This window comes from Ramlibacter sp. Leaf400 (assembly GCF_001424545.1).
GTDB lineage: Bacteria > Pseudomonadota > Gammaproteobacteria > Burkholderiales > Burkholderiaceae_C > Ramlibacter.
In genome coordinates, this window is record NZ_LMQL01000008.1 from 162,167 (window position 1) to 215,573 (window position 53,407).

Here is a 53,407-nt window from a genome sequence, read left to right on the forward strand (position 1 = left end):
TGGAGATTGCGGTACATCTAAGCCTCCAGTTGCAACTGACATGGATTGTTGCAACTTAAGGCAGAGGTGTCTATCCCCCGTGTGGGTGATGCCACAAGGCCGGAAGTAATACCGGCTTCCGGGCCGGAATCAGCCGCGCAGGCGCTCGATCAGGCCGTTCAGCGCATCCAGCGAGCCGAACTGGATGGCGAGTTCGCCCATCTCCTCGACCTGGCCCGCGCGTTTCACGCGCTTCTTCACGCGCACCTCGACCGCGGCCATCAGCAGGTCGGAAAGCTCCTCCTCCACCCGGCGAAGGTCGCTGGACTTGTCCTTCTTCGGCTTGGGGGAGGTGAGCGTGAACTCGGCGCCGATCTTCTTGACCAGGGTCTCGGCCTCGCGCACCGACAGCTTGCGGGCGGTGATCTGGTTGGCCGCCGTGATCTGCGTCGCCCGCTCCAGCGCCAGCAGCGCGCGGGCATGGCCCATGTCCAGGTCGCCGGCCATCAGCATGGTCTGCACCGGTTCGGCCAGGTTCAGCAGGCGCAGCAGGTTGGAGGCCGCGCTGCGCGAACGGCCGACGGCCTGGGCCGCCTGCTCGTGGGTCAGGCCGAAGTCGCGCACCAGGCGCTGCAGGCCCTGGGCTTCTTCCAGCGGGTTCAAGTCCTCGCGCTGGATGTTCTCGATCAGCGCCATCGCGGCCGCGGACTCGTCGGGCACGTCGCGCACCAGCACGGGCACGCTGTCCAGGCCGGCCAGGCGGGCGGCGCGGAAACGGCGCTCGCCCGCGATGATCTCGTACTTGCCGGCGTGCGCGCCCTCCCCCAGCTTGCGCACCAGGATCGGCTGCATGATCCCTTGCGCCTTGATCGATTCGGCCAGCTCGTACAGCGCGCCCTCGTCCATGCGCGTGCGCGGCTGGTACACGCCCGGCACCATGTCGGCCAGCAGCAGCGTGGCGGGCAGGCCCGGGTTGGCGGCGGGCGCGTCGGCGCCTTCGGCGGCGGTCGGCCCGAGCAACGCCTCGAGGCCGCGGCCCAGTCCCTTGGGTTTCTTGGTCACCATGGAAGCTTCTCTCTCTCTCAGAGGTTCATGAGGTCCTGCAGCAGCACATGGCCTTCCGGCCAGCTGCCCAGCCCCGAATCGGCATTGATGTGGCCACAGGGGCCCACGTCGATGAAGCGGCTGCCCCAGTCTTCGGCGAAGCCGCGTGCGCGATCGATGTCGCAGTAAGGGTCGTCCTGGCTGCCCACCAGCACGCTGGGAAAAGGCAGCGGCTGCAGCGGCAAGGGCGACCAGGTGCGAAGCTGCACCCGGATCTCGGGTCGCTCGACGTCGCCCGGCGCCACCAGCAGCGCGGCCTTCACCCGCTGCGGGTTGCGGGTGACCGAGGCCCAGGCCGCGGCCAGCACGCAGCCCAGGCTGTGCGCCACCAGCACGGCGGGCTCATCGCGCGTGAGCAGCACTTCCTCCAGCCGCGTGATCCAGTCGCCGCGCAGCGGCTGCTGCCAGTCGTGCTGCTCCACCCGCACGTAGCCGTGCCGCTGCTCCCACAGCGACTGCCAGTGCTGCGGGCCGCTGTTCTGCCAGCCGGGGAGGATCAGGACGTTGGAAGGCTTCATCGCTTCGGGCGGAGCGCGCGGATCGGGCTGCCGGGCGTCACATCTTGCGGATGCGCTCCACCATCTCCTGCGCGAATTCCATGAAGGCCTGGCTGCCGCGCGCAGCCGGGTCGAACACCACGCCGGGCAGGCCGTAGCTGGGCGCCTCGGCCAGGCGCACGTTGCGCGGGATCACGGTGTCGAACACCTTGTCCTTGAAGTGTGCCTTGAGCTGCTCGCTCACCTGCTGCTGCAGCGTGATGCGCGGATCGAACATCACGCGCAGCAGGCCGATGATCTGCAGGTCCTTGTTCAGGTTGGCGTGCACCTGCTTGATGGTGTTGACCAGGTCGGTCAGGCCCTCCAGCGCGAAGTACTCGCACTGCATCGGCACGATCACGCCGTGGGCCGAGCACAGGCCATTGAGCGTCAGCATGGACAGCGACGGCGGGCAGTCGATCAGGACGAAGTCGTACTCGGCTTCCACCGGGGCCAGGGCCTGGCGCAGGCGCCGCTCGCGCCGCTCGACGTCGACCAGCTCCACCTCGGCGCCGGCCAGTTCGCGGTTGGCGCCCAGGACGTCGTAGCCGCACTTCTCGCTGCGCACCCGGGCTTCGACCACGGACGAGGATTCGAGCAGCACGTCATAGACCGTCAGTTCCAGCTTGCGCTTGTCCACGCCCGAACCCATGGTGGCATTGCCCTGCGGGTCGAGGTCGACCATCAGCACGCGCTGGCCGACGCGGGCCAGGCCGGCGGCCAGGTTGACCGTGGTGGTCGTCTTGCCGACGCCGCCCTTCTGGTTGGCGACGCAAAAGATCTTGGCCATTTGCTTACCTGGAGACGGCGAGCTTCACGCCGAAGCCGATCAGGAACAGGCCCGCCACCTTCTCCAGCACCCGCCCGACCAGCGGATTGGCCCGCAGCCGGCTGGCCAGGAAATGGGTGAGCAGCACCGCCACCAGCCCGTAGGCGAAGGTCAGCACCGCGATGGTCAGGGCCATCCCGCCGAAGGTCAGCAGGCTTGCAGGTTGCTGCGGGTCGATAAACAGCGGGAAGAAGGCCATGTAGAACACGATGGCCTTGGGGTTCAGCAGGGTGATCACGGCCGCCTGACGGAAGTAATGGCGCGGCTGGATGTCGAGCACCGGGGCACTGCCCGGCTTGGCCAGCAACATCCGCAAGCCCAGCCAGGCCAGGTAGGCGGCGCCCAGCCACTGGACGGCATGGAAAGCGGCTGGGTAGGCCACGAGCAACGCGGCTACGCCGGCCACCGCCGCCCACATCAGCACCTGGTCGCCCGCGATGATGCCCAGCGTGGCGGCCAGCCCAGCGGGAACGCCGCCCTTCCCGGTGGAGGTGATCAGCGCCAGGTTGCCGGGCCCGGGGATGGCGAGAAAGATGATGATGGCGACGACGAAGGCGCCGTAGTCCGCTACACCGAACATGAACCCCCCGGGAATTTGGTCTTGTGGAGGGCCGAGTTTAAGTCAGCGGTTCGGACGAACCGGACGCATCCACACGATGCAGCGCTCCGCGGCCAATTCCGGCACGTCGAGTTGTTCCACGTGAAACACAGCCACGTCGGCCGGCAGGGCCGAAATCTCCTCATCCGGCCGCTTGCCCTTCATCGCCAGCCAGACGCCCTCCTCCGCCAGCGCCTGGCGGGAACCGGCCACGAAGTCGGCCAGGGAGGCGAAAGCCCGGGAGCTGACCGCGTCGTAGCGGTCGGTCACCCGCTCCACCCGCCCATGGACACCGCGGAGATTGGGAAGCTGCAGCCCGGCTGCCGCCTGCTGGACGAAGGCCGCCTTCTTGCCGACCGCATCCAGGCAGTCCACTCGCAATTCCGGGCAGCAGATGGCGATGACCGCTCCTGGCAGGCCGCCGCCGGAACCGACGTCCAGCAGTCGCCCGGCGGCGCCACCGGTCTGCCGGCGCAGAGGCACGATCACGGCCAGGCTGTCCAGAAGGTGTTGGACCAGCATCTCGCCGGGGTCGCGCACGGCCGTGAGGTTGTAGACCTGGTTCCACTTGCCCAGCAGGCCGAGGTAGCGCAGCAGCGCATCCCGCTGGGGCTCGGCCAAGTCGAGGCCCAGCGCCTGAAGACCGGCGCCCAGTCGAGTCTCCAGGCTCATGCCGCCTGCTGCGCCTGGTTGGCGGCCTCGGCGAAACCCTTGACCCGGTTCTTCTTGAGGTGGACCAGCAGGAGCGAGATGGCCGCCGGCGTCACACCCGAGATCCGCGACGCCATGCCCAGCGTCTCCGGCCGGTGCTTGCTCAGCTTCTGCCGCACCTCGATCGACAGCGCCGCCACCTGCATGTAGTCCAGCTCGGCCGGCAGGCGCATGTTCTCGTAGTGGGCCGCGCGCTCCACCTCGTCCTTCTGGCGCTCGATGTAGCCGGCGTACTTGGCGCCGATCTCGAGCTGCTCGACCACGGGCTCGTAGAGCTCGCCCAGTGTTTCACGTAAAACCTCAGCCGCCGCATAGCGGCCCTCCTCCAGCGACACCAGCTGGCGGTAGGCCACGCCCGGTCGGCGCAGCAGGTCGAAAAGGTTGTGCTCGTGCTCGATGTTCTTGCCCAGCACCCGCTCGGCCTCCGCGGCCGGCAGACTGCGCGGATTCACCCACACCGACTTCAACCGCTGTGTTTCACGTGAAACAGCGTCGCGCTTGCGGTTGAAGCTGTCCCACTGCTCGTCCGTCACCAGGCCGAGCTGCCGCCCCTGCTCCGTCAGGCGCATGTCGGCGTTGTCCTCCCTCAGCTGCAGGCGGAACTCCGCGCGGCTGGTGAACATGCGGTACGGCTCGGTCACGCCCTTGGTGATGAGGTCGTCCACCAGCACGCCGAGGTAGGCCTCGTCGCGGCGGGGCAGCCAGGCTTCGCGGCCCTGGCACTGCAGCGCGGCATTGATGCCGGCAAACAGGCCCTGGGCCGCCGCCTCCTCATAGCCGGTGGTGCCGTTGATCTGCCCGGCGAAGAACAGCCCGGCGATCTGCCGGGTCTCGAAGCTGCCCTTGAGCGAGCGCGGATCGAAGTAGTCGTACTCGATGGCGTAGCCCGGCCGGAGGATGTGCGCGTGCTCTAGCCCCGGCAACGTGCGCACCAGGCCCAGCTGCACGTCGAAGGGCAGGCTGGTCGAGATTCCGTTGGGATAGAACTCGTTGGTGGTCAGCCCTTCCGGCTCCAGGAAGACCTGGTGGCTGTCCTTGCCCGCGAAGCGGTTGATCTTGTCCTCGACGCTCGGGCAGTAGCGCGGCCCCACCCCTTCGATCTTCCCGGTGAACATCGGGCTGCGGTCGAAGCCCGAACGGATGATCTCGTGCGTGCGCTCGTTGGTGTGGGTGATCCAGCACGGCACCTGCCGCGGGTGCATCTCGGCCCGGCCCATGAAGCTGAACACCGGCACGGGGTCCAGGTCGCCGGGCTGTTCCTCGCACCTGGAGAAGTCGATGGTGCGGCCGTCGATGCGCGGGGGCGTGCCGGTCTTGAGCCGACCCTGCGGCAGCTTCAGCTCCTTGAGCCGCGCCGACAGCGACACCGCCGGCGGATCCCCCGCCCGCCCGGCCGCGTAGTTGTTCATCCCGACGTGGATCTTGCCGTCCAGGAAGGTCCCGGCCGTCAGCACCACGGTGCGCGAGCGGAACCGGATGCCGACCTGCGTCACCGCGCCCACCACCCGGTCGCCCTCCACCATCAGGTCGTCCACCGCCTGCTGGAACAGCGTGAGGTTGGGCTGGTTCTCCAGCCGGCGGCGGATCGCCGCCTTGTAGAGGATGCGGTCGGCCTGGGCCCGGGTGGCCCGCACCGCAGGACCCTTGGAGCTGTTGAGGATGCGGAACTGGATGCCCGCCTCGTCGGTGGCGATGGCCATGGCGCCGCCCAGCGCGTCGACCTCCTTGACCAGGTGCCCCTTGCCGATGCCGCCGATCGACGGGTTGCAGCTCATCTGGCCCAGCGTCTCGATGTTGTGGGTCAGGAGCAGCGTCTTGCAGCCCATGCGCGCGGACGCGAGGGCTGCTTCGGTGCCGGCGTGGCCGCCACCGACGACGATCACGTCGAATTCTTCGGGATAGAGCATGGAGTGGCGCCTTTGGCCGGCGCGGGCGGTCGTCAAGACCAGGAGGGCGAGATTTTACTTTTGAGTGGCAAATCCTTGCCAGCAAGCGCTTACTGGCTCACGCCCCAGAGCGTGTGGTGCAATCGGCGCATGAAGCCCCTCGCGCCCAAGGACTGAGCGTGGAATGCCGACCCGGCTGCGCGGCCTGCTGCATCGCGCCCTCGATCTCCTCCGCCATCCCCGGCATGCCCCGCGGCAAGCCCGCCGGTGTCCGCTGCATCCAGCTCGATGACGCCAACCGCTGCCGCCTGTTCGGCCGGCCCGAGCGCCCCGCCGTGTGCGGCGGCCTGCAGCCGCAGCCGGAGATGTGCGGCGACTCGCGCGAGCAGGCGCTGGTCTACCTGCGGCGGCTCGAGGCGCTGACGGCGTAGTCCCCTCGCATTCACATCCAAGGAGCATCCGATGAACATCGCTTCGATGAAGCACGTGGTCAGTGCCGAAGAATGGGAGCTGCGCCTGCAGCTGGCTGCCTGCTACCGGCTGGTGGCGCTGTACGGCTGGAGCGACCTCGTCTTCACCCACATCAGCGCGCGCGTGCCCGGGCCAGAACACCATTTCCTGATCAACCCCTACGGGCTGATGTTCGACGAGATCACCGCTTCGTCGCTGGTGAAGGTGGACCAGGACTGCAACAAGGTGATCGACTCGCCGTTCCCGGTCAACCCGGCGGGCTTCACCATCCACAGCAGCATCCACGATGCCCGCCCCGACGTCGGCTGCGTGCTGCACACGCACAGCCGCGCCGGCGTGGCGGTGAGCGCACAGAAGTGCGGCGTGCTGCCCATCAGCCAGCAGAGCACCTTCGTGCTGGCCTCCCTGGCGTACCACGACTACGAAGGCGTGGCCCTGCGCGACGACGAGAAGCCGCGGCTGGTGGCCGACCTGGGGCGCAAGACCTTCTTCATGCTGCGCAACCACGGCCTGCTCACCGTGGGCAAGAGCATCCCGGAAGCCTTCCTCTCGATGTACACCTTCGAGAACGCGTGCCGCATCCAGATCGACGCGCAGGCCGGCGGCGAGCTGGTGCACATCGATCCCGCGGTGCTGCAAGGCCTGTCCGAGGTGATGAAGACAGTCACGGCCGGCCAGGGCGCGGGCATCGCGTGGCCGGCGCTGCTGCGCAAGCTGGATCGCACCGATCCGTCGTTCCGCAACTGAAGTCGCGGCCCGAGGCGCGCCGCTTGGGACGTCAGGCGGGCATGGTCGACGCCGCCGGCCAGGGCGGCGCCGTCACACACTGTGCGGCTGGAGCACGCGGGTCGTGCTCCAGCACCGTCACGAGCTTCTGCGTCATCTGCACGTCGCCAAAGATGGTGCTGAAGGCCACGTCCTTCGCATCGTGCCCGGTGCCGATGCGCACCAGCCGATCCACCGGCGCCATGCCGGTCGGGTCGAACATCACCCAGCGCCGGCCCAGCCAGGCCTCGAACACCGCGTGGAAGTCCTGCGGCGGATCGTCGAACCAGACGTAGCCCGCCACCAGACGCGCCGGGATGTTCAGCGCCCGGCACAGCGTGATGCCGATGTGAGCGAAGTCCCGGCAGACGCCCGCGCGCTGGGACAGGGCCTCCTGCGCGGTGGTGGTGGAGCCTGTGCTGCCCACGCGGTACTCGATCGACTGGTGGATCCAGTCGACCATCTGCCGCACGCGCGAGAGGCCCGGCGGGAGGTGCCCGAACGTCTCGCGGGCGAAGGCGCACACCACGTCCGATTCGCAGTAGCGGGTGGGCATCAGGTACTGCAGGAACGCATCGGGCACCTCGCTGACCGGCACCTCGGGCAGGTGCGCCTCGACCGGCTCGGAGTGCACTTCGACGTCGGCCTTGTAGCGGACCTCCAGCGGTCCGACCGGCGCGTCGAAACGGAAGAAGCGGTTGCCGCTTTCCCGGTCCTCGAAAGTGCGCAGGTCCACCGGCGGCCACACCGACAGGCGCTCGCCCACGATCTCCTGCGTGGGCCAATGCGCGGCCTCCAGGCTGAAGCACAGGTGCGACGGCTGGCGGACCTGGTAGGCCAGGAAGGTCTCGACGGTGGAGAGGTGCATGGAGGGCGAAGCGATGTCTCGCGGGGCGCGTGCCCGCGGCTCATCCATGCTAGGGAATGATGCTTCCCCCGTGCATCAGCCTGGAACCCGGCCGGCTGTAGGCCGGCGCGAATTCAGCGGCCGAGCAGCCCGCGCAGGCCCTTGCCGATGTCGGAAGCGACGCCCGCGCCGGGCAGCGCCACGCCGGTGGGCGTGACGGACGGCTGGTCGAGCGTGCCGCCCACCTGCAGGGGCACGCCGGCGATCTGGCCGATCGACGCGGTGACCTTGCCGCTCAGGCTGCGGTCGGCCGCCAGCGTCACGTTGCCGTTGGCCGAGAGCAGGCCGGAACTGGCCACCAGGTTGGTGAGGTGCACCACCTTGCCTTGCGTGGCCACCTGGCCGGTCAGGGTGTCCAGCGCCGTCTGGCCATCGCGGCTCGCACCCAGGGTGCGCACCGCGGCGGCCAGGTCCACGCCCTGCAGCAGCGCCTTGCGCACCGTGAAGCGGGTCTGGCTGCGCAGCACGTCGGCCAGCGCGGCCGGGTCCTTGAACTCCGCTTGCATCGAGGTGCGCGCCTCCAGCTTGCCGGTGAGCGTGCGGCTGGGCGCCGTCAGCGCCGAGACTTCCACGCCGTTGGTGGCCAGCTCGCCGGAGAAGCGCCAGCCGCCGCCGCGCGCCGGCTCCAGCCGCAGCGGGCCGGTGATGGTGCCGCCGCCGATCTCGCTGCGCAGCTGCCAGGCCTCGGGCTGGCGCTCCAGCTGCGCCTTGGCGCCGGCGTAACGGCCCTCGACCACCTGGATGCGCGCGGTCTGCGGCAGCAGCTCGCCCTCGAACTCGACCTCGGCATCGACCGTGAGCTTCTGCGCCTTGGCATCGACCCAGGTGACGCGCTCCAGCACGATGCGGCGCGGCAGCTGCGGGCGCGACGCTGCCGCTCCCGGGGCCGGCTTGGCCGCCGCACCCTCCTGCTTCTGCAGCGCTGCGGCCAGGGCGGTCAGCCCCTGCTGCGGCAGCACGGCATGGCGCACGACCAGGGAGCCGAGCTCGGGGCGACCCAGCAGCAGCGACGTCCACACCGGCCGGGCCTCGACCCGCTGCAGGGTCAGCGGCGGCTTGGTCTGCACGCGCACGTCGTGGACTTCCACCGAGGGCGTCGGCCAGATCGCGACGTCGATCTTCCCCAATTGCACCGGCACGCCCAGCGCCTGCGCCGCCTGCTGTTGCGCCCGCAGGCGGAAGTCGTCGCTCCCCGCCCAACGCGACAAGCCGAACACCGCCGCCGCCAGCAGGACAACCCCGCCCGCCACGAGACCCACCACCCATTTCATTGCTCTGCCCATGCAAGGATTCTCGCTATCCCCGCCGCTGCAGGGAATCCGGGCCGCCGCTAGCATCGCGTTCCTCACCACGAAGTCGAGAACCATTGCCATGAAGCTTTACTACTCTCCCGGCGCCTGCTCCCTGTCCCCGCACATCGTGCTGCGTGAAGCCGGCCTCGCCTTCGAGCCGGTGCTGGCCAGCACCAAGACCCACAAGCTGCCCGACGGCAGCGACTACTACGCGATCAACCCGCTGGGCTACGTGCCGATGCTGGAGCTGGACGACGGCACGCGGCTGCGCGAAGGTCCGGCGATCGTGCAGTACATCGCCGACCAGGTGCCCACCAAGAACCTGATTCCCGCCAATGGCACGCTGCCGCGCTACCGCCTGCAGGAGTGGCTCACCTTCATCGGCACCGAGGTCCACAAGCAGTTCTCGCCGCTGTTCAACCCGGCGATGCCCGGGGAAGGCAAGAAGGTCTTCCTCGACAAGCTGGCCCAGCGTTTCGAATGGATCGACCAGCAGCTCGAAGGCCGCGACTACCTGATGGGCGACAACTTCAGCGTGGCCGATGCGTACCTGTTCACGGTCAGCAACTGGGCCAAGCCGATGAACATCGACCTGTCGCAACGCAAGAACCTGCTGGCCTGGCGCGAGCGCGTGGGCGCTCGCCCGGCGGTGCAGGAGGCGATGAAGTTCGAGGGCCTGTCGAAGTAGAACGGACGCGGCCCCGCGCTGCGCTCAGCACCATGGACACCACCGTACGGCACCCCCGGCGCGTCGAACGCGTCATCACCGGCACGCCCACACAGGACGGCGCAGGCGTCAAGCTCACGCGCCTGCTCACGCACGACCTGCAGCAGCGGCTCGACCCGTTCCTGATGCTGGACAACTTCGCCAGCGACGACCCCGACGATTACGGCGCGGGGTTCCCCAACCATCCGCACCGGGGCTTCGAGACCGTCACCTACATGATCAGCGGCCGCATGCGCCACCGCGACAACGCCGGCCACGAAGGCCTGCTGCAGAACGGCGGCGTGCAGTGGATGACGGCGGGCCGGGGCCTGGTGCACAGCGAGATGCCCGAGCAGGAAGAGGGCTTGATGGAGGGCTTCCAGCTGTGGCTGAACCTGCCCGGCCGCGACAAGATGCGCGACCCCTGGTACCGCGACATCCAGAGCGAGGAGATCCCCGAGCTGCGCACGGCCGAAGGCGTGACGGCGCGGGTGATCGCGGGCGAGAGCCATGGCGTCGCGGGCAGCATGCAGCGCGACGTGACGCAGCCGCTCTACCTGGACCTGCACTTCGGCGCCGCCGGCCAGCGCTTCGAGCAGCCGCTAGATCCGCAGCGCAACGCCTTCGTCTGCGTCTACCGCGGCAGCGTCGACGTGGTGGGTGCGGACGGCGCGTCCACCAGCGTGGCGCGCGGCCGCATGGCCATCCTGGGCAACGAGGGCGACGGGGTGGTGCTTCGTGCGGCGGGCGACGAGCCGGCACGCGCGCTGCTGATCGCGGGCCAGCCGCTGCGCGAACCGATCGCGCAGTACGGCCCGTTCGTGATGAACACGCGCCAGCAGTTGCTGGAGGCGGTCGAGGACTTCAACAACGGCCGCTTCGTCTAGCGGCCGGCGCGGCAGGTCACTCCTGCGGCACCAGCGAGGCGTCGGCCTCGCGCACGTCGTTCCAGGTGCGCGCACGCTCCATCACGCGCGACACGTTGCGGCCGATGGCCGAAGGCAGGCCGGTGCGCTCGGCCGCGGCATCGAAGGCGTTGCGCTGCTGCGCCCGAACGCGAGAGTTGTCCAGCACCACGGCGCCCGCACTCTCGCGCTCTTCGGCCGGAAGCGGTTGCGCGTCGCTCAGCACCCGGCCCGGCACGGGCTGGGGCGTTTCGTTGTCGGAGACGGACTGGGCGGACACGCCGGCCGCGATCGCACCGATCGCTCCGGCCAGCAAGAACACCGCCCAGGACCGCGCAGGATGCACTTTCATGGGCTATCTCCCGGGGTGGTCCGAAACTCCAGGATGACTGGACCGCCACCCCTTGTCTGTGGCCAGGGCGCGGATGGTTCCGTAGGACGCTCCTCGCGATGGGTGATCGCTGCAGAGCGAGCGTTCGTGACAAGCTTGGCGCAAGCCTTTACACCGCCTCTACCTTCCCGGAACCGCCGGCTTACATCGGCGCCGCAGACTTCGCTCCAACCTGTGCCGCATCAGCGACCAGGCTGAACCGAAAGGAAGGAAAGACGATGAAACCCCAAGTCCGCAAGCACCTCCTGACCTGCGCGCTGCTGGCCAGCCTGGGCATCGCTGCCCAGGCGCAGACGCCCGCGACGCCTGCCGCGCCGGCCGCTTCGTCGGCCGAGCGCCAGCACGGTCACCATGGCAAGAAGTTCGATCCCGCCAAGCGCACCGAAATGGTCAACAAGCGACTGGCCGACCTGAAGCAGAAGCTGAAGGTCGGGCCGAACCAGGAAACCGCGTGGACCAGCTTCTCCACCGCGATGCAGCCTTCGGCCCAGCGCGCCCGTCCCGACCGCGACGCGATCGCGCGCATGAGCACGCCGGACCGCATCGACCACCTGCGTGCGCTGCGCGACCAGCGCAATGCCGAGATGGACCGCCGCGCCGAAGCGACCAAGAGCTTCTATGGCCAGCTGAGCGCGGAGCAGAAGAAGACGTTCGACGACGAGACGGTGCGCATGTTCGGGCACCGCCATGGCCGCGGCGGCATGGGCCGGCACCACGGCTGATCGCGCGCCCGCGCGTTGCAACAAAAAGCCTGCCCGGCTCGCGCCGGGCAGGCTTTTCTCTTGATGCCGGTGAACCTTAGCGGCGAATGGCCGGATCGTCCGGGTTGGCATTCGGGCGGCCACCCACCATGGTGCTGGCCTCACCCGCCTGCTGCGGCGTGCGCTGCACCTGCAGCACCGGCGGCGTGATCACGCGCGAGCCGTCGGGGTTCGCGTTGTTGGTCGACATGTTCGGCTGGCCGCGCGTCATCGTGCTGGCTTCGCCGGCCATGGTTGGCACGTTGCTGGTCACGGTGGCGCTGTGGCGCGGGATCTCGCGGCCGGCCGAAGGCGCTCCCATCACGGCCGTGGACGAGGCGCTGTCCACCGGCACGCCGGTGGCGCTGGACAGCGGGGCCGCGCCCGCGCTGCCGACGGTGGATTGATGCGTGGCCGAGTGGCCCTTGGCCGCATCGTTCGAGGTGGCCATGTTCGGCTGGCCCTTGGTCATCGTGCTGGCCTCGCCTGCCTTGACGGGGACGTCGCTCGTCGCGGAGGCGGTCTGGGCCCAGGCGCCGCCGGCCATCAGCCCGGCCAGCAGAAGCGATACGGTGGTCTTGGTCTTGTTCATGTTGAAGTCCTTGGCCAGAAAGGTTTGAAAACAGGGTCGCCTTGTGGGCGTCGTGTGATCTCACCTTAGGAGCCGGGCCGTCCCCGCCGTGCCGGACGTGCGAGCCGCTTCCTGTAGGACTTGCAGCGCTGACGACGAGCGCCCGAACCTCGGCGCTACGTCGTCCAGGGGGCAGGCGCTCAGAAAGCGCTGGCGTACCGCAGCATCACCAGGTTGAGACCCGGATTGGGCTTCTTCAGCCCCGCATTGGAGGTGTGCTGCAGACGCAGGCTGAGCTCCTGCCGCCCTTGCTCGCCGAAGCTGCGGCCCACGGCCAGGTTGTCGCTGAAGTTGGCGCGCGTGCTGAACTCCTTGTCACGGGTGACGAAGCGCTTGCCGGTCAGCGACAGGCCGATGCCCGCTTCCGCGAACCACGGCGAGCGGCCCTGCGCGAAGCGGTAGCGCAGCATCGGCACCAGCCCGACCTGCACGAAGTTCTCGCGGCCACCGTCGAGCGCGCGCGCCCGCCAGAGGCTGCCGAACAGCTCGGCATTGGCGCTGAGCTCGCCACCCAGCGCGCTGGACCGCCAGGGCAGCGGCCACTGCACCCCCACGGCGGCGGCCCCCACGTGGTCCTCGCCGGCACCCCCCTGCACGAAGAAGGATGAGGGCCGCAAACCCTGCGCAGCCGCCGGCGCCACCACGGCGGCCATCGCGACCGTGGCCAGGCAGACGCATCGGAGCAGTTCTTTTCTTCTTTCCTTCATCGCCTGTGCTCGTCTTGTGGTGTCGCTTGAATTCTGGAGCATCCCGCGCTTTTCGTGGTGCGCGCGCAGTCGCACGCTGGCTCGCAACCGCAGCGACGGGGTTCCCTGCGTGCCGTCCTACACCTCATCGCTGGGTGCCTCGGTAGAACCATCGGATCGGGAGAGAACACGTCCGTATGACAGAGACCTCGGCCACCGCCGCACCGTTGACGGTGATGACGGTCAACATCCACAAGGGCTTCACGTCCTTCAACCGCAAGTTCATCCTGCCGGAACTGCGGGATGCGGTGCGCAAGATCGGCGCGGACGTCGTGTTCCTCCAGGAGGTGCTGGGCACGCACGAGGGCCATGCCAAGAAGGTGAACGGCTGGCCCGAGTCGCCCCACTACGAGTTCCTGGCCGACAGCATCTGGCCGCAGTACGCCTACGGCAAGAACGTGGTGGCGCCCAAGAGCGACCACGGCAACGCGGTGATGTCCAAGTTCCCCATCGTGCGCTACCAGAACCACGACGTGTCCCTGCCCGGACCGGAAAAGCGCGGCCTGCTGCATTGCGTGCTGCGCGTGCCGGGACAGGCCGTGGACGTGCACGTGATCTGCGTGCACCTGGGCCTGGCGGAATCGCACCGCGTGCAGCAGATCGACCTGCTGTGCGAGATGGTGCGCAGCGAGGTTCCGGACAACGCACCGCTGATCGTGGCGGGCGACTTCAACGACTGGCGCCGCCGCTGCAACGCCGTGCTGGAGCGCGAGATCGGCCTGCGCGAGGTTTTCGTCAACGCGTATGGCGAGCCGGCCAAGACCTTCCCTTCGCGCTTCCCGCTGTTCTGCCTGGACCGGATCTATGTGCGCAACGCCTCGGTGCACCTGCCCGTGGTTCTGCCCCGCAAGCCCTGGTCCCACCTCTCCGACCACGCTCCGCTGGTCGCCGAGATCCACCTGTGAGCCGGAGCCGCCGCCATGACAGCCCGCTGGTACGACGGTAACCACTTCACCCTGCTCGAGAACGGCGAAGAGTTCTTCCCACGCGTGTTCGACACCATCGCCGCCGCGCGCAAGGAGGTGGTGGTGGAGACGTTCATCCTCTTCGAGGACAAGGTCGGACTGCAGCTGCACGAGGCGCTGGCCAACGCTGCGCGACGCGGCGTGCAGGTGGACGTGACGATCGACGGCTGGGGCTCGCCCGACCTGTCGCCGCAGTTCATCTCCTCGTTGTGCGAGGCGGGCGTGCGGCTGCACGTGTTCGACCCCGGCCCCCGCCCTTTCGGCCTGCGACCCAACCTGCTGCGGCGCATGCACCGCAAGATCGTGGTGGTGGACGGCGAGACCGCCTTCATCGGCGGCATCAACTATTCGGCCGACCACCTGGCCGACTTCGGCCCCGAGGCCAAGCAGGACTGGTCGGTGCAGGTGCGCGGGCCGATCGTGGCCGAGATCCACCGCTTCGCGCATGCGGCGCTGGCCGCCGGCTCGCGCCACAGCCCCATGCGGCGCTGGTGGCGCCGCCGCCGTGAGGCCCGCTCCTCGCCCGACCAGTTGCCGCGCGCCGGGACCGCGCGCGCCATGCTGGTCACGCGCGACAACGGCTTCCACACCACCGACATCGAGAAGCAGTACCGCCTGGCGATCCGTGCGGCGCGCAAGCGCATCGTCATCGCCAACGCCTACTTCTTCCCCGGCTACCGGTTCATCCGCGACCTGCGCCGCGCCTCGCGCCGCGGCGTCGACGTGGTTCTGATCCTGCAGGGCACGCCCGACATGGCCATCGTGAAGGTGGGCGCCACCGCGCTCTACAGCCACCTGGCCAAGGCCGGCGTGCGCATCTTCGAGTACTGCGACCGGCCGCTGCATGGCAAGGTGGCGCTGGTGGACGACGAGTGGTCCACCGTGGGCTCGAGCAACCTCGACCCGCTGAGCCTGCAGCTCAACCTGGAGGCCAACGTCGTCATCCGTGACCGCGCCTTCAACCAGCACCTGTACGAGCAGCTCGACCAGCTGATGCACAAGAGCTGCAAGCAGGTGAATTACGAGGAACTCGAACAGGCGGGCTGGCTGCACGTGCTGCGCAGCTTCATCGCCTTCCACCTGGTGCGGCTCTACCCGGCGCTCAGCTCCTGGCTGCCGCGCCACCGGCCCCGGCTCGCGCCCGCCATGCCCGAGGACCTGCGGCCCGCCTGCGCGGTGCCGCAGAAGGAGACGGGATGAGCACGCGCCCGGCCCATCCGCGCGACTTCGCGCCCCCGCCCGGGGCGCCGCAGGCCGCGCCCAAGACCGGCCTGGCCGCCAAGCCTTGGTGGCCCTGGGTCAAGCGCGCGCTGACGTTCGCCTTCTTCGCCCTGGTCGCGTGGTACAGCATCCGCTACGCGCGTAACGTCGACTGGGGCGAGGTCTGGCAGACCATCCTGGCCACGCCCCGCAACGTGCTGCTGATGGCCGTGGGCGGCGTGCTGCTGAGCTATGCCATCTACTGCAACTTCGACCAGCTCGGGCGCCACTACACCGGCCACGACCTGCCCAGGTTCAAGGTCTGGCAGGTCAACTTCATCAGCTACGCGTTCAACCTGAACATGGGGTCGCTGGTGGGCAGCGTCGCGTTCCGGTACCGCCTGTACGGCCGCCTCGGCCTGGACGTGCCGACCATCACGCGGATCATGACGCTGAGCATCCTGACGAACTGGCTCGGCTACCTGCTGCTCGGCGGGGCGGTGTTCGCGATCTCGCCGCTGGCGCTGCCGCCCGACTGGAAGATCGACAGCACTGGTTTGCGCTGGCTGGGCTTCGCGCTGCTGGCCGCGGGCGGGGCGTACCTGGTGGCGTGCTTCTTCGCCAAGCAGCGCAGCATGACGATCCGCGGCCATGAGCTCATCCTGCCGCCGCCGAAGATGGCCGTGCTGCAGGTCGCGATGGCCGTCACGAACTGGGTGGTGATGGGCGCCATCCTGTTCATCCTGCTTCAGGGCAAGGTCGACTACCCCGCGGTGCTCAGCGTGCTGTTGGTGGGTGCGGTGGCCGGTGTCATCACGCACGTGCCGGCGGGCCTGGGCGTGCTGGAGGCGGTGTTCATCGCCCTGCTCTCGCACCGCGTGCCCGAAGGCCAGCTGCTCGCCGCCCTGCTGACCTACCGCGCTCTTTACTACATCGCGCCGCTGCTCATCGCCGCCCTGGTCTACCTGGTGGTCGAGGCGCGTGCGCGCAAGACCGCCGTGGGCTGAACGAGGTCCACCAACATGACAAGGTCCAACCCCGCCTCCGCCAATGCCCGCCGGCTCACTCGGGTAAGGTGCAGCACCCACGCGGCCTGGCGCTGACTACTGTACAGTCATCCAGTGGAACTCAAAACCAAGCTCGCCCTCCTCGCGGACGCCGCGAAGTACGACGCGTCGTGCGCGTCCAGCGGCGGGCGGGCGCGCGACTCGGTCGGTGGCAAGGGCCTGGGCTCCAATGACGGCACCGGCATCTGCCACAGCTTCACGCCGGACGGCCGCTGCATCTCGTTGCTCAAGGTGCTGCTGACCAACTACTGCCAGTTCGACTGCCTGTACTGCGTCAACCGCGCCAGCAGCAACGTGCAGCGCGCGCGCTTCACCGTCGAGGAGGTGGTGCACCTCACGCTGGACTTCTACCGGCGTAACTGCATCGAAGGCCTCTTCCTCTCCAGCGGCATCATCCGCAGCCCCGACTACACGATGGAGCAGGTGGTGGAAGTCGCGCGCCGCCTGCGCGAGGACCACGACTTTCGCGGCTACATCCACCTCAAGACCATTCCGGAAGCGACGCCGGAGCTGCTCGCGCGTGCCGGCGTCTACGCCGACCGGCTGTCGATCAACATCGAGCTGCCCACGGTCAACAGCCTGCAGTCGCTGGCGCCCGAGAAGGATGCTTCCGCCATCAAGCGCTCGATGGCGCGCCTGCGCGTGCACATCGACGAAGCCCGGCAGGCGCGGCAAGAAGAAGCCGAGCGGCCCATCACCGTGTACCGAGGCGCCCGGCCCAGGCGCACCGAGACGCCGAGCTTCGCCGCCGCCGGCCAGAGCACGCAGATGATCGTCGGGGCCGATGCGACCGACGACGCCACCATCCTGGCCACCAGTGCCAACCTGTACGCCGCCTACGACCTCAAGCGCGTCTACTACTCGGCGTTCAGCCCCATCCCGCACGCGGCCTCGGCGCTGCCCCTGAAGGCCCCGCCGCTGGTGCGCGAGCATCGCCTCTACCAGGCAGACTGGCTGATGCGCTACTACGGCTTCGAGGCGAGCGAGATCACGCCGCCGCAAGCGGGCGGCATGCTGTCCCTGGACGTGGACCCGAAGCTGGCGTGGGCGCACGCCAATCCTTCGCGCTTTCCCGTCGACTTGAACCGCGCCCCGCGCGAGCTGCTGCTGCGCGTGCCCGGCCTGGGCGTGAAGGCGGTCGACCGCCTCCTGGCCGCCCGGCGCGTGCGCCGCCTGCGCGCCGACGACTTGAAGCGCCTGCACGTGCCCGTGCGCAAGGTGCTGCCTTTCGTCGAGGTGGCCGACCACACGCCCCGCGGGCCGGCGCCCGCGGCCCCCACCAAACACTCGCCCCAGCAGGGCGTGCTGTTCTGACGCGAGCCGGAGCCCCACCATGCCGCGCCTCGCAAGCGAGATCGACCTGGCGGGCTTTCGCAACGAGGCGCGCGAACTGCTCGCGCACCAAGTGCCGCCGCACGAGGTGAAGTGGGAGACGGTCCACACGCTGAACGACGAGCTGTTCGACCCGCCGGCCACGGCCGCCGACCAGCGCTCGCGCAGCATCCCCAAGGCGGCCACCGCCATCGTCCCCGCCTCGTTCCTGCGCCTGTGCGAGGTGGTGGTGCTGCACCACGACCCGCAGCGCTTCGCCCTGCTCTACCGCCTGCTGTGGCGATTGGTGCATGAGCCTACGCTGCGCAACGACCCGTTGGACGCGGACATGCTGCATGCGCAGCAGATGGCCCAGGCGGTGCGGCGCGACATGCACAAGATGAAGGCCTTCGTGCGGTTTCGCCAGGTGGCCGACGAGAGCCACCCCGGCGAGGTGCTGCACGTGGCCTGGTTCGAGCCGGCCCACCACGTCGTCGAGGCGGTGGCGCCCTGGTTCGCGCGGCGCTTCACCAACATCCGCTGGGCCATCCTCACGCCCGAGCGCTCCGTACGCTGGGACCTCGAGCGGCTGCTGTTCGGCCCCGGCGCCAGCCGGCAGGACGCGCCTGCGGCGGACGCCGGCGAAGCGCTGTGGCTCACCTACTACGAGAGCATCTTCAATCCCGCGCGGCTGAAGATGCGCCAGCTGCACAAGGAGATGCCGCGCAAGTACTGGGACAACCTGCCCGAGGCCCGGTTGATCGGCGAGCTCTCGGCGCAGGCGCAGGAAAGGAGCGGCGCCATGATCGACCAGCCGGCCCAGCCTCCGCAGCGGCGCATCCCGCGCCCGGTGGCGGTGGAACCCGAGGACACCCTTGCGCGCGACGGCATCGACTCGCTGGAGCAGCTCAAGGCCGCCACGCTGCGCTGCCGCGAATGCCCGATCGGCGAATTCGCCACCCAATCGGTCAACGGCGAGGGCCGGCTGCACGCCCCGTTGATGTTCGTGGGCGAGCAGCCGGGCGACCAGGAGGACCTGCAGGGCCATCCCTTCGTCGGGCCCGCCGGCAAGTTGCTGGACCGCGCGCTGGAGGCCCTGGGCATCCCGCGCGACATCGTGTTCGTGTCCAACGCGGTCAAGCACTTCAAGTTCGAGCTGCGGGGCAAGCGCCGCATCCACAAGAGCCCCACCCAGCGCGAGGCCGCGGCCTGCCTTCACTGGCTGGAAGACGAGATCGCGCTGGTGCAGCCCAAGGCGCTGGTGGCCCTGGGCGCCACCGCCGCGCGCTCACTGATGGGCCATGCGGTCTCGGTCACCGCCGAGCGCGGCAAGTGGCTGCAGCGCGCCGACGGCCGCAAGGTGCTGATCACCCTGCACCCTTCGGCGCTGCTGAGGATGGACCCGGAAGAGAAGGACGCCGCGTTCGATGCGTTCGTGGCGGACTTGAAGAAGGCGAAGTCGGTGCTGTAGGTCAGCTGTCCACGCCACTCACGCCGCGCCGGGCGCGTTCCACCGACCGCTTGCCGCCGCGCTTGGCCTTGCCGGTGCTCTGGCCCTGCTGCTGCAGGCCATGGTCGTCGCGGTCGCGCTTGATCACGTCGTCCCGGTCGCGCTGGGGTTTCAGCTCACCGCCGGGGACGGCCCGGTCCACGCCGGGATCGCGCGGCACCACCCCGGGCTCGCGCGGGATCACCGGACCCGGCAGGTCGAGGTCTCGCGGGCGGCGCAGGCCGATGCCGCCCCCGGGGTCTTCCGTGCTCTGCGCCGAGAGGCCGCCCTGCGGCGGTCCCGACATCGCGCCGAGGCCGGACTGCGCGCCCCCGACCGCAGGACGACCCTCGAAGCTCGCGGCCGAGCCGGCGCTCTGTCCATGCACGTTGCTGACCGTGAACAGCGCCACCGCCACGATGGCGGCCGCGATCACCCAGAACCAGGGGGTGGGGTTCAACCTTCTCATGATCGGCTCCTGCGCGCGAGTGGACCCGCCTTCAGTGTCGGTTCGCGCGTTGGGCGACGTCAGCCGCCAAGCGCCCAAGCCGCTGTAGGACGCCTACGCCCCAGCAGCGGGGTGCGTCGTTCCGGGCGCTGCCCTACATCCCCGTCGGAGCCGGCCTTCTTGACCCTCCCGCGCACCGGCGCGATAACGGGCCATGGTCACTTCCACCATCGTGCGCGTGCAACGCGCCTACGACTGCACGGCCGAGACCGTGTACGACGCCTGGCTCGACCCGAAGACCGCTCGCCGCTTCTGGTTCGCCACGCCGCCGACCGGCGAGATGCTTCGGTGCGACATCGAGCCCGGCGTGAACGGCAGCTTCACCATCGTCGAGCGCCGGCCGCTGGAGGCGGATGCGGACTCCTTCATCGAGATGGAACATACGGGCCGCTTCCTGCAGCTGGACCGCCCGCGGCGCATCGCCTTCACCTTCAGCCTGCCGCAGTTCCAGTCGCACGAGACGGCGGTGATCATCGACATCGAACCGCAGGGCGACGGCTGCGAGCTCACCCTGCGGCACGACCTCGGCCCCGTCGACGACGAGGCGCTCCAGATGCTGGAGCGCACCGAGCAGGGCTGGATGACGATCCTGGCGAACCTGGATCGGGCGCTGAAGACCTAACCCGCGCCGCGCGGCTCGCGGCCACCGCCGCCGCCACCCTTGCGCGTGGTCACCTCGTTGTTCGCCCCCGCGACGTTCTGGCGGTCGTGGCGGCTCTCGGGCGTGCGCTGGCTCTGGTGGACCTGCGTCGGCGCCTTGTCGCCCTGCTTGTTGTGGTCGTTCGCCACCTTGCCGGTGCCGGGGACCTGATGGTCCACCGGGTTGCCCTTGGCCTGGCCCCTGGAGGGCTTCATCGTCTGCTCGGCGGCGCTGCCCTTCATCATCTTCTCGGGCTGCTTGTCGCGGTTCTGTTCCTGCTGGAGGAACTGCTGCTTCTTGCTCGTCATTTCCGGGTCTCCTTCGACTTGCCCGCGCCGAGGGGATGGACCTCCTCGCGCTCGGGATGGTTGTGCCTGGCGGATCCGGGCTCGGCCAGCCGGCGGTGCATCTGGGCCACCGCCTGCGCCGGCATCACCTTGGAGGCGGCCACCTGCAACTTGCTTTTCCAGCCGGCCACCACGTCGGCTTCGCCCTTGAGCATGGCGTGAAAGCCCAGGCGGGCCACCATGGCGGGATCGTCCTTCTTCGTGTCGGCGCCCACTCGGGTGTCCAGCAGGTCGGCCCGCTCGAAGAATTCGGTGTCGGTCGGCCCTGGCATCAGCAGGCTGACCGTGACGCCCGTGTCCTTCATCTCGTTGCGCAGCGCCTGCGAGAACGAATCGACGAAGGCCTTGCTGCCGTTGTAGACCGCGTGGAAGGACCCGGGCTGGAAGCCCGCGATCGATCCGGTCACCAGGATGCGCCCGCGCCCGCGCGCCACCATCCCACGCGCCAGGTGCTGGATCAGGTAGATCGTGCCGGTGACGTTGGTGTCGATCACGTGCTGGATCGCGGCGAAGTCCTGGTCGAGGAAATGCCCGCCCAGCCCGTGGCCCGCGTTGGCCATCAGCGCATCGACCTCGCGGCCCTGCAGCTCGTTGACCAGGTCGTCCACGCCCTGGCGGCTGGCCAGCTCCGTCTCGACCGCATGCACCTCCTGCGCGCCCGCGGCCTTGAAGTCGGCCACGGCCTGGGCCAGCGGCCGGTCCGCCGCCACCACCAGGTCGTAACCGTGCTGGGCCGCGAGCATCGCCAGGTGGTAGCCGATGCCCGAAGAGGCACCCGTCACCACCGCCAGCGGCCGCGGTGCCCTGGGATCATCCATGGCGTTCTCCGTTCTTGTGGACTGCGCAAATGATTCTGCGAGCGGCCCATCGCGTCCGATGTCGGACGGTGTCGGGGTCGGGTGTTGGGGTGTGACGCGCTGCAAGCGCTCGCAACAGCCCCAGCGTTTGCCGTTGGCGAAGCAGGCCTACAGCATTCCCCTGCGCGTCGCCGGAGACTTTTCCAACCTGAGCAAGGCGGATGCGACACGCCGCATCGAGGAACTGCAAGCGAACACCGGCGGCGGGCAACCTGCGGGCGATGCGAAGACGGTCAACGTGCAGGAGGAAGGCCGCAGCACGGCGGCGGTGGAGACGATCGTTTCTCGTTGAGGCACAACGCCATCATTCGCCGCGCACTCCACTCCCGTCATTCCCGCGAAGGCGGGAATCCAGAGCTTCCCTCTCCGGCACTGCGGGGCCTCACCCCCCGAACGGCCTCACCCCGATCAACACGCCATGCAACCACATGGCGAACACCGCGTAGAGCACCAGGCCCACGACCACCGTGATGCCCGTCCCCTTGGCCGTGCCCGGCGCGTACTGCACGTTGCCCGCGCGGTCCCTCTGCCGCGCCGCGCGGAAACTGAGAACCGCCCAGACCAGGAAGGCCCCGAACAGCACCACGTCCGCCAGCGTGCCGTTGGCGATCAGGTGAGCCAGGGCCCAGACCTTCACGCTCAACACCATCGGATGGTGCAGCTTCGCCTTGATCGCGTTGCGCGGCACGTAGGTAGCGACCAGCAACACGAACGAGAACAGCATCAGGAGCGCGGCCAGGTGGTTCATGCCGCGGGGCGGGTTCCACAGCACCACGGGGCTATGGCGGGCCAGGCCGTAGCCCCAGATGACGAGGGCGAAGCCGAGGATGGAGATGAGGGCGTAGAGGCCTTTGTAGACCTTCTCGCCTTTCGAGCCGATGGTTCGTGCGCGCCAGCCTTCGGCGACGATTCGCGTCGAATGGGCGCCGAGAAACAGGACCAGGCCTAGAAGCAGGAATGCCATCGCTTTACCTCATGAGGTTGCGGACGGATTGTGCCCCCTAGCGTGTCCAAGCTATGCAGCTTCGCCCGATCGACGCATGGTTTGCGGTGATTCCGCTCTGCTGCTGTGCTGCAGAATGGCGCGGTCTATGAGAACGAAACGACCATGGCCAAATTTCTGAACACGAGTGCGACCAACTACTTTCTCGAAGACTTGATCAAGACCGCCACTGACCGGTTGATCCTGATCAGCCCGTTCTTGAAGTTGAACGACCGCATGAAGGAACTGCTGGCAGACAAGAATCGGCTGAAGATCGATGTTCGCATCGTCTATGGAAAAAGCGAACTGCAGCCCCAAGAAATCGAGTGGCTCCGCGGCCTCACCTACGTGCGAACCAGCTTCTGCAAGAACCTGCACGCCAAGTGCTACTTGAGCGAGTCGCTCTGTATCGTGACCAGCTTGAATCTCTATGAATTCAGCCAAGTGAACAACAACGAAATGGGTGTTCTGATCGAGCGCAGCGAAGACGCGCAACTATACAAAGACGCCTACGAAGAAGCGCAGCGCATCATTCGAATCAGCGATGAAGTGCGGATCACCATGGAGCGCGTCACTTCTGGTACTCCAGAGGCACGCGCGGAAGTGCCGGCAGAGGCGGGCTCAGAGGGCGACGTCGCGTCTACCGACAAACTCCCGTCCTCAAAACTTGCACAGAAGCACGGCTGGAAAACACCTCAGCTCCTCGAACGCGCGATGGCTGCTGGCTACTTGGCGCTGGAAGGTGACCGCCACGTGGTCACCACCAAGGGCCAGCTGGCCGGTGTCGAGTTTGTCGCCAAGTCTCGCTTCGGCCCTTACTTCCTCTGGCCAGAAGACACAGCGCTCGACTAGTTGTCCCAGAGTGGGCTTCGCTTCATCACAGCCAACTTGAGTTCGTCCGGCACCATCAGGTCGGACCGGACCGACCCTTCAAACGTCGATATTCGCCGCCCTCAAAGCATTCGACTCGATGAAGTCCCTGCGCGGCTCCACCTCGTCCCCCATCAGCATCGTGAACACCTTGTCCGCTTCGATCGCGTCCTCGATCTGCACCCTCAGCAGGCGGCGCACGTTGGGGTCCATGGTGGTTTCCCACAGCTGCTCGGGGTTCATCTCGCCCAGGCCCTTGTAGCGCTGGCGTGAGGTGGCGCGCTCGGCTTCGGAGATGAGCCAGCGCATGGCCTGGCGGAAGTCGCCGACCTTTTCTTCTTTGGCACGCTCGCCTTCGCCGCGCATCGCCTTGGCGCCTTCGTGCAGCAGGCCGCGGAAGGTGTCGGCGGCGTCGGCCAGGGCCTTGTAGTCGGCGCCGTGCACGAAGTCCTGCGTGATGACGCTGGACTTCACGTTGCCGTGGTGCCGGCGGCTGATGCGCAGGATGGGCTTGTCGGTGCGGGCGTCGAACTCGCCGGCCACTTCGGCGGGCGCCGCATTGGTGACGCGGTCGATCTCCTGCAGCTTGGCCTGCAGGGCGACGGCGCTGGCTTCGGCGTCGGGCACGGTGTCCAGGTTCAGGCGCACGCCGTCGGCAAGGGCGCGCAGGGCCTCGGCGTCCATGTAGTTGGCCAGGCGGTGGATCACCTGCTCGGCCACCTGGTGCTTGCGCGCCAGCTCGGCCAGCGTCTCGCCGTTGATGGTGGTCGGGTTGCCGCCGCCGGTGAAGACGCTTGCGCCGTTGAGGGCGATGCGCAGCAGGAAGCTGTCGAGCTCGGAGCCGTCCTTGAGGTACAGCTCCTCCTTGCCGGCCTTGACCTTGTAGAGCGGCGGCTGCGCGATGTAGATGTGGCCACGCTCCACCAGCTCGGGCATCTGGCGGTAGAAGAACGTGAGCAGCAGCGTGCGGATGTGCGCACCGTCCACGTCCGCGTCGGTCATGATGATGATGCGGTGGTAGCGCAGCTTGGCGACGTTGAAGTCGTCGGTGTCGCCCTTGCCGTTGGAGTTGACCGTGCCCGCCTTGCCGATGCCGGTGCCCAGCGCGGTGATCAGCGTCAGGATCTCATTGCTGGTCAGCAGCTTCTCGTAGCGCGCCTTCTCCACGTTCAGGATCTTGCCGCGCAGCGGCAGGATGGCCTGGAACTTCCGGTCGCGGCCCTGCTTGGCGCTGCCGCCGGCGGAGTCGCCCTCCACGATGTAGATCTCGCACATCGCGGGATCCTTCTCCTGGCAGTCGGCCAGCTTGCCGGGCAGGCCCATGCCGTCCAGCACGCCCTTGCGCCGCGTCATCTCGCGCGCCTTGCGGGCGGCTTCGCGCGCGCGCGCAGCTTCGATGATCTTGCCGACGATGATCTTGGCGTCGTTGGGCCGCTCCTGCAGGTAGTCGGACAGCTTGTTGGCCACCACGTCCTCGACCGGGCCGCGCACCTCGCTGGAGACCAGCTTGTCCTTGGTCTGGCTGGAGAACTTGGGCTCGGGCACCTTGACGCTCAGCACGCAGGTGAGGCCTTCGCGCATGTCGTCGCCGGTGATCTCCACCTTGGCCTTCTTGGCCAGCTCGTTCTCTTCGATGTACTTGTTGATGATGCGCGTCATCGCCGCGCGCAGGCCGGTGAGGTGCGTGCCGCCGTCGCGCTGCGGGATGTTGTTGGTGAAGCAGAGGACCTGCTCGTTGTAGCCGCTGTTCCACTGCATCGCGACTTCGACGCCGATGGTCGTGCCCTGGTCGCTGTTCTTCTCGCCCACCGAGTGGAAGGCGTTGGGGTGCAGGACGGTCTTGCCCTTGTTGATGAAGTCGACGAAGCCCTTGACGCCACCGGCGCCGGAGAAGTCGTCGCTCTTCCCCGAACGCTCGTCGACCAGCTTGACGTTGACGCCGTTGTTCAGGAACGAGAGCTCGCGCAGCCGCTTGGACAGGATCTCGTAGTGGAAGTCGAAGTTCTCGCGGAAGATCTCGGTGTCCGGCAGGAAGTGCACCTCGGTTCCGCGCTTGTCGGTGTCGCCCAGGATCTGCATGGGACGCACTTCGACGCCATCGCGCTTTTCCACGATGGGGTTCTGCACCACGCCCTTGCTGAACTCCATGGTGTGCACCTTGCCGTCGCGGCGCACCGTCAGGCGCAGCATCTGCGACAGGGCGTTGACGCAGCTCACGCCCACGCCGTGCAGGCCGCCCGAGACCTTGTAGCTGTTCTGGTTGAACTTGCCGCCGGCGTGCAGCTCGGTCAGGGCGATCTCGGCGGCCGAGCGCTTGGGCTCGTGCTTGTCGTCCATCTTGATCCCGGTGGGGATGCCGCGCCCGTTGTCCACCACGCTGATGGAGTTGTCGGTGTGGATGGTCACGACGATGTCGTCGCAGTGGCCAGCCAGGGCCTCGTCGATGGAGTTGTCCACCACCTCGAACACCAGGTGGTGCAGGCCGGTGCCGTCGGACGTGTCGCCGATGTACATGCCCGGGCGCTTGCGCACCGCCTCCAGGCCTTCCAGGATCTGGATGGCGCCCTCGCCGTAGCCGTCGGAGGCACCCGGTTGGTTGGTGTCGATGCGGTGCGGGGTCGGTTCGTCGCCGGGGGTCGGGAGGTTCGTATCGGACATACAGCGCTTTTTCGGAATCTCTTGAAGGACCAAACCCGCCTTCTCGGCGGGTTGGTCGGGTGTCGGGGCCGGCCCGGCGTCAGATGCGCATCGGCATCACGACGTACTTGAAGTTGGCGTCTTCGGGGTTGGTGATGAGGGCCGAGCTGTTGGAGTCGGCCAGTTCCATCTTCACCATCTCCTGGTCCATGTTGGCCAGCGCGTCGATCAGGTAGGTGACGTTGAAGCCGATCTCGATGGCGTCGCCGCCGTAGTCGATGTCCAGCTCGTCCATCGCCTCTTCCTGCTCGGCGTTGTTGCTGGCCACGCGCAGGGTGCCCGGCTCCAGGTTCAGGCGCACGCCCTTGAACTTCTCGCTGGTGAGGATGGCGGTGCGCTGCAGGCTGGCCAAGAGCGGCGCGCGGCCCAGCGTCACCTGGTTCTTGTGGTTCTTGGGGATGACGCGGTTGTAGTCGGGGAACTTGCCTTCGACCAGCTTGGTGACGAACTCCATGCCGCCGAACGAGAACTTGGCCTGGTTGCTGGCGAACTGCATCTCGATGGCGCCCTCGGCGTCGGACAAGAGGCGCTGCATCTCCAGCACGGTCTTGCGCGGCAGGATCACCTCCTGGCGGGGCACTTCCACGTCCAGCGTGGCGCTGGCGAAGGCCAGGCGGTGGCCGTCGGTGGCCACCAGCGACAGCTGCTTGCCCTCGGCGACGAACAGGATGCCGTTGAGGTAGTAGCGGATGTCATGCACCGCCATCGCGAAGCTCACCTGGGCCAGGAGGTCCTTGAGCGTCTTCTGCGGCACGCTGAACTTCGGGCCGAAGCTGGCGGCTTCCTGCACCAGCGGGAAGTCCTCGGCCGGCAGGGTCTGCAGGGTGAAGCGGCTCTTGCCGCCCTTGAGCACCAGCTTGTTCTGGCTGGATTCGAGGCTGACGGTCTGGTCGGCCGGCATGGTGCGCAGGATGTCGATCAGCTTGCGCGCGCCCACCGTGGTGGTGAAGTTGCCGGCGTCGCCGTCCATCTCCGCCGTGGTGCGGATCTGGATCTCGAGGTCGCTGGTCGTCAGCTGCACCTGGCCGCCCGTCTTGCGGATCAACACGTTGGCCAGGATCGGCAGCGTGTGGCGCCGCTCCACGATGCCCGCAACCGACTGGAGCACCGAGAGCACTTTGTCTTGGGTGGCCTTCAGGACGATCATGTTCAGCCTCTCCTCTTCTCTCTTAGTTTCTTGTTTAAAAGGTAGTAGTAGTTAGGTAAGGGACGTGCCGCTTTGTGGACAAGCGCATTTTCCCCTTTTTCATCAAGCACTTGCCAGCGTTCGAAGGGTGTGGGCGGGGGTGCTTCCGAGCTGTCGCGCCAACAGGGACAACTCAGGCGTTCCGGCCGCCCCTGTGGACAACTGCCGGGTTGTGCCGGAACGCTCCACAGGGTTGTTCGGGACCAGGTTCATCCCTTCAGCGTCTGTTCCAGCACGTGCAGCTGCTGGTTCAACTCGGTGACCGTCTGGCGCTCCGAGGCGATCTTGCGCACCGCATGCAGCACGGTGGTGTGGTCGCGGCCGCCGAACAGCTCGCCGATCTCCGGCAGGCTTTTCTGGGTCAGCTCCTTGGCCAGGTACATGGCGATCTGCCGCGGCCGGGCGATCGAGGCCGGCCGCTTCTTGGAGTACATGTCGGCGACCTTGATCTTGTAGTAGTCGGCCACCGTCTTCTGGATGTTCTCCACGCTGATCTGCCGGTTCTGGATGGACAGCAGGTCGCGCAGCGCCTCGCGGGCCAGCGCGATGGAGATTTCCTTCTGGTTGAACCGGCTGTAGGCCAGGATCTTGCGCAGCGCGCCTTCGAGCTCCCGGACGTTGGAGCGCACGTTCTTGGCGACGAAGAAGGCCACCTCCTCCGGCATCTCGGAGTTCTCGGAGCGGGCCTTGTTGATCAGGATGGCCACGCGCATCTCCAGCTCCGGCGGCTCGATGGCCACCGTCAGGCCGGAATCGAAGCGGGAGACCAGGCGCTCGTGGATGTCGGCCAGCCCCTTGGGGTAGGTGTCCGACGTCATCACGATGTGGCTCTTCTTGGCCAGCAGGGCCTCGAAGGCGTTGAAGAACTCCTCCTGGGTGCGGTCCTTGTTGGCGAAGAACTGCACGTCATCGATGAGCAGCAGGTCCAGCGAGTGGTACTTGTCCTTGAACTCGTCGAACGTCTTGCGCTGGTAGGCCTTAACCACATCGGAGACGAATTGCTCCGCGTGGATGTAGAGAACTTTCGACCCCGGCCGGTCGGCCAGCAGTTTGTTGCCGACGGCGTGGACCAGGTGGGTTTTGCCCAGGCCGACGCCCCCATAGATGAAGAGCGGGTTGTAGAGCTGGCCGGGCGTGCCGGACACGTGCATGGCGGCGGCGCGGGCCATCCGGTTGGCCGTTCCCTCGACCAGCGTGTCGAAGGTCAGGGCCGTGTTGAGGCGGTTCTTGAACAGGCCGGCGCCGTTGTCTTCGACCAGGTCGGCCGGTTCGGGCGTCGGGGGAATCTCCGGAGCCGTCGCCGCGATGTAAGGCTTGGCAGGGCTTTCACGCTGAGCGAGCGCTAACTCAAGCTGCACCGGTTGGCCGTAGAGCTTCTCCAGCGTGGCGGCGATGCGGCCGGCGTACTGGGCGCGGACCCAGTCGAGCTTGAAGCGGTTGGCCACGAACAACGTGACCTTGGAGAAATCGTCCGTGACCCGGGCCACGAGGGGCTTGATCCAGGTGTTGAACTGCTGCTCGGGCAGCTCCTGCGCCAACTGGTCGACGCACGCCTGCCACAGCCCGCCTCCCCCGTTCATGGACGCGCCTGCGGCCAGGCTGTTGCCATACCCCTCGCTCATCTCGGTTTGCCGCCTCTGTGGATAGTTGTCGTTTGCGGAAACGGCCCATTGTAGTTTATGAAGACGTTATCCACATCGGGTTTCCGCTATTGCAGAGCCGGGGCCCGGGGCCGTGCGGCTACCCCTTTTCTTGCCGGGGTCCTCGGATTGGCAGATAATCGCGGGTTTTCCCCGCACCGAGCAGAACCATGAAACGCACCTACCAACCTTCCAAAGTGCGCCGCGCACGCACCCACGGCTTCCTGGTCCGCATGAAGACCCGCGGCGGCCGTGCCGTGATCAACGCGCGCCGTGCCAAGGGCCGCAAGCGCCTGGCCGTCTGAAGCCCCGACCGGCGAGACGGGCGCGGCCGGCCTCGGCACGGTCAGGCAAGTGCAGCGGCTGAAGACCCGGGCGCAGTTCGAGGCCGTCATGGCCGGCGGCGCGACGGTGTCCCGCACCGAGCATTTCGCGCTGCACCGCGCCGGATTTCCGCCCCCCGTCGAACAAGGCTCCTCCACAGGGCCGGGATCCGAAAGATCCGCGGCCCTGTTTGCTGTTCAGGCGGAACCCTGGCTGGGCGCGATCGTTCCCAAGCGCTGGGCCCGACGCGCCGTCACCCGCAACGCCATCAAGCGCCAGATCTACACCGTGAGCCTGGATTTCGAAGCACGCCTGCCCGCCGCCGTCCACGTGGTGCGGCTGCGCGCTGGCTTCGACCGCACCCGGTTCCTCAGCGCCACCTCGCCCGAGCTCAAGCAGGCCGTGCGGGCGGAGCTCGAGCGCCTGTTCGCCGGGGCGCGGGCATGATCCGCGCCGCCCTCATCGGCCTGGTGCGCGGCTACCGGCTGCTGCTGTCGCCCTGGCTGGGCTCGTCCTGCCGCTTCTTCCCCACCTGTTCGGCCTACGCGCTGGACGCGCTGCAGCGGCATGGCGCCGCGGCCGGCAGCTACCTCACGGTGGCGCGCATCGCGCGCTGCCATCCCTGGTGCCACGGCGGCATCGACGAAGTGCCGGCCGAGCCGCCGGCGCTGTTCCGCCGCCTGGTCCCCACGCCTTCGCAGAAGAAGACTTCATGAACGACATTCGCCGCACCATCCTCTGGGTGGTCTTCGGTTTCTCCCTGGTCCTGCTGTGGGACCAGTGGCAGGTGCACAACGGCCGCCAGGCCACGTTCTTCCCGCAGGCCAAGCCTGCGGCCACCGCGAAGGCGCCGCAGGGCCCGGCCAGCACGCCCGCGGCGGTGCCCACGCCGGCCGCGACCGCCCCCGCGGGGACGGCGGCCGTCCCGCCGGGCGGCGCACCCACGCCCGCCGCGCCCACGGCCACGCCGCGCGAGCGCTTCACGGTCACCACCGACCTGCTGCGTGTCACCTTCGACAGCGAAGGCGGCTCGATCGTGCGCACCGAATTCCTCAAGGTGCACGCCGACTCCACCACCGAGAAGGGCACCAGCACCTTCGTGCTGCTGGAGGAATCGCCCCAGCGCGTGTACGTGGCGCAGTCCGGCCTGATCGGCGGCGACTTCCCCAACCACAAGACCGTGATGACCGTCAGCGGCGAGCGTGAGCTCAAGTCCGGCGCCAACGAGGTCACGGTGCGCTTCGAATCGCCCGAGAAGAACGGCGTCAAGCTGGTCAAGGCCTACACCTTGAAGCGCGGCCAGTACGACGTGGCGGTGCGGCACGAGACCATCAACACCGGCAGCGCGCCGGTGGCGCCGCAGCTGTACCTGCAGCTGGTGCGCGACGGCAACCCGCTGCCCAACGAGTCGTCCTTCTATTCCACCTTCACCGGCCCGGCGGCCTTCACGGCCGAGCAGAAGTTCCAGAAGGTGGATTTCAGCGACATCGAGAAGAACAAGGTCGACATCCAGAAGGAGTCCACCACCGGCTACGTGGCCATGGTGCAGCACTACTTCGCCAGCGCGTGGATCCTGCCCGATGGCATCAAGCGCGAGCTGTTCATGCGCAAGGTGGACAACAACCTGTACGCCACCGGCCTGATCGCGCCGCTGGAATCGGTCGCCCCGGGCGCCACCAAGGCGGTGGAAGCCAAGTTCTTCGCGGGCCCGCAGGCCGAGAAGATGCTCGAGCAGGTCGCCCCGGGCCTGGACCTGGTGAAGGACTACGGCTGGCTCACCATCCTGGCCAAGCCGCTCTACTGGCTGCTGGACAAGCTGCACTCGTTCATCGGCAACTGGGGCTGGTCGATCATGGCGCTGGTGCTGGTGATCAAGATCGCCTTCTACTGGCTGCAGGCCAAGGGCTACGAGAGCATGGCCAAGATGAAGGCCATCAACCCGCGCGTGATGCAGATGCGCGAGCGCTACAAGGACAACCCGCAGCAGATGCAGCAGGAGATGATGCGCATCTACCGCGAGGAGAAGGTCAACCCGCTGGGCGGCTGCTTCCCCATCATGGTCCAGATCCCGGTGTTCATCGCGCTCTACTGGGTGCTGCTGGCCAGCGTGGAGATGCGCAACGCGCCCTGGATCGGCTGGATCCGCGACCTGTCCTCGCCCGATCCGTTCTTCATCCTGCCGGTGGTGATGGCGCTCACCACGCTGCTGCAGACCGCGCTCAACCCGGTGCCGCCGGACCCGATGCAGGCCAAGCTGATGTGGTACATGCCGCTGGCGTTCTCGGTCATGTTCTTCTTCTTCCCGGCCGGCCTGGTGCTTTACTGGATCACCAACAACGTGCTGTCGATCGCGCAGCAGTGGCTGATCAACACCCGCATGGGCGTGCCGCCGGAGTTCAACCTGCCGAAGTTCGGCAAGAAGGCGACCTGATGGTCGTCCCCGCGGAGGCGGGGGACCCAAGGAAAGGGCCGCGTGAGCGGCCCTTTCTGTTTTGTGGAAGCCCTGGATTCCCGCCGCCGCGGGAATGACGGAAGAGAATCGCCACGATGTTCGCCCGCGAAGACCAGCCCATCGCCGCCATCGCCACCGCCCCCGGGCGCGGCGCCGTGGGCATCGTGCGCGTCTCGGCGCGCTCGGTGCAGCCGGTGATCGACGCCCTCTGCGGCCGGCCGCTGCGGCCGCGCGAGGCGACCTACCTGCCCTTTCGCGCCGCCGATGGGTCGCCGATCGACCAGGGCCTGGCGATCCATTTCCCTGCCCCGCATTCCTACACGGGCGAAGACGTGCTGGAGCTGCAGGCACACGGCGGGCCGGTGGTGCTGCAGCTGCTGCTGGCGCGCTGCCTGGAGGCCGGCGCCGCGATGGGCCTGCGCCTTGCAGAACCGGGCGAGTTCACTCGGCGCGCCTTCCTGAACGACAAGATCGACCTGGCCCAGGCCGAGGCCATCGCCGACCTGATCGACGCCAGCACCGAGGCTGCCGCGCGAAGCGCCAGCCGCTCGCTGGCCGGCGAGTTCTCGCGTGAAGTCCACCAGCTGCGCGACGCGCTGGTGCACCTGCGCATGCTGGTGGAGGCCACGCTCGACTTCCCCGAGGAGGAGATCGACTTCCTGCGGCAGGCCGACGCGCAGGGCCAGCTCACCCGCCTGCAGGAAACGCTGGCCGCCGTGCTGCGGCGCGCGCGCCAGGGGGCGCTGCTGCGCGAGGGCATCAAGGTGGTGATCGCCGGCCAGCCCAATGCCGGCAAGAGCTCGCTGCTCAATGCGCTGGCCGGCGCGGAGCTGGCCATCGTCACGCCCATCCCCGGCACCACGCGCGACGTGGTCAGCCAGACCATCCAGATCGAGGGCGTGCCCGTGCACGTGGTCGACACGGCCGGCCTGCGCGAGAGCCAGGACGTGGTGGAGCGCATCGGCATCGAACGCGCCTGGGGCCAGATCGCGCAGGCCGACGCGGTGCTGTTCCTGCACGACCTGACCCGCGCGGGCGAGGCGGCCTACCAGGCCGCGGACGAAGTCCTTCAGCAGCAGCTGCGCGAGCGCGTGCCGGCGTCGCTGACGGTGCTGCAGCTGTGGAACAAGGCCGATGCGGTGGATACGGCGCAGGTGCCCGCCGAAGGCCTGCGCCTTTCGGCCCGCACCGGCGATGGCCTGCAGGACCTGCGCCGCCGCCTGCTCGAGCTGGCCGGCTGGCAGGCCACGTCCGAGGGCGTGTACATCGCGCGCGAACGCCACCTGCAGGCGCTGCGGCGGGTCGATGCGCACCTGGCCGAGGCCGACGCGCATCTGGCGGGCGAAGCGCCGGCGCTGGACCTGCTGGCCGAGGAGCTGCGCCTGGCGCAGAACGCGCTCAACGAGATCACCGGCGAGTTCAGCGCGGACGACCTGCTCGGGGTGATCTTCTCGAGCTTCTGCATCGGGAAGTAACAGGCGGCCCGGCGCGACCGTTCCGGCGCCGGCGCCCACCGCGCGTCGTCCCGGCGCGGTCGCCCAACTCAACCGCTGGCTACACTGCCCCGGGAGTCGCCCATGGCCGGCGGTGCACGGAAAGGTGTTCATGTCCCTGTTGAGTTGGTTGTCGCGCAAGCCGCAAGCGGCCGAGACGTCGCCGCCGAGTTCCCTGCTGAACTCCACCCGCCCGCCGCCGCTCGCGGCCGATCGCAAGTCGGAGCGCACCGCCCGCCGCGAACAGCTCTACGCCGTGGTGCGCGACGCGATGGTGAACGCCGGTGTGCTGTCCTCCGGCTACCGCTTCAAGGTGCTTTCGCTCGACGGCCGCGGCCGCCAATTCCTGGTGATGGTGGACCTGACCGGCGCGCCGGGTGGCGACACGGCGGCCCTGGCCCGCATCGAAACCGCGATGGCCCAGGCCGCCAAGTCCCGGCACGACATCGTGGTGAAGGCGGTGTATTGGCGGGAGGCGCCCGCGGCTGGCGGCGCCCGGGTGGCCCCTGCGCCGTCTGCAACGGCCACCGCCGCCCCCCAACCGACCCGGTCGGGCCCGACCGGTGCCACGGCGCCGCGCGCCGGGACCAAGCCCACCCAGGCCGAGGCCGACCCGCTGCTCGCGCAGGAACTGGCCGCGTTCAAGCAGGCCTTGGCCACGGGCGGCGCCGACCGTCCGCGCGCCCGCGCGTTCGACGGCGCCGCCGTCCAGGGTCCGCAGAGCTACACGCTGCTCACCGGCTTCGAGGACACGGAACTGCGTCCGCCGGGCCTGAGCACGTCGCAGCACGGCGACCTGCGCTAGCCCGACAGCAGCCGCTCTTCCGCGGTGGCCAGGTTCTCCGGCCGCCCCGACAGCACCAGCGTGTCGCCGCCGGCCAGCAGCGGATCGTCCTGGTCCACCGTTGCCGTCTTGCCGTCCGCGCGGCGCAGGCTGACCACGCGCACGCCCATCGCATGCAGCGCGAAGTGGCCCAGGTGCCGGCCGACCGAGCGCGCGCCCACCGGCAGGGTGAGCGTGGCCAGGCGCTCCTGCTGCAGCTCGTCCACCGTGTCGTCGTCGGCGCCGTGGAAGTAGCCGCGCAGCAGGTTGTAGCGGGCGTCGCGCTGGTCCTGCACGATGCGGATCACCCGGCGCATCGGCACGCCCACCAGGGCCAGCGCATGGCTGGCCAGCATCAGTGAACCTTCCAGCGCCTCGGGCACGACTTCGGTGGCCCCCGCGGCCTGCAGCTTCTCCAGGTCGTGGTCGTCCTGCGTGCGCACGATCACCGGCACCTGCGGCGCGTGGGCGCGCACGTTGGCCAGCACCTTGAGCGCGGCGGCCACGTCGAGGTAGGTGACGACCACGGCGCTGGCCCGTGCGAGGCCGGCGGCGATGAGCGACTGCAGCCGCGCCGCGTCGCCGAACACCACCGAGTCGCCGGCGGCCGCGGCCTGCCGCACACGGTCCGGGTCCAGGTCCAGCGCCATGTAGGGGATGCCCTGCTGCTCCAGCACCCGCGCCATGTTCTGGCCGCAGCGGCCGTAGCCGCAGATGATCACGTGGCGGTTGGCGTTGATCGAGCGGCGCGCGATGGTGGTCATCTGCAGCGACTGCTGCAGCCATTCGCTGGCCACCAGCTTCATCACCACCCGGTTGCTGTACATGATGATGAAGGGCGTCGCCAGCATCGACAGCACCATGCTGGCCAGGATGGGGTTGAGCATGGCCGGCGGCACCAGCGAGTTCTGGCCGGCCAGCGTCAGCAGCACGAAACCGAACTCGCCGGCCTGCGCCAGGTAGAGGCCGGTGCGCAGCGACACGCCGGCCGTGGCGCCCAGTTGCCAGGCCAGCAGCGTCACCAGCGCGAGCTTGAACAGCACCGGCACCACCAGCAGCACCAGCACCAGGACCCAGCGCTCGGCCACCAGCCGCCAGTCGAGCATCATCCCGATGCTGATGAAGAACAGACCCAGCAGCACGTCGTGGAAGGGCCGGATGTCGGTCTCCACCTGGTGCTTGAATTCGGTCTCCGAGATCAGCATGCCGGCGATGAAGGCGCCCAGCGCCAGCGACAGGCCGGCGTGCTCGGTCATCCACGCCAGGCCCAGCGTGATCATCAGCAGGTTGAGGACGAAAAGCTCCTCGCTCTTGCGCCGCGCCACGATCGTCAGCCACCAGCGCATCAGCTTCTGCCCACCCATCAGCAGCAGCGCGATCAGGGCCGCGGCCTTCAGCGTGGCCACGCCGAGGGCCATCAGCATGGACTCGGGCTTGCTGCCCAGCGCGGGGATGATCACCAGCAGCGGCACCACCGCCAGGTCCTGGAACAGCAGCACGCCCACCACGCGCTTGCCGTGCTCGGACTCCAGCTCCAGCCGGTCGGCCATCAGCTTGACGACGATGGCGGTGCTGCTCATGGCCAGCGCGCCGGACAGGGCCAGCGCGGTCTGCCAGTTCATCCGCCAGAACTGCGGCAGCAGCTGGGAAAGCACCAGGCTGCCGGCGGTGCCGATGATGATCGTCAGCATCACCTGGAACAGGCCCAGCCCGAACACGTGGCCGCGCATGGCGCGCAGCTTGTGCAGGTTGAACTCCAGCCCGATGACGAACATCAGGAACACCACGCCGAACTCGCCGAGGTAGCGCACCGCGCCGGAGTTCTCGCCCAGGGCCAGGGCGTTGGGACCGATCAGCACGCCCGCCACCAGGTAGCCCAGCATCGGGGGCAGCTTGAGCGAGCGGCAGGCCACCACCCCGAGCACGGCGGCCAGCAGGTACACCAGCGTCAGTTCAAGGGTGGACATCCATCCGATGCTAACTGGACACCTAGAATCCCCCGCATGTCCACCGGTTCCGCCCCCGCGTTCGATTCCGCCCAGGTGCTGCGCCTGGCCCAGGAGACGTTCGACATCGAAGCCGCCGCCGTGCTGGGCCTCAAGCGCCGCACCGGCGAGGCCTTCATCCGCGCCGTGCAGGCCATGCTGGATGTTCGCGGCCGCGTGGTCGTGATGGGCATGGGCAAGAGCGGCCACATCGGCCGCAAGGTCGCCGCCACGCTGGCCTCCACCGGCACGCCGGCGATGTTCGTGCACCCGGCCGAGGCCAGCCACGGCGACCTGGGCATGATCAAGGCCGTCGACCTGGTGCTGGCCATCTCCAACAGCGGCGAGGTCGACGAGCTCACCAGCCTGCTGCCGGTGATCAAGCGATTGGGCGTCACGCTGGTCGCGATGACCGGCAACCCCAGGTCCACCCTGGCCCAGCACGCCGACATCCTGCTGGACAGCGGCGTCGAGAAGGAGGCCTGCCCGTTGCAGCTGGCGCCCACGGCGAGCACCACGGCGCAACTTGCGCTGGGTGACGCGCTGGCGGTGGCGCTGCTGGATGCGCGCGGTTTCCGCACCGAGGACTTCGCCCGCTCGCACCCGGGCGGCGCGCTCGGCCGCCGCTTGCTGACGCATGTCGCCGACGTCATGCGCGCCGGCGAGGCCGTCCCGCGGGTCGCCCCGGACACGGCGTTCCCGGACCTGATGCGCGAGATGAGCGTCAAGGGCCTGGGCGCCTCGGCCATCGTCGACGAGGGGCGGCGCGTGCTGGGCATCTTCACCGACGGCGACCTGCGCCGGCTGATCGAGAAGGGCGTGGACCTGCGCGCGGTCAAGGCCCGCGAGGTCATGCACCGCGATCCACGCACGGTGCGGCGCGACGCGCTGGCGGTGGAGGCCGCCGAACTGATGGAGGAACACCGCATCACCAGCGTGCTGGTGCTCGACGAGCAGGGCCTGCTGTGCGGCGTGGTGAACAGCAACGACCTGATGCGCGCCAAGGTGATCTGAACGTGGCCCCGAGCCCTGCGCTGAACTTTCCCCCCGAACTGCTGTTGGCCGCCCAGGGCATCCGGGTGGCCTTCTTCGACGTGGACGGGGTGCTCACCGATGGCGGCCTGTACCTGTCGGCCGAAGGCGAGATGCTCAAGCGCTTCCACATCCTCGACGGCCTGGGGCTCAAGCTGCTGCAGGAAGGCGGCATCACGCCGGTGGTGATCACCGGCCGCGACTCGAAGCCGCTGCGCGCGCGCCTGGCGGCGCTGGGCGTGACGAACGTTCACTACGGCACCGAAGACAAGGCGCCGGCCGCTCGGAAGACGCTGGCCGCGCTGGGCCTGGACTGGGCCCAGGCCGCGGCCATCGGCGACGACTGGCCCGACCTGCCGGTGCTGCGCCGCTGCGGCTTCGCGGCGGCGCCGGCCAATGCGCATGCGGAGGTCAGGGCCGCGGCGGCCTACGTCACCACTGCCGCGGGCGGACACGGCGCTGCGCGCGAGTTCTGCGACCTGCTGCTGGTGGCCTGCGGCCGCTATTCGCAGCTGCTGGAGCGCTACGCATGAGCCGCGCCCGGCCGCCCGAAGCGGCTCGCACCGCAGTGCGCAGCGCGGAGGTTGTCCAGTGAGCACCGCCGCCCTGCCCTGGGGCCGGGCCTGGCGCTGGGCGCGCCGCGCCTGGGACCGCGCGGCCATCTACCTGCCCGTGATCCTCATGGGCGTGATGGCGCTGGGCACCTACTGGCTGGCGAGCAACACGCCTTCGCTGCTGGGCGGGCCGGAGAACCGGAGGCCCCCCAGCCACGAACCCGACTACTTCATGCGCAACTTCTCGGTGAAGACCTTCGAGCCGGGCGGCCGACTCAAGAGCGAGGTGTTCGGCACCGAGGCGCGGCACTACCCCGACACCGACACGCTGGAGATCGACCGCGCGCGCATCCTGTCCTATGACGAGAGCGGGGCGCTCACGGTCGCCACCGCGCGGCGCGCCATCAGCAACGGCGACGGCTCGGAGGCGCAGCTGATCGGCGATGCGGTCGTCACGCGCACGCCGCCGCCGGGCACGGATGCGCCGCGCATGGAATTCCGCGGCGAGTTCCTGCACGCCTTCCTCAACACCGAGAAGGTGCGCTCGCACAAGCCGGTCACGCTGATCCGCGGCAACGACCGCTTCACCGCCGACACCCTCGAGTACGACAACCTCGACCGCGTGATGGACCTGCGCGGACGCGTCCGCGGCACGCTGATGCCGCAGCCCGCGCCCTGATGGCCGGACCGCTCGTCTTCATCACCGGGGCTTCCAGCGGCATCGGCCAGGCACTGGCCCGGCGCTACCACCAGGCCGGCTGGCGGCTGGCGCTGGCGGCGCGCCGCACCGGCGAGATCCAGGCCTGGGCGGCGCAGCAGGGCCTGGATTCCGCGAGCTATGCGGTCTATGGCGCCGACGTGGCGGACATCGACAGCATCGTCGCGGCCGGCCGGCGCTGCCTGGACGAGCAGGGCGTCCCCGACGTGGTGATCGCCAACGCCGGCATCAGCATCGGCGTCGACACCGCCTGCCGCGAAGACCTGGACGTGATCGCGCGGACCTACGCCACCAACAACGTGGGGCTGGCCGCCACCTTCCATCCCTTCCTCGCGGCGATGACGGCGCGCCGCTCGGGGACGCTGGTGGGCATCGCCAGCGTGGCCGGCATCCGTGGGCTGCCGGGGCACGGGGCGTACTGCGCGAGCAAGGCCGCGGTCATCAGCTACTGCGAGTGCCTGCGCGGCGAGCTGCGACCGGCCAGCGTGAAGGTGGTGACGATCAGCCCGGGGTACGTGGACACGCCGCTCACGCGGCAGAACCGCTACGGCATGCCTTTCCGGCTGCCGGCGGAGGTCTTCGCCGACCGGGCCTTCCGCGCGATCGAACGCGGGAGCAGCTACCGCGTGATCCCCTGGCAGATGGGCGTGGTGGCCAAGCTGCTGCGCATGCTGCCCAACGCGTTGTACGACCGCCTGCTCGCCGGGCGGCCGCGCAAGCACCGCCAGGGCCAGTAGGCCGCCCGCCGCCCGGGCGGCATCTCGTCATTCGGAACCGGCCAGGCAAGAAAAAAGGGCTCCCGAAGGAGCCCTCGTTCGCAGGCTGGCTGAAGTGCGGCTCTGGTGTAGCGCCCTCAGCCGACCAATGCTCAGTAGCTGCTGCCGCCGCCGCGGTTGCCGCCGCGCGGGCCGGAGCCGTACGGGCTGCGGAAGCCGCCGTCACCGCCACCGCCGCCACCACCGCCGCTGCGGCTACCGCCGCCACCGCCGTAGCCGCCGCCGCCACCACCGCTGCGGCCACCGCCGCCGCCGTAGCCGCCGCCACCACCGCCGTAGCCGCCGCCGCCGCCACCACCACCGTAGCCGCCGCCACCACCGCCGCTGCCGCCGTAGCCGCGCGGGCGCTGTTCCATCGGACGCGCTTCGTTGACGACGACGCTGCGGCCGCCCAGGGGCTGGCCGTTCATGCCGGTGATCGCGGCTTGCGCCTCGGCATCGCTGCCCATTTCGACGAAGCCGAAGCCTTTGGAGCGGCCGGTGTCGCGCTCCATCATGACCTTGGCGCTGGTGACCGCGCCGAACTGGCCGAAGGCCTGTTCCAGGTCGCTATCGCGCACCGAGTAGGGCAGGTTGCCCACGTAGAGTTTGTTGCCCATTGAAAGGGACTCCTAGATAAACATTGACCAGAGCGATGGAGTCCCGAAAACGCATCAAACCGAGCGCCAAGCGCAAGACCTTTTCACCGCATACCGCGCGGCCCCATGCAAGGACCACGTCAGGGCATTATGAAGCAGATAGCCGAGGGGGGCGCAAGGGGATTGCTCCCGGGGCGCGCCCGGCGTCGATCGGCACGGGCGCGATCGCGCGCCGGCGCGGCCGCTACTGATCCGTGCGAAGGCCGCGCGGGTCCTCGCCGCCGCCCTCGCCTTCGGCCACCTGGTGGCGCCAGCAGCCGAACGCGGCGCGCATCAGTTGGAGCTGATGCTCGAACCTGGGGCACGCCTCGCAGGCCGCCAGGTGCAGGCGCAGGGCGATCCGGTCGGCCATCGGCAGGGCGCGGTCCTGGCGCGCCACCAGCAGCGCGGCGGCTTCCTTGCAGGTGCGGCGAAGCATCATGGGGCGGGGCGGGTGGCAAACCAGTTGAGCTCCAGGCATTCGCGCAGGCGCAGGCGCGCACGGTGCAGCTGGACGTACAGGTTGGTCGGGGTGAGCGCGAGCTCCTTACAGATCTCCTCGGCGGAGAGTTCGAGCCACTCGCGCATCATGAACACGCGCGCCATGCCGGGCGGCAGCTTCTCGGTGCAGGCCTCCAGCACCGCCAGGAACTGGCGCGAGGACAAGGCGCGCTCGGGGTCGCCCCAGTCGGCCGGCGGCGCGGCGAAATGGCCGTCGGCCTTGAACAGCAGCGCGTCCAGCTCCTCGCTGCCGTCGCCGTCCGCGCCGCCGTCCGGCAGCGCCACCTCGCGCCGGCGGCTGCGCAGGGCATCGACCAGCTTGTGCCGCAGGATCCCGACCAGCCAGGTCCTCAGCTGCGATCGCTGCCCGAACGACTGCGGCCGCGACAGCGCGGCCAGCAGGGTCTCGGAGACCGCGTCCTCGGCCCAGGCGTCGTTGCGAAGCTGCAGCCTCGCGTAGCGCAGCAGGTAGCTGCGGTGTTCGGCCACTTGGATCTCGAACGACATGGGCAGGTCTGGGCGTCGACGGCTGGGCCATCCTAGCCCAGGCTCCGTTGCCGCGATTGCCTTCGCGCCGCTACCAGGTCGCTTCGCGCTCGGGCGTCGAGCCGATGCGGTGGATGGCCAGGTCGGCGCCTTCGTGCTCCTCCTCCTGCGACAACCGCAGGCCGACCGTCGCCTTCAGCACGCCGTACACCCCGAAGCCGCACAGCAGCGCCCAGACCACGCCCACCGCGCTGCCCAGCGCCTGCGCGGCGAAGCTCACGCCGCCCAGCCCGCCCAGGGCCTTGCTGCCGAAGAGGCCCGCCGCCAGCCCGCCCCACAGCCCGCACAGGCCGTGCAGCGGCCACACGCCCAGCACGTCGTCGATCTTCCAGCGGTTCTGGGCGACGGTGAACATGGCCACGAAGATGGCGCCGGCCACCGCGCCCACCACCAGCGCGCCCAGCGGATGCATCAGGTCCGACCCGGCGCACACCGCCACCAGCCCGGCCAGCGGGCCGTTGTGCACGAAGCCGGGGTCGTTGCGGCCCAGGGCCAGCGCGGCCAGCGTGCCGCCCACCATCGCCATCAGCGAATTGACCGCCACCAGGCCGGAGATCTTGTCCACGGTCTGCGCGCTCATCACATTGAAGCCGAACCAGCCGACGGTGAGGATCCAGGCGCCCAGCGCCAGGAAGGGGATGTTGGACGGCGGATGGGCCGACACCGCGCCGTCCTTGCGGTAGCGGTTGCTGCGGGCCCCCAGCAGCAGCACCGCCGGCAGCGCCAGCCAGCCGCCGACCGCGTGGACCACGATGGAGCCGGCGAAGTCGTGGAAGTCCTCGCCGGTGGTGGCCTTGATCCAGTCCTGCACGCCGAAGGCGCGGTTCCAGGCGATGCCCTCGAACACCGGGTACACCAGCCCCACGATGACCGCGGTGGCGATCAGCTGCGGCCCGAAGCGCGCGCGCTCCGCGATGCCGCCGGAGATGATGGCCGGGATCGCCGCCGCGAACGTGAGCAGGAAGAAGAACTTCACTAGCTCGTAGCCGTTGCGTGCCGCCAGCTGCTCGGCGCCCACGAAGAAGCTGGTGCCGTAAGCCACCGTGTAGCCGACCAGGAAGTAGGCGACGGTGGACACCGAGAAATCCACCAGGATCTTGACCAGGGCGTTGACCTGGTTCTTCTTGCGCACGGTCCCCAGCTCCAGGAACGCGAAGCCGGCGTGCATGGCCAGCACCAGGATGGCGCCGAGCAGGATGAACAAGGCGTCCGAGCCCTGTTTGAGTGCTTCCATGAATCCCTCTTTGGATGAAATTTGCGTTGTTCTGGTGCGTGGCGGCCGTCTTCCGGCGCGACGCACCAAAGCCAAGCAATAAGCGCGCCAGAAGGGTGCGCCCGGGCGGCGGCCAGGCTGGGCCTCGGTTGATATACTTTTCCGCCAACAGCGCCGATTTGCTTCCGCTTGCGGGCGCTCAACAAATACAGCTAAAGACGAAGCCCGACCACCCGGCCTCGTGTTTAGCGACGCCGGGTTTTCTTTTTTCGCATGACGCTGATCGCCGAACCGAAGTCCATGCATTTCGAGCCGCCGCTGCCGCTTCGCAGCGGGGCCACGGTGCGCGGCTACGACCTGGCCTACGAGACCTACGGCAGCCTCAACGCCGACCGCAGCAACGCGGTGCTGGTCTGCCACGCGCTGAACGCGTCGCACCACGTGGCCGGCGTCTACGCGGGCCAGGATCGCTCCGAAGGCTGGTGGGACACCATGATCGGTCCCGGCAAGCCGGTCGACACCGACCGCTTCTTCGTCATCGGCGTCAACAACCTGGGCTCCTGCTTCGGCTCCACCGGGCCCATGCACCTGAACCCCGACACCGGGCGCGTGTACGGCGCCGACTTCCCGGTCGTCACAGTGGAGGACTGGGTCGATGCGCAGGCGCGCCTGCTCGATGGCCTGGGCATCGAGCAGCTGGCCGCCGTCATGGGCGGCAGCCTGGGCGGGATGCAGGCGCTGTCGTGGACGCTGCAGTACCCGCAGCGCGTGCGGCACGCGGCGGTGATCGCCAGCGCGCCCAACCTGACGGCGGAGAACATCGCCTTCAACGAGGTGGCGCGGCGCGCCATCGTCACCGACCCCGACTTCCACGGCGGCCACTTCTACCAGCACGGCGTGGTGCCGCAACGCGGGCTGCGCATCGCCCGCATGATCGGCCACATCACCTACCTGTCCGACGACGTGATGAACGAGCGTTTCGGGCGGCAGTTGCGCAGCGGCCTGGACTTCCGCTACACGACGCAGGACATCGAGTTCCAGATCGAGAGCTACCTGCGCTACCAGGGCGACAAGTTCAGCGAGTACTTCGACGCCAACACCTACCTGCTGATCACGCGCGCGCTGGACTACTTCGACCCGGCTTCGCGCCACGACGGCAGCCTGTCCAAGGCGCTGGCCGCCGCCACCGCGCGCTTCCTGCTGGTGAGCTTCACCACCGACTGGCGCTTCTCGCCGCACCGCAGCCGCGAGATCGTCAAGGCCCTGCTGGACAACCACCGCACCTGCAGCTACGCCGAGATCGACGCGCCGCACGGCCACGACGCCTTCCTGCTGGAGGACCCGCGCTACCTGTCGGTGGTGCGCGCCTGGTTTGACCGGATCGCTGCGGAGTTCGGCCGATGAGCGATCGCGCCACCCTGCAGAGCATCGCCCGGCTGGTGCCGCCCGGCTCCCGCGTGCTCGACCTGGGCTGCGGCGACGGCGCGCTGCTGGACCTGCTGCGCCGCGAGCACGGCTGCTCCGGTTACGGGATCGAGATCGCCGACGACAACGTGCTGGCCTGCGTGCGGCGCGGCGTCGACGTCATCCAGCTCAACCTGGACGAGGGCCTGTCGATGTTCGGCGACGACAGCTTCGACGTGGTGCTGCAGATCGACACGCTGCAGCACCTGCGCAATGCCGAGACCATGCTGCGCGAGACGGCCCGCGTGGGCAAGCTGGGCATCGTGGCCTTCCCCAACTTCGCGCACTGGCCCAACCGGCTGTCGATCGTGCGCGGGCGCATGCCGGTGACCAAGCGGCTGCCCTACCAGTGGTACGACACGCCCAACATCCGTGTGGGCACGTTCAAGGATTTCGAGGTGCTGGCCACGCGCAACCGCCTGGCCATCCTCGATGCCTTCGGCCTGCAGGAAGGCCGCGAGGTGCGCCGCCTGCCCAACCTGATGGCGGGCACGGCGGTCTTCAAGTTCGAGCGGGGCTGATGTAGCATGGCGGCTCGGGATCACAGCCTCCCGATCCGCACAGGAAAGACGGTGTCCCGTCCAAGCGCTGGCAACTCGCATTGGAGTAAGCCATGGACACCGCAACCCTATTACCTTGCCTCGAGCCTTCCCGACTGGCCGCCCGCATCGGCCGCGCCGACTCACCGTTGCTGCTGGACGTGCGGCGCACGCCCGTCTTCGAGGCCAGTGACCGGCTGCTCGCCGGTGCCCGCCACTGCCCACCCGAAAGCGTGGCCGCGCTAGCCACGAGCGAGCCGCCCAGGCCCGTCGTCGTGTACTGCGCCTACGGCCACGAGGTCAGCCGTGGAGCCGCGGCCACGCTGCTGGCGGCAGGCTGGGATGCACGCTGGCTGGCCGGTGGCATCGAGGGCGGCGAGCCGGGCGTGGACGACGCCGGTGACGTCGAACGCTGGCGCTCGTCAGCGCCGGTTCGCATCCGCAAGCGCCCTGAGTTCGGCGCTGAAGGCCGAAGGGCCTCGCGCTGGATCACCCGCGCGCGGCCGAAGATCGACCGCGTCGCCTGCCCCTGGTTGATCCGCCGGTTCGTCGATCCTCGCGCGGAGTTCTTCTACGCCCCGGCGGGCGAGGTGCTGGAGCAGGCGCAGCGGATCGGCGCCGTCGCCTACGACCTCGAAGGCGCCCCCGTCAGCCACGAAGGTGATCGCTGCAGCTTCGACGCCCTGCTGCGACTGTTCGAGCTGCGATCGCCGGCCCTGGAGCAGCTCGCCTCCATCGTGCGCGGCGCCGACACCGCCCGGCTGGGCATCGTCCCCCAGGCTGCAGGACTGCTGGCCGTCTCGCTCGGGCTGTCGCGACTGCATGCGGACGACCACGCGATGCTGGCGGCCGCCCTGCCGGTGTACGACGCCCTGTTCGAATGGTGCATGGCCGGCCAGGGCGAGACGCACACCTGGGCCGTTCACCAGCCGATCATTGCCGCATGAGCCCGGTGCCATTCCGCGAGGCGCTGCGTTTCTGGCTCAAGCTCGGCTTCATCAGCTTCGGTGGGCCTGCGGGGCAGATCGCGATCATGCACCGCGAGCTGGTGGAGCAGCGCCGCTGGATCTCGGAGCGGCGTTTCCTGCATGCGCTGAACTACTGCATGCTGCTGCCCGGACCCGAGGCGCAGCAGCTGGCCACCTACATCGGCTGGCTGATGCACCGCACCTGGGGCGGGGTGGTGGCCGGCGCGCTGTTCGTTCTGCCCTCGCTGCTGCTGCTGATCGTCCTGAGCTGGGTCTACGTGGCGTTCGGCGACGTGCAATGGGTGGCCGGCGTGTTCTACGGCATCAAGCCCGCCGTTGCCGCGATCGTGCTGCAGGCGGTGTGGCGCATCGGCGGCCGCACGCTGCGTCGCCCGTCGCAGGCGCCGTTGCTGTGGGCCGTGGCCATCGCGAGCTTCGTCGCGATCGCGTTTCTCCACGTGCCTTTCCCCTGGGTCGTGCTTGCCGCCGCGGCGGTCGGAGCGTTGGGCGGGAATCGGTGGCCGGATCAGTTCAGAGGTGGCGGCGCGCATGTTGAGAGCTCGGCCTCGCACGGCCCCGCCCTGATCGACGACCACACGCCCACGCCGGAGCACGCGCGCTTCGGCCGCGCCCGGCTGGCGCTCGTGGTGGCCGTTGGCGCCGTGCTCTGGATTGTCCCGATGGCGCTGCTGCTCGCCTGGCAGGGTGGGGACGGAACGCTCGCGCAGATGGGCTGGTTCTTCACCAAGGCCGCGCTGCTCACCTTCGGTGGCGCGTACGCCGTGCTGCCCTACGTGTACCAGGGTGCGGTGGAGCATTTCCAGTGGCTTACCGGCCCGCAGATGATCGACGGCCTGGCGCTGGGCGAGACCACGCCGGGGCCGCTGATCATGGTGGTGGCCTTCGTCGGTTTCGTGGGCGGCTGGACGCGCCAGGTGCTTGGGCCGGACGCGCTGTTCCTCGGCGGTGCGCTGGCGGCTTGCGTGGTGACCTGGTTCACCTTCCTGCCCTCGTTCCTGTTCATCCTGGCGGGCGGACCGCTGGTCGAGGCCACGCACGGCCAGCTGCGGTTCACCGCGCCGCTCACCGGCGTGACGGCGGCCGTGGTGGGCGTCATCGCCAGCCTGGCGCTCTTCTTCCTGCGGCACATCGCGCTGCCCGTGCCCGGAGGGCCCATCGACGGGGTGGCGCTGGCGATCGCCGCCGCCGCGGCCATCGCCCTGCTGCGCTTCAAGGCAGGCGTGATCCCGGTGATCCTGGCCTGCGCGGCGGCCGGGCTGCTGTTGCGCTTGGGCGGCCTGGCCTGACGGCTATGCTTGCCGCATGAACATCCTGATCACCGGCGGAAGCGGTTTCCTCGGTGCGCGGCTGGCGCGCACCCTCCTGAAGACGGGCAAGCTGTCGCGGGCCGGCGCGCCGGCGGCCCCGATCACCTCGCTCACGCTCACCGACCGGGCGCCGCCGCCGGACGATCTCGCGGCCGACCCGCGCGTGCGGCACCTGGGCGGCGACCTGCTGGAGCTGGTGTCCGCGCGCAAGCTGCCGACCGCGGACACCGACGTCATCTTCCACCTGGCCGCCGCCGTGAGCGGCGAATGCGAGGCCGACTTCGACCTGGGCATGCGCAGCAACTTCGCCGCGACGCACCAGCTGCTGGAGGCCTGCCGCGCGCTCGGCTCGCGGCCGGTGTTCGTGTTCGCCAGTTCGCTCGCCGTGTTCGGCAAGCAGCCGGGCCGGCCCATGCCCGAGCCGATCACCGATGAGACGCTGCCCACGCCGCAGAGCAGCTACGGCATCCAGAAATTCATCGGCGAGCAGCTGGTGGCCGACTACGCGCGCAAGGGCTTCGTCACCGGGCGCAGCGTGCGGCTGATGACCGTCAGCGTGCGCCCCGGCCGGCCCAACGGCGCCGCCTCGGGCTTCCTCTCCGGGATGATCCGAGAGCCGCTGTCGGGCGTCCGTGCGCAGGTGCCGGTGGCGGCCGGGACGTCCGTCGCCCTCGCCTCGCCGGCGCGCACCATCGAAGGCATCGTGCGCGCCGCCGAATGCGACGACGCGCGCTGGGGCCCGCTCACCGCGCTCAACCTGCCCTCGCTGCGCACTTCGGTGGGCGAGATGGCCGCGGCGCTGGAGAAAGTGGCGGGCGGCGATGCCGCCGCGCTGCTGGACTGGACGCCCGATCCCGCGATCGAGCGCCTGGTGAGCACCTGGCCGGGCGACGTGCGCTGGGAGCGCGCCCGCGGCCTGGGCCTGGCCGCCGACACCAGCTTCGAGCAGGTGGTACGCGACTACGCGCGCGAGAACGAAGGCGCGGTCAAGCTGCCGGTGCGCTGACATGCCGCGATTCGCCGCCAACCTCTCCATGCTCTATCCGGAGCTGCCCTTCCTCGACCGCTTCGAGGCGGCGGCACGGGACGGCTTCGAGGGCGTGGAGTTCCTGTTTCCCTACGAGCATCCGGCACAGGAGCTGGTCGCTCGCCTGCGGGGCAATGGCCTGCAGCAGGTGCTGTTCAACGCGCCGCCGGGCGACTTTGCCGCCGGTGAACGTGGCCTGGCCTGCCTGCCGCAGCGGCAGGACGAGTTCCGGGCGGGCCTGGCGAAGGCGCTGGAGTACGCCCAGGCCTTGCAGTGCCCACGCCTGCACGTGATGGCGGGGCTGGTGCCCCCGGGCCGTTCGAACGACGACTTGCGGGCCACCTACGTCGACAACCTGCGATGGGCCGCCCGGCAGTGCGAAGGCACGGGCGTGCAACTGCTGCTGGAGCCGATCAACCCTCGCGACATCCCCGGCTTCTTCCTCAACCGCCAGGACGAGGCGCACGCGCTGGTGGCCGAGATCGGCGCGCCGCATGTCAAGGTGCAGATGGACCTGTACCACTGCCAGATCGTCGAAGGCGACCTGGCCATGAAGATCCGGCAGTACCTGCCCACCGGGCGCGTCGGCCACTTCCAGATCGCGGGCGTGCCGCAGCGCCACGAGCCCGACACGGGCGAGCTGGACTATCCGTTCCTGTTCCGCACCATCGACGAAGTGGCGGCCGCCTCGGGCTGGGACGGCTGGATCGGCTGCGAATACCGGCCGGCGCGCGGCGCCGTGCCGGGCGGCACCAGCGAAGGGCTGGGCTGGCTGCGGCGCTGGCGCGCAGGCTCGGCTTCTAGCGCTTGATCACGCTGATGCTGCCGTCGGCTTCCAGGAAGGCGAAGCGCATCTCGGTGAGCATGCAGTCGTTCTCGCGCAGCACCTTGTGCAGGTCCGCGACGCTCACGCGCTGGCCGCGCATCACGTCCTCGTAGAGCACGCCGTCGCGGCCGAGCAGCACCTCACGACCCTCGACCAGTTCCTCTGCGCGGCGCGAGCGGGAGGTGACCCAGGCCAGACCGAAGTTCAGGCCGATCAGGGTGGCCGCGACGATCAGGCCGCCTGTGATCGATTCGTCGCCACCCGACAGTCCGTTCGAGACGGCTTCGCTCAACAGCAGCATCACCACCAGGTCGAACGGAGTGAACTGGCCGACCGTGCGCTTGCCGGAAAGGCGCACCAGCACCAGCAATGAAAGGTAGATCACCGCGCCGCGCGCGACGAACTCCCACCAGGGCAGGTCCATGTGGAACATGGCCTGCAGTTCAGCGCGGCTGAGCCGTGCCGGCTGTCAGTTTCTGCCGCCGGCGCGCGTACGAAACGCACGCATCGGTGCCGCTCACACCGTCAGGATGTACTCCTGGCCGTCGAGCAGCTGCTCGACCTGGGCCGCCTTGGGCCCGACCTGCTCCACGGCCTCCCGCAGCTGCGTCTCGTTGCAGGCGAACCGTTTGGTCCACCAGGCGACTTCGCGCGGATTGTCCATGTCGATCAGCCCCCGGTTGGCGGGCACGGTGTCGAATACGAAGGCCATGGCCTGTTGCTCCCGATTGCGGTGAATTCTTGAACGGGCTCCATTGAGCATCGGCGCCACCGCCGGGCCTGACCGCTGGGGGAGCAACCAGATGTCATCCGGCTCCTACTCTTGCGCTAGGACGCTTGCGCATGCCCGCCGACCGCCGGCAAAAGCGACGGCTAGCTGATCCGTTCGAGGAAGGCCATGGCCGCGCCCGGCGCGCGTTCCTTGGCGCCATTGATGAAGAACACGTAGGCGTCGCGGCCGCCTTCGGCCCACGCTCGGGCGCCGGTCGCCCACTGGTCCAGGGCCGGCGCCGGATAGCCGGTCTCCAGTTCCGGCTGGCTCTGCATCAGCCGCAGGTAGGCGAACTCCGCCTGCTCGTCGGCGATCTGCGGGTACTTGGGCGAATCGGTGTGCACCGTCACGCAGCCGTAGCGCCGTGCGAGGGCCAGGTACTCGTCGCTGTGGAAGCTGGGGTGCCGCACCTCCAGCACGTGCCGCAGCGGCAGGCTGCCCAGCCGGGCGGGCAGCAGCGACAGGAAGGCTTCCAGGTCCTGCGGATCGAAGGCCTTGGTCGGCATGAACTGCCACAGGATGGGCCCGAGCTTGTCGCCCAGTTCGTCCAGGCCCGAGCCGAGGAAGCGGTCGATCGCCTCGCGCGCCGTGCCCAGCTCGCGCCGGTTGGTGGTGGAGCGGTGGGCCTTGATCGCGAACACGAAGCCGTCGGGCGTCTCGTCGCGCCACTTGGCGAAGGTGGGCGGCTTGAAGGTGCTGTAGAACGTTCCGTTGACTTCGGTGGCGGTCAGGCGCCGGCTGGCCCAGTGCAGCTCCTGGCTGTGGGGAAGTCCGGGCGGGTAGAAGGTGTCCCGCCAGGGGTCGAAGTTCCAGCCGCCCACGCCGGCGTGGATTGCGCCCTTGCTGCTCATCCGCTGCTCCTGTCTCCCGGGTTTCGAATTGCCGCACTTTAGCGGCCGTCGTACAGTGGCGGGCTGCTTCCTGGAGAACTTCCCGAATGAATGCCCCCCTGCACCGCGAGATGCCCGGCGCCCTGCTGGACGCCACCCAGGCCCTGGCCCACGCCAGCGACCAGTGGGACCGCGACATCGTGCGCCAGCTCACCGAGTACATCGCCATTCCCGCCAAGTCGCCCAGCTTCGATGCCGACTGGGCCGCGCACGGCCACATCGAGACCGTCCTGCGCAATGCCGCCGCCTGGGTCGAGGCGCAGAAGGTCGAAGGCCTGAAGCTGGAGATCGTCCGCCTGCCGGGCCGCACGCCGGTGCTGTTCTTCGAGGTCGAGGCCACCCGGCCCGGCGCCGCGCAGACGGTGCTGATGTACGGCCACCTGGACAAGCAGCCGGAGTTCAGCGGCTGGCGCAACGACCTGGGCCCGTGGACGCCCAAGTACGAGGACGGCAAGCTCTACGGCCGCGGTGGCGCCGACGACGGCTACGCGGTCTACGCCAGCATCGCCGCGGTGCAGGCGCTCAAGGCCCAGAAGGTGCCGCACCCGCGCATCGTCGGCCTGGTCGAGACCTGCGAGGAGAGCGGCTCCTACGACCTGCTGCCCTACGTCGACGCGCTGCGCACGCGCCTGGGCGACGTGGGCCTGGTGATCTGCCTGGATTCGGGCGCCGGCAACTACGACCAGCTGTGGCTCACCACCTCGCTGCGCGGCATGGCCTCGGGCATGCTGAAGGTCCAGATCCTCACCGAGGGCGTGCATTCGGGTGACGCCTCGGGCCTGGTGCCGTCGAGCTTCCGCATCATGCGGCAGGTGCTCGACCGGCTGGAGGACAGCAAGAACGGGCGCCTCCTGCCTGCCAGTTTCCACTGCGAGGTGCCCCCGGTGCGCCTGGAGCAGGCGCGCGCCACCGCGGCCATCCTGGGCGAAGAGGTCTACAAGCGCTTCCCCTGGGCGCACGCCGATTGCGGCGGCTCGGTGCAGACCGCACTGCCCACCACCACCGACCCGGTGCAGGCGCTGATCAACCGCACCTGGACGCCCACGCTGTCCGTGACCGGCGCGGAAGGCTTCCCCGCGCTTCAGGATGCTGGCAACGTGCTGCGGCCCTACACCGCCTTCAAGCTGTCGCTGCGCCTGCCGCCGCTGGTGGATGCGGCCGCCGCGGTGCAGGAGCTCAAGACGCTGCTGGAGGACAACGCGCCCTACCAGGCGGTCGTCACCTTCGATGCGGGCAGCGCGGCCACCGGCTGGAACGCGCCCGACACCGCGTCCTGGTTCGAGCAGGCCCTGAACTCGGCCTCGCAGGCGCACTTCGGCGCGCCCTGCGGCTACATCGGCCAGGGCGGCACCATCCCGCTGATGAGCATGCTCAGCCAGGGCTTCCCGGCCGCGCAGATGATGGTCTGCGGCGTGCTCGGCCCGCGCAGCAACGCGCACGGCCCCAACGAGTTCCTGCACGTGCCATACGCCAAGAAGCTGACGGCGGCGGTAGCCGAAGTGATCGCTCGCATGCCTTGAGCGCGACCGTGTCGCGCTAGGGTGACTGCGGATGCGGCGCGGCACAGCCGCGTCCGATGATCGCCCTCGGCATGAGCTCGGCTCCCTCGATCCTGACCACGTTCACGGCCAGCGACGGCGACAACCTCGCCGTGCAGCACTGGCCGTTGCCGGACGACGTCCGGCCGCGCGGCGTGGTGCTGCTGGTGCACGGACTGGGCGAGCACGCGGGCCGCTACGACCGCGTGGCGCGCCGCCTGGCCGAGTGGGGATTCGAAGTCCGGGGCTACGACCAGTTCGGGCATGGGGAATCCGGCGGGGCGCGCGGCGCCCTCTCCAGCGACACGCGCCTGCTCGACGACCTGGGTGAGATGGTGGAAGCCGCGCGCACCCGCACGCCCGACGGCCTGCCCCTCATCCTGCTCGGTCACAGCATGGGCGGGCTGGTGGCCGCGCAGTACGCGGCCGCGCATCCGGGGACGATCGACGCGCTGGTGCTTTCCTCGCCCGCCCTGGGCACGCGCGTTCGCGGCTGGCGGCGCTTCTTGCTGCGGACGCTTCCGAGGTTCGCGCCCAACCTGCGCGTGGGCAACGGCCTGCAAACGCGCTGGCTCTCGCACGACCCGGAAGTGGAGCGCGCCTACCTCGCCGATCCCCTGGTGCACGACCGCATCAGCGCGCGGCTGGCCCGCTACATCACCGAGGGCGGGTCCGAGGTGGTGGCGCAGGCGTCGCGGTGGAAGGTGCCCACGCTGCTGATGTACGCCGGCGCCGACCGGCTGGTCGACCCCGCCGGCAGCCGCGCCTTCGCCGCCGCGGCGCCGGCCGACCGGGTCACCACCCGGTGCTTCGACGGCCTCTACCACGAGATCTTCAACGAGCAGGAGGCGCAGCCGGTGTTCGACTGCCTCCAGCACTGGCTGGACGAGCGCTGCTAGGCCGCCGCCGCCGCGGTCCGGCGCCGGTGCAGCGCCAGCCAGCCCAGTGCCAGCGCGGTGATCGCCACCGGCACCACCGACCCCCAGTTGAGCAATGCCCAGCCCTGGGTCGTCACCAGCACGCCCGAGGCCAGCGAGGTCAGGGCCAGCGTGAACATGACGAAGAAGTTGAGCGCGGCCTGCGCCTTGTCCTTCTCCTCGGGCCGGTAGGTCGAGAGCGACAGCGTGGTGCTGCCGGTGAAAAGGAAGTTCCAGCCCACGCCGAGCACGAACAGGGCGACCAGGAACTGGTGCAGGTCCAGGCCCGACAGCGCCACCGCGATGCAGACCAGGTTGAGCAGCACGCCCACGCCCATGATGGGCAGCGCGCCGAAGCGCTTGATCAGGCTGCCGGTGAAGAAGCCCGGTGCGAACATGCCGATCACGTGCCATTCGAGCACCAGCGCCGCGTCGGAGAACGGCAGCCCGCATTGCTGCATGGCGATCGGCGTGGCCGCCATCAGCAGGTTCATCACGCCGAAGCTCAGGGCCCCCGCGGCCGCCGCCACGATGAAGGTGGGCTGGCGCATCAGCTCGGCCAGGGGACGGCTGGCGGGCTGCCCGGCGCGCGCGGGTGGCGCCGGAAAGCGCAGGAACGACATCAGCACCATGGACAGCAGCGCGACGACCGCCAGCGCGAGGTAGGCCCCCGCGAACGGCACGGCGAAGAGGTCGCGCGTGCGTGCGGCCAGGTTGGGCCCGACCACCGCGCCCAGCAGGCCGCCGGCCATCACCATCGACACCGCCTTCTCGCGCGCGGGCGCGTCCACCAGTTCGGCGGCGGCGAAGCGGTACAGGCCGGCGTTGGCGTTGTAGTAGCCGGCCACCACGGTGGCCAGGCAGAGCAGCCAGAAATTGCGGCTCACGGCCGCATAGGCGCACAGCAGGGCCGACAGGGCCGCCACCAGCAGGCCGGCCTGGAACGAGCGCTGGCGGCCCCAGCGCTGCTGCGTGCGTGCGACCAGCCCCGTCGACAGTGCGCCGCCGACCACGTACCCCATCACCGGCAGCGTCGCCATCCAGCCCAGCGGCGCGAGCGCCAGCCCCACCAGCCCGTTGATGGCGATGAAGGTGACGTTGTTGGTGAGGTAGAGGCCCTGGCAGGCGGCCAGGAGCCACAAGGATCG

59 protein-coding genes (2 of these 59 cut by a window edge) are annotated in these 53,407 nt (G+C 69.1%); 31 read left to right on the forward strand and 28 right to left on the reverse strand.

Features of this window, described 5'->3' with window-relative positions; all coding sequences use genetic code 11:
• The 7 genes from ASG30_RS06970 to mnmG all read right to left on the reverse strand — a co-directional run.
• Positions 1-17: the 5' portion of a penicillin-binding protein activator LpoB gene (locus tag ASG30_RS06970; protein WP_055894330.1), read on the reverse strand. It extends 622 nt beyond the left edge of the window; only the first 17 of its 639 coding nucleotides appear in the window; the start codon lies at positions 15-17; its stop codon lies beyond the left edge, outside the window.
• A gap of 112 nt (positions 18-129) precedes the next feature.
• On the reverse strand, positions 130-1,044 hold the full coding sequence (locus ASG30_RS06975) for a ParB/RepB/Spo0J family partition protein (RefSeq protein WP_055894332.1): 915 nt from the start codon (positions 1,042-1,044) through the stop codon (positions 130-132).
• A 17-nt stretch (positions 1,045-1,061) separates the two neighbouring features.
• Complete coding sequence (locus ASG30_RS06980; protein WP_055894333.1) at positions 1,062-1,601, reverse strand: RBBP9/YdeN family alpha/beta hydrolase; 540 nt, start codon at positions 1,599-1,601, stop codon at positions 1,062-1,064.
• Between the two features lie 37 nt (positions 1,602-1,638).
• The gene (locus tag ASG30_RS06985) at positions 1,639-2,409 is read right to left on the reverse strand and encodes a ParA family protein (protein ID WP_055894334.1); all 771 of its coding nucleotides are present in this window, start codon (positions 2,407-2,409) and stop codon (positions 1,639-1,641) included.
• 4 nt (positions 2,410-2,413) lie between these two features.
• Complete coding sequence (locus tag ASG30_RS06990) at positions 2,414-3,028, reverse strand: LysE family translocator (RefSeq protein WP_055894336.1); 615 nt, start codon at positions 3,026-3,028, stop codon at positions 2,414-2,416.
• A gap of 42 nt (positions 3,029-3,070) precedes the next feature.
• On the reverse strand, positions 3,071-3,718 hold the full coding sequence (gene rsmG, locus ASG30_RS06995) for a 16S rRNA (guanine(527)-N(7))-methyltransferase RsmG (protein WP_055894338.1): 648 nt from the start codon (positions 3,716-3,718) through the stop codon (positions 3,071-3,073).
• Entirely contained in the window at positions 3,715-5,664 is a 1,950-nt protein-coding gene (mnmG, locus tag ASG30_RS07000) for a tRNA uridine-5-carboxymethylaminomethyl(34) synthesis enzyme MnmG (RefSeq protein ID WP_055894339.1), read from the reverse strand. Before mnmG ends, rsmG begins: the two co-directional genes overlap by 4 nt.
• 158 nt (positions 5,665-5,822) lie before the next feature.
• Between mnmG and ASG30_RS07005 the strand changes: the two genes are divergently transcribed.
• On the forward strand, positions 5,823-6,074 hold the full coding sequence (locus ASG30_RS07005) for a zinc/iron-chelating domain-containing protein (protein WP_055894341.1): 252 nt from the start codon (positions 5,823-5,825) through the stop codon (positions 6,072-6,074).
• 31 nt (positions 6,075-6,105) lie between these two features.
• Positions 6,106-6,861, forward strand: a complete 756-nt coding sequence (locus ASG30_RS07010; RefSeq protein WP_055894343.1) for a class II aldolase/adducin family protein — start codon at positions 6,106-6,108, stop codon at positions 6,859-6,861.
• A gap of 31 nt (positions 6,862-6,892) precedes the next feature.
• Here ASG30_RS07010 and ASG30_RS07015 read toward each other — a convergent pair whose 3' ends face one another.
• Positions 6,893-7,747: a transglutaminase-like domain-containing protein gene (locus ASG30_RS07015; protein ID WP_055894344.1), complete on the reverse strand. Its 855-nt coding sequence runs from the start codon at positions 7,745-7,747 to the stop codon at positions 6,893-6,895.
• A 113-nt stretch (positions 7,748-7,860) separates the two neighbouring features.
• A complete protein-coding gene (locus tag ASG30_RS07020) occupies positions 7,861-9,069 on the reverse strand; it encodes a hypothetical protein (protein ID WP_156385451.1) in 1,209 nt (402 codons plus the stop codon).
• Between the two features lie 88 nt (positions 9,070-9,157).
• Here ASG30_RS07020 and gstA point away from each other — a divergent pair, with 88 nt between their 5' ends.
• Together gstA and ASG30_RS07030 are read left to right on the forward strand one after the other, a co-directional pair.
• The gene (gstA, locus tag ASG30_RS07025) at positions 9,158-9,766 is read left to right on the forward strand and encodes a glutathione transferase GstA (protein WP_055894349.1); all 609 of its coding nucleotides are present in this window, start codon (positions 9,158-9,160) and stop codon (positions 9,764-9,766) included.
• A gap of 32 nt (positions 9,767-9,798) precedes the next feature.
• Positions 9,799-10,671 (forward strand): pirin family protein, encoded by an 873-nt coding sequence (locus tag ASG30_RS07030; RefSeq protein WP_055894351.1) that lies wholly within the window; start codon positions 9,799-9,801, stop codon positions 10,669-10,671.
• A 16-nt stretch (positions 10,672-10,687) separates the two neighbouring features.
• Here the strand turns inward: ASG30_RS07030 and ASG30_RS07035 are convergent, their stop codons facing one another.
• A complete protein-coding gene (locus ASG30_RS07035) occupies positions 10,688-11,041 on the reverse strand; it encodes a hypothetical protein (protein ID WP_055894354.1) in 354 nt (117 codons plus the stop codon).
• 257 nt (positions 11,042-11,298) lie between these two features.
• Here ASG30_RS07035 and ASG30_RS07040 point away from each other — a divergent pair, with 257 nt between their 5' ends.
• The gene (locus tag ASG30_RS07040) at positions 11,299-11,802 is read left to right on the forward strand and encodes a Spy/CpxP family protein refolding chaperone (RefSeq protein ID WP_055894356.1); all 504 of its coding nucleotides are present in this window, start codon (positions 11,299-11,301) and stop codon (positions 11,800-11,802) included.
• A 76-nt stretch (positions 11,803-11,878) separates the two neighbouring features.
• Here the strand turns inward: ASG30_RS07040 and ASG30_RS07045 are convergent, their stop codons facing one another.
• Positions 11,879-12,412 (reverse strand): hypothetical protein, encoded by a 534-nt coding sequence (locus ASG30_RS07045; protein WP_055894357.1) that lies wholly within the window; start codon positions 12,410-12,412, stop codon positions 11,879-11,881.
• A 179-nt stretch (positions 12,413-12,591) separates the two neighbouring features.
• Positions 12,592-13,158 (reverse strand): acyloxyacyl hydrolase, encoded by a 567-nt coding sequence (locus ASG30_RS07050; protein WP_055894359.1) that lies wholly within the window; start codon positions 13,156-13,158, stop codon positions 12,592-12,594.
• Positions 13,159-13,334: 176 nt separating this feature from the next.
• On the opposite strand from ASG30_RS07050, the gene ASG30_RS07055 reads away from it, so the two are divergent.
• The 5 genes from ASG30_RS07055 (at position 13,335) to ASG30_RS07075 (ending at position 19,211) form a co-directional block, all read left to right on the forward strand.
• Positions 13,335-14,102 carry an endonuclease/exonuclease/phosphatase family protein gene (locus ASG30_RS07055; protein WP_055894361.1) on the forward strand — a complete coding sequence of 256 codons (768 nt, stop codon included), beginning with the start codon at positions 13,335-13,337 and terminating at the stop codon, positions 14,100-14,102.
• A gap of 15 nt (positions 14,103-14,117) precedes the next feature.
• Positions 14,118-15,362, forward strand: coding sequence for a cardiolipin synthase ClsB (clsB, locus tag ASG30_RS07060; RefSeq protein WP_055894364.1), 1,245 nt, complete (start codon positions 14,118-14,120; stop codon positions 15,360-15,362).
• Positions 15,359-16,369, forward strand: a complete 1,011-nt coding sequence (locus ASG30_RS07065) for a lysylphosphatidylglycerol synthase domain-containing protein (RefSeq protein ID WP_082521940.1) — start codon at positions 15,359-15,361, stop codon at positions 16,367-16,369. Before clsB ends, ASG30_RS07065 begins: the two co-directional genes overlap by 4 nt.
• A 114-nt stretch (positions 16,370-16,483) precedes the next feature.
• Positions 16,484-17,743, forward strand: a complete 1,260-nt coding sequence (locus ASG30_RS07070) for a putative DNA modification/repair radical SAM protein (protein WP_055894366.1) — start codon at positions 16,484-16,486, stop codon at positions 17,741-17,743.
• A gap of 19 nt (positions 17,744-17,762) precedes the next feature.
• The gene (locus ASG30_RS07075; RefSeq protein WP_055894368.1) at positions 17,763-19,211 is read left to right on the forward strand and encodes a UdgX family uracil-DNA binding protein; all 1,449 of its coding nucleotides are present in this window, start codon (positions 17,763-17,765) and stop codon (positions 19,209-19,211) included.
• A gap of 1 nt (position 19,212) precedes the next feature.
• On the opposite strand, the gene ASG30_RS07080 is transcribed toward ASG30_RS07075, so the two are convergent.
• Positions 19,213-19,698, reverse strand: a complete 486-nt coding sequence (locus ASG30_RS07080) for a hypothetical protein (RefSeq protein WP_156385453.1) — start codon at positions 19,696-19,698, stop codon at positions 19,213-19,215.
• Positions 19,699-19,891: 193 nt separating this feature from the next.
• On the opposite strand from ASG30_RS07080, the gene ASG30_RS07085 reads away from it, so the two are divergent.
• Positions 19,892-20,359 carry an SRPBCC family protein gene (locus ASG30_RS07085; RefSeq protein WP_055894372.1) on the forward strand — a complete coding sequence of 156 codons (468 nt, stop codon included), beginning with the start codon at positions 19,892-19,894 and terminating at the stop codon, positions 20,357-20,359.
• Here the strand turns inward: ASG30_RS07085 and ASG30_RS07090 are convergent.
• Together ASG30_RS07090 and ASG30_RS07095 are read right to left on the reverse strand one after the other, a co-directional pair.
• Positions 20,356-20,685, reverse strand: a complete 330-nt coding sequence (locus tag ASG30_RS07090; protein ID WP_235579746.1) for a hypothetical protein — start codon at positions 20,683-20,685, stop codon at positions 20,356-20,358. The genes ASG30_RS07085 and ASG30_RS07090 overlap by 4 nt on opposite strands.
• Positions 20,682-21,542 carry an SDR family NAD(P)-dependent oxidoreductase gene (locus ASG30_RS07095; RefSeq protein WP_055894374.1) on the reverse strand — a complete coding sequence of 287 codons (861 nt, stop codon included), beginning with the start codon at positions 21,540-21,542 and terminating at the stop codon, positions 20,682-20,684. Before ASG30_RS07095 ends, ASG30_RS07090 begins: the two co-directional genes overlap by 4 nt.
• A gap of 133 nt (positions 21,543-21,675) precedes the next feature.
• Between ASG30_RS07095 and ASG30_RS07100 the strand changes: the two genes are divergently transcribed.
• Positions 21,676-21,873, forward strand: a complete 198-nt coding sequence (locus ASG30_RS07100; RefSeq protein ID WP_055894377.1) for a hypothetical protein — start codon at positions 21,676-21,678, stop codon at positions 21,871-21,873.
• A 90-nt stretch (positions 21,874-21,963) separates the two neighbouring features.
• Here the strand turns inward: ASG30_RS07100 and ASG30_RS07105 are convergent, their stop codons facing one another.
• Positions 21,964-22,545: an NnrU family protein gene (locus tag ASG30_RS07105; RefSeq protein WP_055894379.1), complete on the reverse strand. Its 582-nt coding sequence runs from the start codon at positions 22,543-22,545 to the stop codon at positions 21,964-21,966.
• A gap of 144 nt (positions 22,546-22,689) precedes the next feature.
• Between ASG30_RS07105 and ASG30_RS07110 the strand changes: the two genes are divergently transcribed.
• Entirely contained in the window at positions 22,690-23,415 is a 726-nt protein-coding gene (locus ASG30_RS07110; protein WP_055894381.1) for a phospholipase D family protein, read from the forward strand.
• A gap of 78 nt (positions 23,416-23,493) precedes the next feature.
• Here ASG30_RS07110 and gyrB read toward each other — a convergent pair whose 3' ends face one another.
• The 3 genes from gyrB to dnaA all read right to left on the reverse strand — a co-directional run bounded on the left by gyrB (position 23,494) and on the right by dnaA (position 28,938).
• Positions 23,494-26,091: a DNA topoisomerase (ATP-hydrolyzing) subunit B gene (gene gyrB, locus ASG30_RS07115; RefSeq protein WP_055894383.1), complete on the reverse strand. Its 2,598-nt coding sequence runs from the start codon at positions 26,089-26,091 to the stop codon at positions 23,494-23,496.
• Between the two features lie 79 nt (positions 26,092-26,170).
• Complete coding sequence (dnaN, locus tag ASG30_RS07120) at positions 26,171-27,277, reverse strand: DNA polymerase III subunit beta (protein WP_055894386.1); 1,107 nt, start codon at positions 27,275-27,277, stop codon at positions 26,171-26,173.
• A gap of 248 nt (positions 27,278-27,525) precedes the next feature.
• Positions 27,526-28,938 (reverse strand): chromosomal replication initiator protein DnaA, encoded by a 1,413-nt coding sequence (gene dnaA / locus ASG30_RS07125; RefSeq protein ID WP_082521941.1) that lies wholly within the window; start codon positions 28,936-28,938, stop codon positions 27,526-27,528.
• Positions 28,939-29,126: 188 nt separating this feature from the next.
• On the opposite strand from dnaA, the gene rpmH reads away from it, so the two are divergent.
• The 6 genes from rpmH to ASG30_RS07155 all read left to right on the forward strand — a co-directional run bounded on the left by rpmH (position 29,127) and on the right by ASG30_RS07155 (position 34,030).
• Positions 29,127-29,261 carry a 50S ribosomal protein L34 gene (rpmH, locus tag ASG30_RS07130; protein WP_027101598.1) on the forward strand — a complete coding sequence of 45 codons (135 nt, stop codon included), beginning with the start codon at positions 29,127-29,129 and terminating at the stop codon, positions 29,259-29,261.
• Positions 29,262-29,310: 49 nt separating this feature from the next.
• Positions 29,311-29,727, forward strand: a complete 417-nt coding sequence (locus ASG30_RS07135; RefSeq protein ID WP_055894388.1) for a ribonuclease P protein component — start codon at positions 29,311-29,313, stop codon at positions 29,725-29,727.
• Positions 29,724-29,996: a membrane protein insertion efficiency factor YidD gene (gene yidD, locus ASG30_RS07140; RefSeq protein ID WP_055894390.1), complete on the forward strand. Its 273-nt coding sequence runs from the start codon at positions 29,724-29,726 to the stop codon at positions 29,994-29,996. The genes ASG30_RS07135 and yidD overlap by 4 nt, the downstream gene beginning before the upstream one ends.
• Positions 29,993-31,711, forward strand: a complete 1,719-nt coding sequence (gene yidC, locus ASG30_RS07145; protein ID WP_055894392.1) for a membrane protein insertase YidC — start codon at positions 29,993-29,995, stop codon at positions 31,709-31,711. Before yidD ends, yidC begins: the two co-directional genes overlap by 4 nt.
• Positions 31,712-31,827: 116 nt before the next feature.
• Positions 31,828-33,207, forward strand: coding sequence for a tRNA uridine-5-carboxymethylaminomethyl(34) synthesis GTPase MnmE (mnmE, locus tag ASG30_RS07150; protein WP_055894394.1), 1,380 nt, complete (start codon positions 31,828-31,830; stop codon positions 33,205-33,207).
• A 130-nt stretch (positions 33,208-33,337) separates the two neighbouring features.
• Entirely contained in the window at positions 33,338-34,030 is a 693-nt protein-coding gene (locus ASG30_RS07155; protein WP_082521942.1) for a hypothetical protein, read from the forward strand.
• Here the strand turns inward: ASG30_RS07155 and ASG30_RS07160 are convergent.
• The gene (locus tag ASG30_RS07160) at positions 34,027-36,015 is read right to left on the reverse strand and encodes a cation:proton antiporter domain-containing protein (protein WP_055894397.1); all 1,989 of its coding nucleotides are present in this window, start codon (positions 36,013-36,015) and stop codon (positions 34,027-34,029) included. The two genes, ASG30_RS07155 and ASG30_RS07160, sit on opposite strands and share 4 nt — an antisense overlap.
• A 36-nt stretch (positions 36,016-36,051) precedes the next feature.
• Here ASG30_RS07160 and ASG30_RS07165 point away from each other — a divergent pair, with 36 nt between their 5' ends.
• The 4 genes from ASG30_RS07165 to ASG30_RS07180 are packed head-to-tail and all read left to right on the forward strand — an operon-like array spanning position 36,052 to position 39,074.
• Positions 36,052-37,047 (forward strand): KpsF/GutQ family sugar-phosphate isomerase, encoded by a 996-nt coding sequence (locus tag ASG30_RS07165; protein ID WP_055894399.1) that lies wholly within the window; start codon positions 36,052-36,054, stop codon positions 37,045-37,047.
• 2 nt (positions 37,048-37,049) lie between these two features.
• Positions 37,050-37,598 carry a KdsC family phosphatase gene (locus ASG30_RS07170; RefSeq protein WP_200947265.1) on the forward strand — a complete coding sequence of 183 codons (549 nt, stop codon included), beginning with the start codon at positions 37,050-37,052 and terminating at the stop codon, positions 37,596-37,598.
• Positions 37,599-37,656: 58 nt separating this feature from the next.
• Positions 37,657-38,298, forward strand: coding sequence for an LPS export ABC transporter periplasmic protein LptC (lptC, locus tag ASG30_RS07175; RefSeq protein WP_082521943.1), 642 nt, complete (start codon positions 37,657-37,659; stop codon positions 38,296-38,298).
• Positions 38,298-39,074, forward strand: coding sequence for an SDR family oxidoreductase (locus tag ASG30_RS07180; RefSeq protein WP_055894401.1), 777 nt, complete (start codon positions 38,298-38,300; stop codon positions 39,072-39,074). The genes lptC and ASG30_RS07180 overlap by 1 nt, the downstream gene beginning before the upstream one ends.
• Before the next feature lie 131 nt (positions 39,075-39,205).
• Here the strand turns inward: ASG30_RS07180 and ASG30_RS07185 are convergent, their stop codons facing one another.
• The 4 genes from ASG30_RS07185 to ASG30_RS07200 form a co-directional block, all read right to left on the reverse strand.
• Positions 39,206-39,712 carry an RNA recognition motif domain-containing protein gene (locus ASG30_RS07185; RefSeq protein WP_055894403.1) on the reverse strand — a complete coding sequence of 169 codons (507 nt, stop codon included), beginning with the start codon at positions 39,710-39,712 and terminating at the stop codon, positions 39,206-39,208.
• 223 nt (positions 39,713-39,935) lie between these two features.
• A complete protein-coding gene (locus tag ASG30_RS07190) occupies positions 39,936-40,172 on the reverse strand; it encodes a zf-HC2 domain-containing protein (RefSeq protein WP_055894405.1) in 237 nt (78 codons plus the stop codon).
• A complete protein-coding gene (locus tag ASG30_RS07195) occupies positions 40,169-40,738 on the reverse strand; it encodes a sigma-70 family RNA polymerase sigma factor (RefSeq protein ID WP_055894407.1) in 570 nt (189 codons plus the stop codon). The genes ASG30_RS07190 and ASG30_RS07195 overlap by 4 nt, the downstream gene beginning before the upstream one ends.
• Before the next feature lie 70 nt (positions 40,739-40,808).
• On the reverse strand, positions 40,809-42,011 hold the full coding sequence (locus tag ASG30_RS07200; protein ID WP_055894409.1) for an ammonium transporter: 1,203 nt from the start codon (positions 42,009-42,011) through the stop codon (positions 40,809-40,811).
• Positions 42,012-42,263: 252 nt separating this feature from the next.
• On the opposite strand from ASG30_RS07200, the gene metX reads away from it, so the two are divergent.
• The 6 genes from metX to otnI all read left to right on the forward strand — a co-directional run bounded on the left by metX (position 42,264) and on the right by otnI (position 48,127).
• Positions 42,264-43,394, forward strand: coding sequence for a homoserine O-succinyltransferase MetX (metX, locus tag ASG30_RS07205; protein WP_055894411.1), 1,131 nt, complete (start codon positions 42,264-42,266; stop codon positions 43,392-43,394).
• Entirely contained in the window at positions 43,391-43,975 is a 585-nt protein-coding gene (gene metW / locus ASG30_RS07210) for a methionine biosynthesis protein MetW (protein WP_055894414.1), read from the forward strand. Before metX ends, metW begins: the two co-directional genes overlap by 4 nt.
• Positions 43,976-44,067: 92 nt before the next feature.
• The gene (locus ASG30_RS07215; RefSeq protein WP_055894417.1) at positions 44,068-44,940 is read left to right on the forward strand and encodes a chromate resistance protein ChrB domain-containing protein; all 873 of its coding nucleotides are present in this window, start codon (positions 44,068-44,070) and stop codon (positions 44,938-44,940) included.
• Entirely contained in the window at positions 44,937-46,268 is a 1,332-nt protein-coding gene (chrA, locus tag ASG30_RS07220) for a chromate efflux transporter (RefSeq protein ID WP_055894418.1), read from the forward strand. The genes ASG30_RS07215 and chrA overlap by 4 nt, the downstream gene beginning before the upstream one ends.
• A gap of 16 nt (positions 46,269-46,284) precedes the next feature.
• Positions 46,285-47,295: a D-erythronate dehydrogenase gene (gene denD, locus ASG30_RS07225; RefSeq protein WP_055894420.1), complete on the forward strand. Its 1,011-nt coding sequence runs from the start codon at positions 46,285-46,287 to the stop codon at positions 47,293-47,295.
• Position 47,296: 1 nt separating this feature from the next.
• Entirely contained in the window at positions 47,297-48,127 is an 831-nt protein-coding gene (gene otnI / locus ASG30_RS07230) for a 2-oxo-tetronate isomerase (protein ID WP_055894426.1), read from the forward strand.
• Here otnI and ASG30_RS07235 read toward each other — a convergent pair.
• The 3 genes from ASG30_RS07235 to ASG30_RS07245 all read right to left on the reverse strand — a co-directional run bounded on the left by ASG30_RS07235 (position 48,117) and on the right by ASG30_RS07245 (position 49,765).
• Positions 48,117-48,575 (reverse strand): DUF421 domain-containing protein, encoded by a 459-nt coding sequence (locus ASG30_RS07235; protein WP_055894428.1) that lies wholly within the window; start codon positions 48,573-48,575, stop codon positions 48,117-48,119. The two genes, otnI and ASG30_RS07235, sit on opposite strands and share 11 nt — an antisense overlap.
• A gap of 84 nt (positions 48,576-48,659) precedes the next feature.
• On the reverse strand, positions 48,660-48,854 hold the full coding sequence (locus ASG30_RS07240; RefSeq protein ID WP_055894429.1) for a DUF3606 domain-containing protein: 195 nt from the start codon (positions 48,852-48,854) through the stop codon (positions 48,660-48,662).
• Between the two features lie 161 nt (positions 48,855-49,015).
• Positions 49,016-49,765, reverse strand: a complete 750-nt coding sequence (locus ASG30_RS07245) for a DUF72 domain-containing protein (protein ID WP_055894432.1) — start codon at positions 49,763-49,765, stop codon at positions 49,016-49,018.
• A gap of 86 nt (positions 49,766-49,851) precedes the next feature.
• On the opposite strand from ASG30_RS07245, the gene ASG30_RS07250 reads away from it, so the two are divergent.
• Together ASG30_RS07250 and ASG30_RS07255 are read left to right on the forward strand one after the other, a co-directional pair.
• Positions 49,852-51,324: a M20 family metallopeptidase gene (locus ASG30_RS07250; protein ID WP_055894435.1), complete on the forward strand. Its 1,473-nt coding sequence runs from the start codon at positions 49,852-49,854 to the stop codon at positions 51,322-51,324.
• 71 nt (positions 51,325-51,395) lie between these two features.
• The gene (locus ASG30_RS07255; RefSeq protein ID WP_055894819.1) at positions 51,396-52,241 is read left to right on the forward strand and encodes an alpha/beta hydrolase; all 846 of its coding nucleotides are present in this window, start codon (positions 51,396-51,398) and stop codon (positions 52,239-52,241) included.
• Here ASG30_RS07255 and ASG30_RS07260 read toward each other — a convergent pair.
• On the reverse strand, positions 52,238-53,407 hold the 3' portion of the coding sequence (locus ASG30_RS07260) for an MFS transporter (RefSeq protein WP_055894437.1). The gene runs 6 nt beyond the window's last position; only the last 1,170 of its 1,176 coding nucleotides appear in the window; the start codon falls outside the window, past its right edge; the stop codon is at positions 52,238-52,240. The two genes, ASG30_RS07255 and ASG30_RS07260, sit on opposite strands and share 4 nt — an antisense overlap.

What these genes read in the sequence shown, in the direction of transcription:
- ASG30_RS07185 (WP_055894403.1), bottom strand. Translation starts at nt 39,712, where the DNA reads ATGGGCAACAAACTCTACGTGGGCAACCTGCCCTACTCGGTGCGCGAT.
- rpmH (WP_027101598.1), top strand. Translation starts at nt 29,127, where the DNA reads ATGAAACGCACCTACCAACCTTCCAAAGTGCGCCGCGCACGCACCCAC.
- ASG30_RS07095 (WP_055894374.1), bottom strand. Translation starts at nt 21,542, where the DNA reads ATGGATGATCCCAGGGCACCGCGGCCGCTGGCGGTGGTGACGGGTGCC.
- yidC (WP_055894392.1), top strand. Translation starts at nt 29,993, where the DNA reads ATGAACGACATTCGCCGCACCATCCTCTGGGTGGTCTTCGGTTTCTCC.
- mnmG (WP_055894339.1), bottom strand. Translation starts at nt 5,664, where the DNA reads ATGCTCTATCCCGAAGAATTCGACGTGATCGTCGTCGGTGGCGGCCAC.
- ASG30_RS06980 (WP_055894333.1), bottom strand. Translation starts at nt 1,601, where the DNA reads ATGAAGCCTTCCAACGTCCTGATCCTCCCCGGCTGGCAGAACAGCGGC.
- ASG30_RS07080 (WP_156385453.1), bottom strand. Translation starts at nt 19,698, where the DNA reads ATGAGAAGGTTGAACCCCACCCCCTGGTTCTGGGTGATCGCGGCCGCC.
- gyrB (WP_055894383.1), bottom strand. Translation starts at nt 26,091, where the DNA reads ATGTCCGATACGAACCTCCCGACCCCCGGCGACGAACCGACCCCGCAC.
- ASG30_RS07110 (WP_055894381.1), top strand. Translation starts at nt 22,690, where the DNA reads ATGGCCAAATTTCTGAACACGAGTGCGACCAACTACTTTCTCGAAGAC.
- ASG30_RS07030 (WP_055894351.1), top strand. Translation starts at nt 9,799, where the DNA reads ATGGACACCACCGTACGGCACCCCCGGCGCGTCGAACGCGTCATCACC.
- metX (WP_055894411.1), top strand. Translation starts at nt 42,264, where the DNA reads ATGACGCTGATCGCCGAACCGAAGTCCATGCATTTCGAGCCGCCGCTG.
- gstA (WP_055894349.1), top strand. Translation starts at nt 9,158, where the DNA reads ATGAAGCTTTACTACTCTCCCGGCGCCTGCTCCCTGTCCCCGCACATC.
- ASG30_RS06985 (WP_055894334.1), bottom strand. Translation starts at nt 2,409, where the DNA reads ATGGCCAAGATCTTTTGCGTCGCCAACCAGAAGGGCGGCGTCGGCAAG.
- ASG30_RS07065 (WP_082521940.1), top strand. Translation starts at nt 15,359, where the DNA reads ATGAGCACGCGCCCGGCCCATCCGCGCGACTTCGCGCCCCCGCCCGGG.
- ASG30_RS07190 (WP_055894405.1), bottom strand. Translation starts at nt 40,172, where the DNA reads ATGATGCTTCGCCGCACCTGCAAGGAAGCCGCCGCGCTGCTGGTGGCG.
- ASG30_RS06975 (WP_055894332.1), bottom strand. Translation starts at nt 1,044, where the DNA reads ATGGTGACCAAGAAACCCAAGGGACTGGGCCGCGGCCTCGAGGCGTTG.
- ASG30_RS07105 (WP_055894379.1), bottom strand. Translation starts at nt 22,545, where the DNA reads ATGGCATTCCTGCTTCTAGGCCTGGTCCTGTTTCTCGGCGCCCATTCG.
- ASG30_RS07045 (WP_055894357.1), bottom strand. Translation starts at nt 12,412, where the DNA reads ATGAACAAGACCAAGACCACCGTATCGCTTCTGCTGGCCGGGCTGATG.
- ASG30_RS07085 (WP_055894372.1), top strand. Translation starts at nt 19,892, where the DNA reads ATGGTCACTTCCACCATCGTGCGCGTGCAACGCGCCTACGACTGCACG.
- dnaN (WP_055894386.1), bottom strand. Translation starts at nt 27,277, where the DNA reads ATGATCGTCCTGAAGGCCACCCAAGACAAAGTGCTCTCGGTGCTCCAG.
- otnI (WP_055894426.1), top strand. Translation starts at nt 47,297, where the DNA reads ATGCCGCGATTCGCCGCCAACCTCTCCATGCTCTATCCGGAGCTGCCC.
- clsB (WP_055894364.1), top strand. Translation starts at nt 14,118, where the DNA reads ATGACAGCCCGCTGGTACGACGGTAACCACTTCACCCTGCTCGAGAAC.
- ASG30_RS07050 (WP_055894359.1), bottom strand. Translation starts at nt 13,158, where the DNA reads ATGAAGGAAAGAAGAAAAGAACTGCTCCGATGCGTCTGCCTGGCCACG.
- ASG30_RS07010 (WP_055894343.1), top strand. Translation starts at nt 6,106, where the DNA reads ATGAACATCGCTTCGATGAAGCACGTGGTCAGTGCCGAAGAATGGGAG.
- ASG30_RS06990 (WP_055894336.1), bottom strand. Translation starts at nt 3,028, where the DNA reads ATGTTCGGTGTAGCGGACTACGGCGCCTTCGTCGTCGCCATCATCATC.
- ASG30_RS07165 (WP_055894399.1), top strand. Translation starts at nt 36,052, where the DNA reads ATGTCCACCGGTTCCGCCCCCGCGTTCGATTCCGCCCAGGTGCTGCGC.
- ASG30_RS07015 (WP_055894344.1), bottom strand. Translation starts at nt 7,747, where the DNA reads ATGCACCTCTCCACCGTCGAGACCTTCCTGGCCTACCAGGTCCGCCAG.
- ASG30_RS07090 (WP_235579746.1), bottom strand. Translation starts at nt 20,685, where the DNA reads ATGACGAGCAAGAAGCAGCAGTTCCTCCAGCAGGAACAGAACCGCGAC.
- ASG30_RS07255 (WP_055894819.1), top strand. Translation starts at nt 51,396, where the DNA reads ATGAGCTCGGCTCCCTCGATCCTGACCACGTTCACGGCCAGCGACGGC.
- ASG30_RS07245 (WP_055894432.1), bottom strand. Translation starts at nt 49,765, where the DNA reads ATGAGCAGCAAGGGCGCAATCCACGCCGGCGTGGGCGGCTGGAACTTC.
- yidD (WP_055894390.1), top strand. Translation starts at nt 29,724, where the DNA reads ATGATCCGCGCCGCCCTCATCGGCCTGGTGCGCGGCTACCGGCTGCTG.
- ASG30_RS07040 (WP_055894356.1), top strand. Translation starts at nt 11,299, where the DNA reads ATGAAACCCCAAGTCCGCAAGCACCTCCTGACCTGCGCGCTGCTGGCC.
- ASG30_RS07035 (WP_055894354.1), bottom strand. Translation starts at nt 11,041, where the DNA reads ATGAAAGTGCATCCTGCGCGGTCCTGGGCGGTGTTCTTGCTGGCCGGA.
- ASG30_RS07250 (WP_055894435.1), top strand. Translation starts at nt 49,852, where the DNA reads ATGAATGCCCCCCTGCACCGCGAGATGCCCGGCGCCCTGCTGGACGCC.
- ASG30_RS07215 (WP_055894417.1), top strand. Translation starts at nt 44,068, where the DNA reads ATGGACACCGCAACCCTATTACCTTGCCTCGAGCCTTCCCGACTGGCC.
- chrA (WP_055894418.1), top strand. Translation starts at nt 44,937, where the DNA reads ATGAGCCCGGTGCCATTCCGCGAGGCGCTGCGTTTCTGGCTCAAGCTC.
- mnmE (WP_055894394.1), top strand. Translation starts at nt 31,828, where the DNA reads ATGTTCGCCCGCGAAGACCAGCCCATCGCCGCCATCGCCACCGCCCCC.
- ASG30_RS07195 (WP_055894407.1), bottom strand. Translation starts at nt 40,738, where the DNA reads ATGTCGTTCGAGATCCAAGTGGCCGAACACCGCAGCTACCTGCTGCGC.
- ASG30_RS07200 (WP_055894409.1), bottom strand. Translation starts at nt 42,011, where the DNA reads ATGGAAGCACTCAAACAGGGCTCGGACGCCTTGTTCATCCTGCTCGGC.
- ASG30_RS07055 (WP_055894361.1), top strand. Translation starts at nt 13,335, where the DNA reads ATGACAGAGACCTCGGCCACCGCCGCACCGTTGACGGTGATGACGGTC.
- ASG30_RS07155 (WP_082521942.1), top strand. Translation starts at nt 33,338, where the DNA reads ATGTCCCTGTTGAGTTGGTTGTCGCGCAAGCCGCAAGCGGCCGAGACG.
- dnaA (WP_082521941.1), bottom strand. Translation starts at nt 28,938, where the DNA reads ATGAGCGAGGGGTATGGCAACAGCCTGGCCGCAGGCGCGTCCATGAAC.
- ASG30_RS07075 (WP_055894368.1), top strand. Translation starts at nt 17,763, where the DNA reads ATGCCGCGCCTCGCAAGCGAGATCGACCTGGCGGGCTTTCGCAACGAG.
- denD (WP_055894420.1), top strand. Translation starts at nt 46,285, where the DNA reads ATGAACATCCTGATCACCGGCGGAAGCGGTTTCCTCGGTGCGCGGCTG.
- metW (WP_055894414.1), top strand. Translation starts at nt 43,391, where the DNA reads ATGAGCGATCGCGCCACCCTGCAGAGCATCGCCCGGCTGGTGCCGCCC.
- rsmG (WP_055894338.1), bottom strand. Translation starts at nt 3,718, where the DNA reads ATGAGCCTGGAGACTCGACTGGGCGCCGGTCTTCAGGCGCTGGGCCTC.
- ASG30_RS07235 (WP_055894428.1), bottom strand. Translation starts at nt 48,575, where the DNA reads ATGTTCCACATGGACCTGCCCTGGTGGGAGTTCGTCGCGCGCGGCGCG.
- ASG30_RS07160 (WP_055894397.1), bottom strand. Translation starts at nt 36,015, where the DNA reads ATGTCCACCCTTGAACTGACGCTGGTGTACCTGCTGGCCGCCGTGCTC.
- ASG30_RS07180 (WP_055894401.1), top strand. Translation starts at nt 38,298, where the DNA reads ATGGCCGGACCGCTCGTCTTCATCACCGGGGCTTCCAGCGGCATCGGC.
- ASG30_RS07240 (WP_055894429.1), bottom strand. Translation starts at nt 48,854, where the DNA reads ATGGCCTTCGTATTCGACACCGTGCCCGCCAACCGGGGGCTGATCGAC.
- ASG30_RS07020 (WP_156385451.1), bottom strand. Translation starts at nt 9,069, where the DNA reads ATGGGCAGAGCAATGAAATGGGTGGTGGGTCTCGTGGCGGGCGGGGTT.